Below are 52,324 nucleotides of genomic sequence, written 5' to 3'. Positions count from 1 at the left end.
TCGGGATGCTATAGAAAAATACAGTTTCCCAGTCCTGCTCACGAAACAGCATCTTTGCGAAATATTCCAAGTTGAAATGCCTACTGTTAGCAAGCTTGTAGCTCACCCGAATTTCCCGAAATTTGAAATGATCCGTGCAAGGTACCCAAGAGATGCGGTCCTCGACTGGATTAATGAAAACACTAACTGGGTGAAAGACAACACGAATTACTTTGCTTCATAACTAAATTTTAAAATTCCTCCTGATGAACCACTATTCCAAGTTGAAATATAGTGCAAATTGGAATGAATAAGGGGGTGAGGAGAAAGTGGAGATTGGTGCCGTTTTAAAGAAAATGAGGATGAGGGCAGGATACAACCAAGAGCAACTAGCACACGAATTAAATATGACGCAAAGCACAATTAGTAAATTAGAAAGAAACAGAAAAGTAGCAGATTTTCAAACAGTAATGCGGTGGGCTGACACTACTTGTGCAAAAGACATAATTATTGCATTCATGCTGAATACAGATGTCGCAACAGTTGCTCATGGTCTATTGCAGATACTGGGTGGTTTAAGTTTATGGACTTTGTATTTTTAGGAGGAGAAAAGATGGAAGGTTTTTATGTTCTCGATAAAGACAAGCCCCTAGTTGCAAGGCTACATAACTTCATAGTCGAACAACGAGCACTTGCTGTTCATCATACAGTGAAAAAAGATTATAGGGCTGCTGAATTATGTGAGAAGGAAGCTAAAAAAGCGATTGATGAAATCAAAGATCTCGAAGCAGATCGAGTTCATCACGAACGAAATGTAAGGAATCTCAAGAGAATGGCTGAACTTGTTGGAAAGTCTGGATCACCAGTAACACTCATTATCGAAGGGAGAAAAGTGACATGAAAGCAGTAATTAAATTTAATAGAGCTCAACAGGAAATGGTAATCAGTGCAATGAGAACCTTCCGCTTAACACTGAAAGGAGCAAATAGAAAGATGTTCGATCTCGTTTATGGAAAGCTCCTTACTCTAGAAAAAGGAAAGAAAATTAAATTAGATGCTATGGAGTTGTTTTATATATCTCAAGCGTTACGAAGAAAAAGTAAATTGCACTGGGCGATCGGGAAGCTATACGAATACAAGCACTATGCTCAATTAGCAGACGAAGTCGAAGAAGTGCGAGTAGCATTTCAAAATACTTATTTAACTAAAATAAAAAAAGCACAAACTGCGGCTACAGTTCATGCTTCATAGGTAAAACATACACCTGATGTCTTGTACTTAAATCATAACATTAATTGTATAAAAACGGCAAGCTGTTTACAGCTCTGCCGATGAGATCACGACCAAACACACACTTTATTGTTCCCCGCTCTCTCTCTATTATCGGTCGTGGTCTCATCGGTGCAGCTGACATTATCACTGCATCAGGTGGTGAAAACAAATGAGTGAATTTCTAGTTCACGTATATGAATGCGATGAGTGCCCGCTGGTTTTCTCAGTCGAGCAAACATTGGAAGATCAATCATTTATAAAATGTCCCGAATGTGGGTCTTCAGATGGCTTACGTGATTTAGGGGAAGGTAAAGTTGAAATGAACGCATAGGAGGAGGTGTTTGATAATGAATAAAAAGCAAGCTCGTATTAACATTTTCCTCGCTGAAAAGACATACTGTGACAGCTGTGATGATAGAAGCCTTAATAATTGCCTGCATCACTGTGTTGTAGGAAGGCGGATGCAAATGTATGGAGCGTACCTTCAGCTCGAAAAGGAAAAGAGATGGTCAAAAGGTGAGCTTTTCTATATGGAAAACCATCTTGATGTACTAGGGATAGAAAAAGGAGCACCTCAAGTTGCTAACCGACTTGGATGCTCAGAAGTAGACGTTGAGTTTCAATACACGGAACGAAAAAAGACCAATCACATGGCCGTGTGAGAGGTCTCGGTCAGATCCGTATTAAATCAGCTACTTATATTATATGTGATCTGATCGCCAATTACAAACCGAAAGGATGATCAGGATGTCCGAACAAGAACATCAGAACAATGCAAGGAATGAACTTGTCGGTGCAGAGAAACATGAATTGCAGAATAAGCCGAATGGGGCATTACTTCAATTCTCGCCCGAAAAAGTGCAAGTTCTAAAAAACACAGTTGCCAAGGGAGCCACCGACGATGAATTAGAGATGTTTTTACATCTTGCCTCACGTTATCAACTGGATCCATTCGCAAAAGAAATATGGTTTTTAAAACGTCCTAAAAAGGTCAAAGACAGTCGAGGGAATTGGGACTACAAACGATTGCCGAGCGGTGAAATTGATTATGAGGGTGTAGAGCCCATTATCATGACGAGCCGTGATGGTTATGTCAAAGTAGCTCAAACTGACCCCGATTTCGAAGAGTTAAACAGCTTTGAAATTCGCTCAAAGGACAAGTTTAGTTTTAATCCTATGACAAAAGAGATCCAACACGAATTAGGAGCAGAACGAGGGCATATCACGGGTGCTTGGGCCATATGCAAGCGCAAGGGAAGAGAACCGGCTATGATCGTGGTTGATTTCCAAGAGTATAAGAATGCAGCTGGTAAAAATCCAGTATGGGATAACTACCCTTCAGCAATGATTCGCAAGGTAGCCGAAGTGATTGTGCTCAAACGTCAATTCAATATCTCAGGTTTAGTTACACAAGAAGAGATGCCGGCGCAATACACGCTGGAATACGACGATCCCAATCTCAAACGCATAGAACCGAATCCTGATAAAAAACAAACAGCAATTGACCCGAAACAAGAATGGAAAGAATTATCTCACGCCATTAAGGAAAAACGCGAGATTCTTGGTCTAAACGGAGAGCAAATGAAGGTTGTCAGTACAGATGAATTAGGACTATCAGCAAACCCAGCGTCATGGTCCATCGCTGATTTAAAAAAAGTCATAGGTTATTTAGATCAAAAAATCAACGCGCTCGAACATAGCAAATCTAGTAATGAGCAAGATATGCAAAATGATTTCAATAGTGTACTAGAGGAGGAACAACATGATAAATAGAGTTATCTTGGTTGGTCGTCTGACTCGCGATCCTGAGCTGAAATACACGCCAAATGGAGTCGCAGTCGCTAACTTTACACTGGCGGTCAACCGCCCCTTCTCCAATCAGCAAGGGGAAAGGGAAGCGGATTTCATTAACGTCGTTGTATGGAGAAAGCAAGCCGAGAACGCGACAGAGTATCTCAAGAAAGGGAGTTTAGCTGGTGTAGATGGCAGATTCCAGAGCAGAAGTTATGAAAATAATAATGGACAGAAAGTATTCGTTGTTGAATTGGTAGCAGAAAGTGTTCAGTTCCTGGAACCCAAAAGCTCGAACGGATCGGGCGGAAATCAAAACAATAACCAAGGTTCAAGAAACGGAATTTTTTCGCAGAATGATTTAAGTCATGATCCATTCACTAACAATGGACAACCTATCGACATTAAAGACGATGACCTACCTTTTAATTTGGCAGATGATCGCCAGTGCGCGTGATGCGAAATGACACCCTACTAAATGTAAGGATACCGCACCATTATGTATGGATGACAGAAGGTTGTAAAAATCGCTCTGGTGCTTTTGCGGCGTACGTTCATTCATACATAAAGAAAAACCATCCAGAACTAGAGTTGATTAAAATCAAGCGAATGACGGCTATTTGCAGACGAAGATCTACCTGAAGGAGTGTCGGGGTATGGAAAATGATAATGGTATAAGGGCATCGGGGTTTGTCATCCAGCCCCGCCTTCACTTTAAACAAGCAATTGACAAGATGTTATATCAATATTTCATTGATGCAGCGAATTACAAGCCGTCTGACCAATGCAACAGAGGGCAATTAATCACATCAATGAAAGTGTTATCTGAAAACACTGGATGGTCGTACGGAGTAATCAGAGGAATTGTTAAGAGATTATGCTCGCAAGGTTATATCGAACAAGAAACATTAAGTCAAAAACGCGGCATTCGTATAACGATTGTTGATTACGATAACATTCAAAGCCTAGAAAATTACAAAAAAATTAACAAACAGGATAACAATCAGACTAACAAAGAGATTAACAAACAGGATAACAAACAGGATGATTGCGAGAAGCCAGTAGAGACAAGGGGTGAGAGCGTGTCCGATCATGGTGCTAACAAAGAGACTAACAAAGAGATTAACAAACAGGATAACAAACAGATTAACAATACTATAACATCATTTAGAAACATCATTATAAACAGCAATATAAACATCAAAGAACATTTAAAAGACTTACCCAGCAAAGTGGTCAATATCGACTGTGATGAAGAAGTCCAAGCTTTTGTTGACTTTGCAGAGCAAGTCAACCCTACAGGACTAAATCCAAAGATTGTTGTTAACTACTTCAATACTATTCGGATGACTAGGACAACATGCAAAATATCTGCAAATATTTTAGCTAACTTACTAGATAAGTTTTCTAAGTACGAAGTAGATCAGCTGCATTATGCATTGCTTGTTCATGCGTTAGAGCACGATGATAAACGTGAGTCGTACACACTAGGGATTCTAAGAAACACAGATGTTCATGAGGCTAGGCGAAAACTAATCAAAATAAAAAATAAGCACGCTGGGGAGGCGATGGTAAGTGAAAGCAGTGGCCGATCTGATAGGGGCGAATACCAATACGGATTTTGATCAGTTGATTCAAAGTCAGCGAAAAGTTGATGAATTTGTTTGCTCTGGGTGCAATGAGTTAGTCGAGGTCATAGAAGCTCCAATCCTGTTTGGACCCGATAAAGGCGAGTGGATGACCGGTCAAAGAGGTTGTAAGTGCGATGATATAAAAATCGGCAAAGAAACAAAAAAGAATCTTTTATCCGGTAAGGCGGGAGTTTTATTTCGAGACAACAGCTTGATCAATCCAGCACTCGAAAATGCATCCTTCGAGAATTTTGAAACGAATACACAGGATCTCTACAAGGCTAAACAGCAATCAGAAGATTATGTCCGATCATTTGATCCTAAAGCACCTAAAAACTTAATTTTTCAAGGTGTATTCGGTACAGGAAAAAGCCATTTGTCGATGTCAATTTGCAGATCGTTAAAAGAGCAAGGGTATGCAGCAGTTTTCATTTCTACACCCAAGTTGTTAACAAAAATCCGATCGACATACAACAAAAACAGCAAATATTCAGAGGAGCAAATTATAACGGCGATAGCGGAAGCTGATTTAGTGGTGTTTGATGATATCGGTGCCGAGGGAGATATTGAAGGCTGGGGAATGCAAAAGCTATTTGAATTGATTGATCAACGCTCCGGCAAGAACAACGTGTATACGACGAACTTAAGCTCAAATGAATTTGAAACGACCAAATCACTTCGTCGTATTTTCTCCAGGATGATGGATAACGCAAATCCAATCATTTTGAACGGTATGGATTATCGAAGAAGGCATTTCAAAAAGGAGTCGTGATTATTATGAGTCAATTTGCCGGAGGTTCGATTATTGTCATCCCTTCCCGTCAACGAACTGAGAAAGAAATCGCTGAGCGTAGAGCGGCAAATGAAAAGCTTCTACAAGAAATGAACAGAAAGCTAGAGGCTATGAGGGAAGAGCAAGGGAATGAGGTGAGCGGATGGAGTTAAGAAGACAGACTCTCTTGAGGGAACTTGAACTAATGGGGGTTTATGAAACCCCTAGCGGAACCCTTTTAAGAACATTGGAATTGCAAGAGTTAGAGCTTGAATATTCCAGGGCTAAGGATAGAGAAGGTGTTGCCTGATGGTCGATCATTACTGCAAACGCTGTGGAAGGAAGCTACATGACAAGGTCAGCATCAGTCGCGGTTATGGGTCCACATGCTTCGAGAAAATCCAATCACATCCTGATTTAATTTATTTACTCGAGTTTGGATCACCGGAAGAGAGTGAGTATGAAAAATACCATTCTCTTCTCCAAAAACAAATTGAAAAACGATTAGCGAATTAGTTGAAAGGATGGACCATGGTACTCAAAAAATCTTGGAAAGTAATCGAACCAACCAATGGAAGTACAGATCTTCACATCTACGAGGAGTATACAGAAAAGGAGAAGCAAAAGTATCCATACAGTCAAGGTATCTGGCTAGCAAGTGTGCGTAACTATCACAAAGATAAACAACAAGAAAATGCGAGGTTGATAGCTGCTGCACCTGATATGTATAAAGTGTTAAAAGATGTTGAACGAGTATTGGGAGATGTATTTGAAACATCCAACGATGATCACCAACCACAATTAGTACCTATACTCATGAAAGTGCAACGTGCAATTTCAAAGGCGGAGGGGATGGACGATGAGGAAAGTAGATCCGCTCGACCCGATGTACATGAAAGGGTATAACGACGGAAAACTTGCTGCAGTGAAAGGATTCGCTAGGAGATTCAAAAAGTTGCAGCAGACAAAAGGAATCGGCGATAAAACAATCCAGAAGATGGTCGAAGTTATGGAATTACCGATCGAAGGTGAGGGAGATAAGTGAATTTAGAAAGACTGTTCCAAATGCAAAGGCATCTGGATGAACATATCGAGCAAGAACATCCGTTGGCTCCAGGTGAAGATCGTTTTGCAGAAAAGGTATTAGCTTTACAGGTTGAAATGGCCGAGTTAGCAAACGAAACGCGCTGTTTTAAGTATTGGAGTAACAAACCATCAAGCGATCAAGAAACGATCCTTGAGGAATATGTAGACGGGGTCCATTTCCTGTTAAGCATCGGCAATGACATCGGCGTAACAGAGCTTATCATCCAAAAAGATTGCGTTATGGATACGATGGCCAAAACATTTTCTAAGTTGATGGCAAACGCTGAAATTATGGTCACGTCTAAAGAAATGATGCCTCAATTCATACAAAGTGATTGGAAAGCGTTGTTTTCAATGTATATCGGTCTTGGTGAAGTGTATTTAGGGTTTACTTGGGAACAGATCGAACGAGCTTACATAGAGAAGAATCAAGTAAACCACGAGCGTCAAGAAAACGGATATTAATCAAAGGGGGATTTAACGAATGATTGATTTGAAACTTTTTGATGGCAAAAAAGAAGCGAACTTACGAATGAGTAGTTTAGAGGTTGAAGAGAAAGGAGCGCTGATCAAAGGGATATTTAATTTTTTCGAAGTCTCGACTGAACCGCCGGAAACAAAACCGACTCATGAAATCCCTGCAGCTGATGTTCTTGAAAACACAAAAGCGCCTGAAAAGAAGGAGCCAAAACCAATACAGAAGCCAGCACCTGTCACCAAGGTAAAAGAGGATAAAGAGCCACCAACAACCCCAAGACCTAAACAACTTCCTCTGCTTGGTGCTGAAAGACGAATGAGCGTACCGCTATCAGACCTTGCAGAATCTATTAATCAATCAGACCAACCCCAAGAGCAATCATCAGAGAAACCAGATTTCTACATCACCGGATATAAGATCGATGAAGATGGAACCAAACGCTATAAATGTCGTTACTTTTGCGATTGCAGATCACAAGCCAATCATTACATCCCTCTAGGAACAGAAACAGTAAACTGTTACGAATGCGATGCTGAATTAGTCGTTGAACTTGCCACTGGCGAGAAAGACAGATACGGAATCCCTAGCCGAGATGATTTCGGTAATTACTATGTCGCTAAGTGGACAGCTGAGCAATTGGAAAATCAATAAGGGCTGGTGATCAACATGGCGATTAACTATGCAAATCGAGGGAAACATTTAGAAGTCCTTGTGGACCATTCTAATGTCCAGTACAAGCGGAAAGGGTGGGCACGAATAGATAAAGTGCCTACCCCAGTGAAAGTAAGAAGACAAAACAAATTAGGGCGTATTACGGACGGTTGGTTTGAAAAGAAATCGACCGTCGATTATGCCGGTATATCTCATGGACGGTCCATTGTCTTTGATGCCAAAAGCACAAAGATTGATAAACGGTTTGATTTAAAGAATTTAGAGGAGCATCAATATCAGTATCTAAAAGATTGTCACCATCAAGGTGCAATATCATTTGTACTCGTTGAATTTTCGAGGAAAAAGGAAATTTATATACTGCCGTTTGAGAAATTGGAGATATGGTGGATCAGTGCCCAGGGTGGAGGGAGAAAGAGTATCCCTTATGAATTCTTCCTAACTGAATGTGACCTTGTAAGCCAAGGCAGAGGGGTACCGTTAGATTATTTGAAGGTTGTGATGTAATGGGCAGGAAACGTAAACGACAGCCTAAATGGCATCTGTTATTTCGTCGTGAAGGATATGAAAATGTATACCGTTATGAGCCATTGCAGAATCATGAACTGAAAAGTCGTAAACGAAAAGGTTGGAAGATCATCTGAAGGGAGGATGCACGAATGATTCACCTTTATGATCCAAGGACAAACATTATAACTGAAACATCCTATGACTATTTGGAAGAGTTGACTGGCCTAAAGAGAGGAACATTGGTGAGCTATCGAAGTATTGGCAATAAAATACGTAACATCAATTGCTACATACTTAGCAGTGACACTACAGTACAACAGCGTAAAGCTTGGTATGAGAAAGAAGTGTATGAGGGTGAATATTGGAAAGTGATCAAAGGTTCAGACGAAAAGTTTCTCATATCAAATTATGGTCGATTTAAGAGAGTTTATAAAAGTAAGACAGGTTTTTTGTTGCCTTTCCTACACAGAAAAAGAGGTAATTTATTGATAAAGGTTAGATACAACGGCATTTACAAATCTCATAAAATTACAACATTGGTAGGCAGGCACTTCATCGGAGAACCAAAACCGGGTGAAGTGCTGCGTCACAAAAACGGAATCAAAACGGATGATTTTGTCGGGAACCTTGAATATATACCAAACTCTACTCTAGGGAAGCTCACTGGCGGGATATCCACGAGTAAACCAGTGGTCCAACTTGATAAAGACACGAAAGAATTAATAGCAGAGTTTAGATCCGCAAGAGAGGCAGGTCGCAATTGCTTCTTATCTTATCAAGCTGTTTTAGACAATTGTAATCATAAAAGAAGCAGCAGCGGTGGTTGGGTTTTTATGTTTGCAGAAGAGTATGAGAAGAGTTTATTGAGTGATGGACCAATGATAGCAACTTAATAAGGTGGTGTTAACTATGGGAAAAGATAAAACACCTCAAGAAAAGCAACATGATCAAATTGAATGGCAAAAGCAAGTAATTCGCGAAGAATACTTAGAAGAAAGTAAATGACCAGGAGTTGTTAAGAAAGTGAGTTATTTATCGTTAATTGTTTTAGTGTTTATTGCTGCGTTATTTTTACGTGTAACTGGTACGGATGAGTAGTCAAATCAAAAAGGAGATGGGAATATGGCACTTAAAATGGCGATTATTTTCAAAAACGGTTTAGAGAAAACACATTTTTTAGCTACAGATGAAAATGCAACAGAAAGCGAAAAAGAGCAAGGGATTGATGAATTGCTAAAATTGTTTTCGGAATTCTCTTCTATTAGATTATCTACAACAGAAGGTGTTCGTTTCCATGTGAAGACGGAAGAGGTTGCTCATGTCGAAGTGAAAGTTACTGAGTAGGCCAATAAAAGGAGAAGTGAAAAATGGAATTTTACGCTATCGCTTATAAATACCAAGAGGATGTATTCGTTGATTTTTCAAAACGAGAGGATGTTATGGATTTAGAGAGTACTTGTCTCTTGCCGACCAAGGCTATGGCAGAGCAGTATATTGAAGATGAACTAAGTGATGATTATGTCACTGTAAGCATCGAAATTGAAACTATTAATCGTAGCGGTGTTTGGTCATGGAGCAGAGGCCTTGTAGGTCTATGGGATGACCATGAAGAGATCGATGTTTAATGAACATTTCGTATCCGCCCCATTATTCTAAGGAGTGAAGTGAATGGAGTGGTCTATTGAGAAGCAAATGATTTGTGAAAAATGGGTATGGTACGAGCTAAAAGGCTACACTTACGCTCAAATAATCACTGCTCTTGAGAACGATGAAGAAGTCGACAATGAATTATTAGAAAAGGTTTTTAGGGAATCCATTAATATTAGGGGTTAATGTACAGTTCGATCAGGAGGTAATTAAAGTGAGAGAATGTATATCTTGTGGAGAAGAGATAGTTGATGATGAATATTTATGTGGGGAATCGTTAGGGGAATATTGGTGCTCTAATTGTGCAAAAGAGGAAATATCTTGATGCACATTCCGAACGGTGGTGATTGCAATGAAATTACCTGAAAAGAATTTTGTTTGTGGATGGGATGTAAGAACATGGTCTATTGGTTTTGTTGTCCATAAAATTAAAGAGTTAGGCACAGTTATTGAAATTAATATATTGCCTTTAAAATTTTACTGGAGAATAAAACAACCAAAACAATAACATATGTTACACATTCCGTCCATTGTCCCCATTAATTGACCAATTATGTGACATAAAGGAGGGTGAGAAATGAGTGATAGATTTTGTGGAGTTTGTAATAAATATGTACCCATTGATGAAGAACAATTAGGGTTACAAGAGCAAGATGGCACATGGACTTCTTATCATATCGGCTGTGAGTACGGAACAAAAGGTATAGAGCCTTGTGAGGATTGTGGTAAGCACAGACTGTTTTGTACTGAATGTGGCGAACCACCCTTTGATGAATAGTACGATCATATCGCGAAGGAGGGGTCCAGTGAATATGCTTGAGCACCACATTAAAGAAGTGAAGAAAGTTGAACCGTATGAAGAAGAGTGGACCAAAGATTTTGACAGCGAGTTTGTGAGAGTGGTAGTTATCACTAACTGTCATGGTTGTATTGAAGAGCGGGAAAGCATTGAGCGTACAGAAGACTGGGAAAAGATTAAAGAACGCGGTTACTTCATGTGGTAATTGAATTAGGAGTAAATGAGTTTTTTGCAGAAAATAAAAAAGGAAGATCAGTGCCGGTGGGGCGTCCCATTGATCCGGAGTCTGCTGAAATTCCCTAAAAGTTATTATAGTAGATTATCAGTAAAGTGTAAATAACTATTGGAGGTTAAAATAATGGATCCACAAAACATTACGATGCGACAACTTATTTCTGCCACGGCGATGTTAAGCAATAAAAGTGAAAAAGAAATTTTAGACATGAAAGTCTCAGACTTTATGAAAATGATGAATCTAGCTAGACGAAAACAAAATATTAAACGAGTGAAATAAAGAGGGGGAATATTGATTATGGGAATTTTCAAATTCAATGCTGCTATGAAGAAAGTAAATAAGGTAAGTGAAGCGATAGGAGATGCTAAGGCTATTAAAGACGGTGAGGGGGTACAGCGTATCGGTGGCCGGTACGCTCAAAAGAAAATCGGAAAAAGCTTTAAGAGATTCTTTAAATAAAAAGACCGCCCTTTCAGACGGTTTGAAATGGATAGAAACACATTAATTATAGCACAATTCGGGGTGGTTTATGATGATTATAGAGACGAAAGAAATCCCAGTAAATGAAGAGAAGATTGCAGAAATTGATGCTCGGGATAATGGCAAAGTTTATATTGTCCAAGGTGAGAAGGTAATCATGCTCCCGTTACCAGCATTCGGAACTCTAGAAATACCGTGTCAAAATTATAAAGTCGGGAATTTATCACATAAGATTACAACAAAAATTTAATAAGCCTAGTCGGAAAAACCGAGGGTGCTAGCAGTATACATATTGTTTACGCAATGTGTAACTGTTAGCACCCTTTTTTATAAAGGGAGGTAATAATAATGATCAACGTATATAAAATCATCCTTCTAATCATTTTGGCCGTTTCCTTTATTGGCTCTGTAGGGGAGAAAGAGGATAAAGGATTACGTAATAATATGGCCGCTCTATGTATTGCTAGTATGGTTTCATTCATAGTGAGTGTGATTTATCTATGAGAAGCCTTCGAGGTGAAATGAAAAAGTGGAAAAATGCTCATCAAAAGAACAACCATTTTGCCAAGAATAACAAAAAGGTCCATAAACAGAAAAAACCAAAGTATCAGATGGAAAATGATGAGTCGTTCCGTGAAATGGAAGAAATGATGGGAATCTATAACAGGGGATTGAGACGTGGTAAAGGCGGAGCATTGAAATAAAAATTGTGTTGGGGTGATTAGTATGGATAAAAAATCTATAGAGGCTATTTTAAAAGATTATCACTGGATGATGAATAGTATAAAATTGCTACGTTCTTCAATGATCGATGCCGGAGATAAATTGACTGCTCAATACGGCGATGAGGCTGGTATGCCTAAAGCAAAAGGAGGGAGTCAAAGCGATCCTGTGTTCCAAGAAGTGAAACGTCGAGAAAAGCGATTGAATGTTGTTCGAAAATATGAAGATAAGGTAAAAGTGGTTCAACAACGAATTCATTTAATTGTTGAAGAGAGAGAAATGGAAATATTACATTGGTTACTGGAAGGGAAAAGCTTAAGGTGGATCGCTCTTCATATGGGATTATCCCTTTCACATGTGAAGCGTTTAAAGGATTCTATTGTTGAGCAATTAGCAAATGGTACAAATGGAACGAATGGCACAAACGGAACGAACGGAACGTATTTGCCAAAAGAAAAATCTGTTGTGTAAAATTGTAATAAGAAAAAGCGGATATCGCACGGGCTATATATTCCATTTTGGCATAATAAAAAGGAACTCCTTGCTTAAACATAGAAATAGAATATGGAAAGGAGAGGTAATCATGCTATATGTCTTGTGTATTTTGTTTCCTCCACTCGCTTTGCTGTTAATCGGGCGTCCGGTGAAAGCATTATTAAATTTGGTATTATGTCTATTCATATGGATTCCTGGTATTATTCATGCGTGGTTTAACGTGAACGATCATTACAGCAAAAAGAGAATGGAAGAGCAAGCGAAATTAAACGCTAAATATGAAGCCTGAAAGTGAGAGTGGACCATATGAGTGCCGAGAAAAAGGTTGTTAGGATTGATGGCGATAATGTCATAGTTGCAATCTCAAAGACTGATGGAATTAATTATACAGCTCATGCTAGTTTTGAAGGAACAGAGACTTTTTCCGTTTCTACTCATAAAGATAAAGAAACAGCTATGAATCTCAGCGTTCAAAAGTTAGTAGATGGCCACAGTAGGGAAATTGAAGATTTGATTTAGAAATGTTTAATTTGATGATTAAAGAAGGCTACTCAATTCATTGAGTGGTCTTTTTTAGTTATTGAACAAAGGGGTTGAGGGACGTGATGTAACATGGATTGGGGGAAAATAAGAAAAGAATATGAAGAATCCAATATTACCTTAAAGGATCTTGCTGAGAAGCATAATGTTAAACTAGGGACATTAAAGAGTAGAAAAAGTCGTGAAAAGTGGACCAGAGGTGCAACTAAAAAGGATGCAACCAAAAAGAAAAAAGTTGCAACCAACAAAAAAGAGGATGCAACTATTGAAAAAACAATAAATAATTCGCATGAAGTCGTTGTTGAATCTGGTGAATTAACTGATAAACAAAGGCTTTTTTGTATTTATTATGTTAAATCGTTTAATGCTACTCAATCAGCAATAAAAGCTGGATACGCCCCTGAAAGTGCTCATGTAAGGGGGAGTGAGTTAGTAAGAAATAGTAAGGTTGCCGAGGAAATCAGACGAATAAAAGGTAAGATGACCCAAGACCTCTTTATTGATGCAATGGATGTGCTGCATAAGTACGTTAAGATCGCCTTTGCTGACATTACTGATTATGTAACGTTTGGCAAAAGGAAAGAGCCTGTTATCGGTATAGGTGGTCCAGTACTAGATGATGAAGGTGAGCAAGTGATGAAAGAGGTAAACTACGTTGATTTTAATGAATCGGCGATGGTTGACGGCACAATCATCACAGAAGCAAAGCAAGGCAAAGACGGTGTGTCTATTAAGCTTGCTGACAAAATGAAAGCTCTGGATAAGCTTGCTGAGTATTTCGATCTGTTTCCTGATAACTTCAAGAGAAAGATTGAGGAAGAGAAGTTACAGATCACTAAAGAACGTCTAGAGATTGAAAAGAATGGTGTTAAGGGTGGAGATGAAGAATTAATCGATGACTGGATAAGTGCGGTGACTGATGATGAGTAATCGATTAAAAGTATTCAAAAAGAAAGTGCCCTTATACCGCGAAGATCCGGTTATATTTTGCCGTGAGGTATTACAATTTGAACCGGATAATTGGCAAGAGAAGGTGTTACGTGATTTAGCACATTACCCTTATGTTACTGTTCGTTCAGGCCAGGGTGTAGGTAAAACTGGTTTAGAAGCGGCGGCTACACTTTGGTTTTTATCCTGTTTTTCTTATCCAAAGGTAATATGTACAGCACCAACCATGCAGCAGTTATTTGATGTTCTTTGGGCAGAGATTAGTAAATGGCAGTCTAGATCACCACTGTTAAAAGCAGTGCTTAAATGGACCAAAACAAAGATATACATGAAGAACTATGAAGAGCGTTGGTTCGCAACTGCAAGGACAGCCACTAAACCGGAAAACATGCAGGGTTTTCACGAGGACAATATGTTGTTCATAGTTGATGAGGCTTCCGGTGTTGCCGATCCGATCATGGAAGCAATATTAGGTACGTTGTCCGGCGGAAATAATAAATTACTCATGTGTGGAAACCCTACTCGTACCAGTGGTACTTTCTATGATTCTCATAACCGAGATCGAGAGGATTATAGGACTCATAAAGTATCTAGTCGAGATAGTTCTCGTACAAGTAAAAAGAACATCGAAATGTTGGAGCGGAAATACGGCAAAGACAGCGATGTTATAAGGGTTCGTGTTGATGGCGACTTTCCAAAAGCTGAGGCAGATGCCTTTATACCATTAGAGATTGTTGAATCAGCAATTGATTCAAACGTGAAAGTTGATACACGTATTAGAACAGGAGATATAGGAGTGGACGTTGCGAGGTTTGGAGACGATGAGACAACTATCTCAAAGAGAATTGGAGATGTTTTGTTTGAATTAGAAGCCTATCCTAAAACTGAGACAACGGAAACAACTGGTCTTGTGATAAGTGCCGCAAAGAAGATGATGAAGGATCATACCCACTTGAAGGAGATCATGATAAAAGTGGATGACAGTGGAGTTGGTGGCGGTGTGACTGACCAACTAAATGAGATTATCAAAGAGCAAAAATTGCCTTACAAAGTATTCCCTGTAATTAATAATGGGAAGGCTGACGACGATGAACATTACAATGACGTTGCTACGGAGTCCTGGGCAACGGTAAAAGATGTCTTGCAGGATAACTTTTCTAACTTTATGAAAGGTGAAGAGAAGACGGTTCTTTTGCCAAATGACGATAAATTGATTAGTCAACTTACCACAAGGAAATATAGAATGACCAGCAGAGGAAAACTTGCAATTGAATCTAAAGAAGACATGAAAAAGCGTGGGCTAAATTCACCAGACAGAGCCGACGCTATTGTTTTGGCGTTTTATAGGCCAGTTGATAAACGACCGAAAGCAGGTGTATGGGGAAGGAGGTAAGAAATGCAAGCTCGCAGGCAAATTCGAACAAATAAGAGAGATCAATCAGATCTTATGCATCGTTACCAATTATCAGATAGATTAGGGACACAATTTAATGGTAAGCGTGACATGTATGAAGTTCTTGGTTATAAACGAAGGTTAAGGTTCCAGGACTACTGGAATAAATATGACCGTCAAGATATAGCTGGAAGGATTGTGGATGCTCCTGCACAAGGAACGTGGCGTAACAGACCATCTATTCATGAAGATGACAACAAAGATGAAGATACTCCTTTTGAATCGGCTTGGAAGACTCTCGAAAAGAAGCGTAGTGTTATTCATTATCTCGAGCGTGCTGATCGTTTAGCTGGTATAGGACATTACTCAGTACTCCTTATTGGGGTCAGAGGGTCTACGGATTTATCGGAGCCACTGGACCCGAACTCATTAACTGGTCCAGAGGACATCATTTATTTATCAGCATTTAGTGAAAAGAATGCCTCCATTCAACAGTGGGAAACGGATCCAACGAATGAACGGTTTGGCCTTCCGAAAATATACCGTATAGATTTTAGTGGTGATGACTTTCATGATCAGGAAGGTGGCACTAAATTTTATTCGGTTTCCAAAAATGTACACCACAGCCGTGTTATTCATATTGCTGATGGTTTACTTGAGGATGAAGTGTTTGGGCGACCTCGATTAAAGCGAGTCATGAACCTTCTTAATGACTTGGAGAAAGTTGTTGGTGGATCAGCGGAAATGTTTTGGCAAGGGGCGTATATGGGTCTAAATGCTAATTTAAATCCAGACGTTCAAATGACACCTGATGAAGCGGATCGAGTAGAAGAAGAAATGACAGAGTGGTTTCATGGATTGCGCCGGTTTATCAGGACGCAAGGGATGGAAGTAAAGCAATTAGGAGGTCAGGTTGCTGAGCCAAAAGAATCGTTTGAGACTATTATTTCTCTAATATCAGGTGCAACCAATATACCAAAACGTATTTTGCTAGGGTCTGAAAGAGGCGAACTTGCATCTAACCAGGATGAAGGGAACTGGAACTCATATTTGAGTGACAGGCAAACCACGTTTGCTGAACCAAATGTATTACGTCCTTTTATTGACCGAATGATTTGGTTAGGTGTTCTTCCAGCTCCGCAACAGCGATATGAAGTTGAATGGCCAGACTTATTTGCTTTAAACGATAAGGATAAATCAGATATCAGTGATAAACGAGCAAGTGCTTTACAGAAAGCGGCGCCTCACAATGATGTAACTATGTTGATGACTCCGAAACAGATTGTTGAATATGTGTTCAATGATCAAGTGGATTATTTGGATGAAACAGAGGAACGTGCAAAGGATTTAGACATCGATGGAGGTTCTGATGATGTTGACGATGGATTTAGACAAATGGTAAGGGGTGATCGTGGTGGACAAGCTTCTCAAGGAACAGAATAAGTTGCTTAAAAGTATTGATGCTAGATTAAAGCAGATCGAGAACAACCAGTATAAGCAATTAAGGGCTAATGGGTTAACTACAAATCCTACTCCAAAAACAAAAAGGCCTGATGTGCACCCAGGTAGCCAACCTTACTGATAAGAGATATTGATGGTTGTAATAATCAAGTTGCACTATTACAGGGGGGGGTGGACCAATGCACAACAAGTTAACAATACATCGTTCAACGGCAACTATAGCACGAACAGAAACCCATGAGGGAAGGGAGCATCTAGTAGCTCCCGTAATTGCAGTGAAAGAGGGAGTGCTAAACGGGGAGCTCGCATTATCAGAGGAATTTGGAAAGTATCCAGATTCATGGAACGGCATCCCGCTCCCGATTAACCATCCAACTGAAAAAGGAGTACCAGTTAGCGCTAATTCACCGTCTCGAATTGAGGAGTACAGTGTAGGGCGCTTTTTTAATGCTCATTTAGATGGGGATGCCCTAAAAGGCGAAATATGGGTTGATGTAGAGAAGGCGACTGAATTAGGGGGTGAAGCTCTTGAAGTAGTGAATCGATTGCAGGAAGGGAAACCAATTGAAGTGAGCACGGCTTATTTTAATGACATCGAGGATGGTTCTGGGACATTCAACAGTAAAGAATACAACGGCATTCAACGTAATATGCGTCCAGATCATTTAGCGTTATTGCCGAATGACATTGGTGCTTGCTCGTGGGAAGACGGTTGCGGTGTTAGGGCAAATAATGAAAGGAGTGAGAATAAAGGTATGTTCGAGAAAATGAGTCAGAAGTTCAAGCACTTTATGGCTAATATGATGACTGCGAATCAAGATGAAGTGAGTCATAACGAAATTAGTGAACTACTTGAAAGTGCTATGACCAGGGACAAAGGCGATGCCATGCGCTTTATGATTAGAGAACGATTTAATGACCATTTTATCTATCAAGAAGCTACCAACAATGGTTTTGATGGACGTATGTTCAAACGAAACTATCAAATTGATGAAAATAACAATGTAACCCTTGGTAGTGAAGAGGAAGTTAGGCGTGTAGTCTCCTATGAACCTACTGGAAATTCTGAAGAGGAGGATTTGGCAGGAGAAGGCGAGACGGAAAATCAAGTGCAAGAACCATCTGGTACTGGTCCAGAAGAACATGTAGAAAATACGGATACTGAACATGAGGGGGAAAATGAAGTGAAAACAAATTGTGAATGTAACCAAAAACAAACAGGTAACGAAGAACATGAGTCTCCTGCTGTAAATAAGGATACTCAGCCCAAAACAATGGACCAATGGCTGCAAGAAATTCCTGATGAAGAGACGCGTAATTTCATCATTAACAGCCAGAAAAAGCAAAAAGAACATCGTGAAAAACTTGTTAACAGTCTTTCAACTAATGAACGCTGTGCATTTGATAAGGAGGACCTACAAGAAATGTCCACAAATGCCCTTGAAAAGCTAGATAAGTCTTTACAGGTTAATGACTATAGTGGTGCTGGTGGTCCACGTTCGTCCTATTCACAAAACAGTGCAGAGGATGAAGTGCCACAACCGCCATCAATCCTGTTCGCAAACAAAAAGGAGGATAAATAATTATGAACTCATCTGTAAATCCGAAAAAGATTGTATTAGTAGGTTCAAATATTTTAGCAGCTGTTCAACGAGAAGGAGTAGCGGGTGCAGGTATACAACCGGGAATGCTCGTTGCTTATGACGGTAACGGTGATTTGGTGCCACATGACGTAGCAGGAGCGCTAACACCTAAATACATTGCTGATATGCCTGATTATGTAGGCGGGGGCATTGACTATGAATATCAGGTTGGCGATCAAGTAAAAGTGCAAGCAGGAATTGGTGGCACTCAGTTCTATATGTGGTTATCTGGTGGAGAAGATGTGTCAAAAGGTGATCTGCTAGAGTCAGCGGGTGACGGGACACTACGAGGTGAAACTGAGGGTGTTCCTCTTTTTGTGGCTTTAGAAAATGTAAGTGCAGACGTTGAATCAGTACGAATCAAAGTGGAGGTGCTTTAATATGTCAAAAGTTAATGCAGCAATTTCGACACCGAATCAAATGGGAGGCGCAGCCTTTCAACTATTACAAAGTGGATTAAAAACAAACTCACTACGTACGAATAACGTACTTAGAAAGCAAGAGTGGCAAGATCTAGATACTAGATTAGTTGAAATCGCAAACCGTCGGTTAAATGGTATCGCTGACCTTCGTGACGCTGGGTTAACAGTATCATTAGGAGGCCTTGGTACTACAGTGTCACAATATGAGGCTTTATCTGATATGACGCCTGCTGATGTGAATATGAGCGGCGTTAGTCAAGGTGAGCAGGATGATGCACAGTTTGACCTTCGTTCGGTTCCGGTACCAATCATCCATAAAGATTTCTCTTTAAATATTAGACGACTTGAAGCATCTCGTAAGCTTGGTGATAGTGTCGATCTTACACAAGGTGAGGTTGCTATGGAAAAGGTAATTGAAGGTGAAGAATCCCTTCTATTCAAAGGGTCCAGCTTACAGATTGAAGGAAACCGAATCTATGGATATACAACACATCCTAATCGAATTACAGGAACGGCTCCTGGTGGATGGTCAGACATTAAGAATATTTACCCTACAGTTACAGAAATGATTAAAGATGCTCAAGTTGATCGTCAGTATGGACCATATATTTTGTACGTTGCCGGAGATGTATGGAATTACCTCCAGTCACGTTATGATGACGGATCGGGTCAAACTGCATTGCAATCTCTAGAAAACATTCGTGAACTTCAGAGCATTAAGCCTGCCGATGAATTAGAAGGTGGAGAGTTAGTTCTTGTTCAAATGAATCGTAGAACAGTAGATTTAGCAATTGCTCAAGACGTTTCTACAATCGAATGGGACTCATATGGGGGAATGCAGTTTAACTTTAAAGTTATGAGTGCAATGGTTCCTCGCATTAAGCCGGACTTTGATGGAAGGCTAGGTATTGTTCATTATACTGGTGCAAATGCGGAGGTTGAATAAGCATGAACCAAAAGAGATATATCGTAAAAGGTGAGAAACCTCACCGGACATGGAGAAATGGACACCGGGTTGTAGTAAAGCCCGGTGAATCTTTTGTACCAACTGATGCAGAACTAAAAGCATTTGGAGATAAGTTTGTTTTGGAAATTGCGAACGTATCTAATAGTGGCAAGGGTGAATCGGTCCAGAAGAAGGTGCAAGATATTGAAGGATTAGATCAAGAAGATGTGGACCAATACCATGCTGGTGGCGGATATTATGAATTGCCTGATGGAGAGAAAGTTCGAGGAAAAGAAAATGCCATGGAAGCTTTAAAACAGTTGAATAATAAAGACGGTGAGTAAATGGGGAGCAATGATATTCCTCGCTCCATCGGGAATCGGTACTTTCGAGAAATACGAGGATTGATTGAGGAAAATCGTTCAAACATTTGGACGGCTTTTCAAAAAGAAATCATTCCTCGTATTCACCAGTACAGAAATTTAACAGCAAACAGATTAACGGTTAATGATCCTTACGATGAAATAAGGAGAATTACAAATCGATTACGACAACAAGGGGAAAGAGTCTTTTCTATCCCCATCGTAGAACGGATTGTTAGACGATTCGTGGAGGATATGAATAACAATCAAAAACGTAGATTCGGACAACGAATGAGCAGGGTTCTTGGGTTTGATCCGACACGTAATGAACCATGGTTATCTTCATTTTTAGAAACTGCTATCCAAGATAACGTTAACTGGATTAAATCCATACAAAGCGAATATCACGATAAGATCGAAACCATCATTACTCAAGGTGTTAGGCGTGGCTCTTCCATTCGCAACATGGCCAGTGAAATTGCAGAAGTAGGAAATGTAGAAGTAAGGCGTGCCAGGTTCATCGCTCGAGATCAAATGGGTTCAATACATGGCGATCTAACAAAGCGAAGGCAAGAAGAATCGGGTATAAAACGTTTCCGTTGGTCCACTAGCGGAGATGAGAGGGTTCGTGACAGCCATGAGGATTTAGATGGAGAAATATTCGAATGGTCAAAGGGAGCTACTAATGAACGTGGTGAAACAATATGGCCGGGAACGGATTACAATTGTCGTTGCACCGCTGAACCGGTGCTTGAGGATTTATTAGAGGATGATTAGCCTGCCCTTATTCGGGTGGGCTCATTTTATGATTGAGGTGATCTAATGGACACTACTGTTGATCGTGTAAGAGCGATTGCTAAACATTTGGCTAAATTGCCTGATGCAACTATCGAAATGTATATAGAAGATGCTATTGATGAAGTGGAAAAGCAAAAGGTTCGTAATGGGAAAACAAAAGAAAGACTTCAACGTAATTTAGCTGCACATTTTGCTAGCTTGAATGTGAGAAGAACAACTAGTCATTCAATACATGATATGAATAGCTCCTTTAATGTCCCTCAAGGTGATGATTTAAAAAGCACTGAGTATGGTCAGGAATATTTACGACTGCTAAAACAGACTAATGGCGGTCTTTTAAGGTTGATGTAAATGGGGAGAAGGGTTAAGGTTCGTGATAATAATAATATACCTAATGTTCTTTCGATTATAGAAGAACTGAATTCAAAAAAATTAGAGATAGGGATATTCGGTGATGATGACGGCGATATGGTCAAGATCGCATCAGTCCATGAATTTGGAGCAACTATCAATAGAAAAGGGTCCAGGAAAGACGGGACGAGTTATAGCTTTCAGATCAATATACCTGAACGTTCATTTTTGCGGTCAACATTCGATAATGAAGTGGATGATATGACCGACCTTATGCAACAGTTAATTGAAAGACGAGTTTTGACTGGAAGAATGAGTGTTGATGCTTTTTATCAAGCAATTGGGGAAGAGTTAGTATCTAGGATACGTCGGACAATCAGAAATCTTGACACACCTCCTAATGCCGAATCAACAATCAAGAAAAAGAGGAGCAGCAGTCCTTTAATAGATGATGGGCACTTGAGAAGGTCAATTACTTGGAGAGTGGTAGATAAATGATGGACTATGATAGCTTATTTGCTGAAATCCAATTTGAAATAGAGGTAAAACGAAAGGTTGATGGTTATTATGATTATGCACAAGGGGGCAAATGGGTGGAAGGGTATGGTGAACCCGAGCCCCTATATGCAATTGTAACGCCACTGAGCAACGAGGATAAGAAGTTTGATGAAAATGGGACATATACCTTTCAGGATAAGAAAGTTTATGTACACGAAAGCGAAGGCGTTCTGCATGAGGGCGATAAAATCATTTATAGAAATAAAGGTTATAGCGTGTTGGACCAGATACCTTATGATGAGTACTCAGATTTTAACGTTTACTTTTGTAAGAGAATAAAGCAGGGTGAGAGTCATGATTGATTATGTTGGCATTCGCACATTGATAGGGAGCGAATTATATAAATATATGAATATCCCTGTTATCATGTCTGATCAACCTGGTGACAAGCCTTCTTATCCATATATAGGTTATAAAATCATTACACCATACATCAGAAAGAGTTACTCACCACACGAAACAGTAATAAAAGAAAATGGACAGGCGTTTTTGTTGGTCCAAACGCAACCTAAAATGACCATAAGCATCAACGCCTACGACAAATCAATTGATGGAGCCACTCAGAGAGCATTGCAAGCTCATGAGTGGTTTTCTTACTTAGGTAGGAATCGATTAAAAGACAGCAGCGTTGTAGTCGTGGAGACGCGCGATTTAGAGAACAGAGATATTGTTCTTGAGGATGTTCAATATGAAAGGAGGGTTGGATTCGATGTAACACTTCGAGTAAATGACATATTAAAGGTACCAATTGAAGAGTTTGAAAGCGTCGAGATTAACAATATGACAATTAGGAGTGATGATAATGCCATTAAGTGATGTAAGTGTAAGGATTGATATTGCATCTCCAACATCGTCAATAGGATTTGGGACAAGTTTGGTTCTTTCTGAAGCAGAAGGGGGAATTGAATACAAGGAATACTTTGGTATCGAGGAAGTTTTAGAGGACTTTGAGGAAAACAGCGAGGAACATAAAGCGGCATTACGGATGTTTGCTCAGGATCCAAAGCCCGAAAGAGTGGCAATTGCAGGAAAGGATTTATTAGAGAGTTATGTTGATTATCTTCGAACCATTATTAACAAAGGATGGTTTAGGTTAACGTCTGTAACTACTGATCCAGAAGAAATTGAAGAGATTAGCGACTTCATTAATGGGGATACAGGAGATGGAGTACAGACAAAAGTGTATTTTGCTCGTACTGATGATGAAAATTTTGTACAGGTTTTGAAAGAGAAAGAGCATGATAATACGCTAGTGTTTTACCATGAAGATATCTCTAATTATCCGGAAGCTGGGTTAGCTGCAGTAGGTTCAACCTATTCAGTTGGAGAGATTACTTATAAGTTTAAAAATATTAGTGGGATTGAACCGTTAGAAGTTTCATCAGGTTTCCTTAATGAGCTCCATACAAATGGTGCTATTACTTACGTAACAAAGGCCGGGGATAACCAAACAAGTGAGGGTATTGTTGTTACCGGTGAATACTTGGATGTAATCGAGGGTAAGCATTGGGTCCAAGTGAATATTGAAAACCGCATCCAAAAGCTATTCAATAACTCACCGAAGGTTCCAATTACGAATTCTGGAATCGCAAGTATTGAAGACGAAGTAATTACAGTTTTGGACCAAGCCTTTGAAAATGGGATTATTGCAGATGATGGTGATGGTAATCCGTTATACAGCACCGACTTTCCAACTCGTGAAGAATTATCAGAAGAAGATCGGGCTTCAAGGCGATTAAGACGGGCAACATTTCGTTTTGAATTAGCAGGGGCATTTCATGATGCTGTTATCGAAGGTGAAATTTTATTTTAAGCACTCAATTCGTTTATAGAAATTGAGTGCTTTTTATTATGGAATGAGGAGTGAATGCACATGGGAGTAAGAGTTTATGATTTGGCTGATGTTATTTCTCGCATCGATGGAAATGTGATTACGGGATATGCTGATGGAACAGCGATAGAGGTCCAAAAACTAGAAGATAACTTTACATCTAAAGCAACAGCAGATGGGGGTACAGTCGTATCCGAAAACAATGACAATCGTGGATTAATTACATTAACGCTGGACCAAACAAGTCCAAGTATTGCGGTTTTAAATCGGTTGGCAAATAGTAAACGTATGTACCCGGCACGTGTTATCGATACTTCTTCACGTAAACAAAAAGCGGGTGGTTCTAAAGCTAGAGTGCGTAAGCCTGCTGATGCAAGTTGGGGAAGGGAATCAGGAGACCAAACATTCGAAATTGAAGTATTTGATTTCAAAATGGAGTAGGAGTGAATAATTAATGGCTAAAAATATGACAAAGACAATCGACGGAATTGAATATGAGTTTCAAATGCCTCCCTTTTTAGAGGTAGCGAAGATTGAAGACCGTATCAAAGATAAATTCGGGGTTACTCTTCAGGAAAAAGAGTATAAAGAGTACATGAATCATATCATTGTTGTCCCTAGCAACTTAAAGTATGAAGACTTCAAAAAAGACGAGGAAACAGAAAAGAAAATTGACGTGAACGGTTATAACTTTAAACTTGTTCGACCTGAACCACGTGAATTAGCTAGGATGCAAGACGCTTCTAAACATGAGGGGAAACTATCAAATGAAAAGCTATACGAACAATTAATGAAGCATGTCATAGCAGAACCAGAAGTAAGCTATGACTATTTTGATGAAATTGGAGATACCACATTGTTTAGAGAGGTAATGAATGAAGCATCAAAATTCTGTTATGACTGCCATTTCATTAAGGTGATGAAAGAAGCCCGTAACTTTTTTCGGGGTAAAGAAGACTAAAGAAGAAATGTCCGCAATAAGGGCAAATGCTAGAAAGAAGAAAATCTTTTGGAACATCGTCTTCAACGGTATAGGTTATGCTGAGGCGAAGGATATGACTGTTGATGAGATATACGAAGCAAACGAAGCACTTAAAATATTAGCCCCAAGAAGTAACAGTAATCAATCAAATAAAAAAAGGTGAGAAGTCACTTCCGTTATAGGAGGTGGCTTTTTGTTTTGGTCACAGATCGGTGGTGAGGGAAATGTCCTTACGTGACTTAGATGTTAGTGTAACAACGGAAATTGATGATGGTGGCATATTAGAAGCTAATGAAATGGCTGATTCATTTGTCGGTAGCGTTATGGAAAGTGCTGATGCATTTGATATTGCGGCTGCCTCTGCTGACGACTTTGGACGAGATGCAACTGGTGATGTTGGTGGAGTCGAAGACGCTGTAGAGGATGTAGAAAGTGCTACGCAAAGTGCGAGTGACGCTATGGGTGAGTTTGGTGATGAGACAGAAGGTGCCGGCCAGCGTGGAATGTTCAGTATGGAGAACCTATCAAAAGGTGTAGCCGGTGTAGTAGTAGCGGTAACTGGTGCGGCAACAGCTGCAGCCGGTGCTGGATTTGCTATGGTTAATTCATTCGCCAATACTGCAGACGAGATCGACAAAGCAAGTATAAGAACCGGGGTCCATACTGATTCACTCCAAGAACTCAGGTATGCTATGGGTCAAGTGGGTGTAGATCAGGGACAGATGGACCGAGGACTTGAGCGATTAACTCAAAGGTTAGGTCAAGCTGAGCAAGGGAACGAAAAATATACTGATGCTCTTATGAGATTAGGGTTTGCACAAGAGGATATCCAAAGTGGTGCATTATCGACTGAAGAAGTGTTTATGGATTCAATCCAGGCATTACACGAGATGGATGACGCTACAAAGCAAGCAGAGCTAGCTGGGGAGATGTTTGGTACTCGTTTAGGTCGTCAATTACTACCTGCTATCCAAGAAGGCGGAGACGCAATTGAAGAATTGCGAGAAGAGGCTCATGAGTTAGGAGCTGTAATCGATGAAGACGGGATTGCCGCTGGGGTTCTATGGGCGGATACAATGGATTCCATACAGAATGCAATGGGTGGCGTATTTAACCAAATAGCACAAAGCATTTTACCTGTTTTCCAAGATTGGTTAGACGTTGTATTAGACAATATGCCACAAATACAGGCTACTATAGGAAATGCATTTGATATTATCGGTTCTGCTGTCGATGGTTTTATTACCGCAATCCAAACAGTCATTGGGTGGCTTGAATCGTTCAAGTCCGATAATGAAGGTGTTATGAATGATCTTCAGGATACGTTCATGGGATTCTTTGATTCAGTGATTGACCTGGCACTGGGATTTTGGGAATTCCTAGTCATGGTTTGGGATAATTACGGGCAAAACATTTTGAATATCTTCCAAGGAATCTGGGATTTATTAGTCAGTGTATTTCAAGGTGTTGTAACCTTAATCACTGACATTTTTAATGTATTTGCATCGCTATTCCGTGGTGATTGGGAAGGATTATGGACGGCTGTACAAGATTTGTTTGTGAATTTATGGGACAGCATTGTTGATATTTTAGGAAATGCTCTAAACCTTATTATTGATATCGTCACCTTATCTTGGACCGTAATATTAGACACTATTTCATCGATTTTAGGGGCTATATTCTCTGTGATATCAAGTATATGGAATAGTGCGTTAGAAACGGTCGGAAGCATTGTTAATAGCATATGGGAAACGGTAAAGAGTATTTTCAGTAGCATGGTAGATTCTATAAGCGAAAGCATGACGAATGCCTGGGAAACAATAACCGACATCTGGGATACAGTCATGGGGTTCTTTGAAGGGATCGACTTGTTTCAAATCGGTAAAGACATCATACAAGGGTTAATTGATGGTATTGCTGATATGGCTGGTGCTGTTTGGGATACAGTCACAGGCATTGCAGGGGACATCGCAGATGGATTCAAGAGTGCGCTATCAATTTTCTCGCCTTCTAAACTATTTGAAGGATTTGGTGAGGATACCATGCTAGGTTATCAGATTGGTTTCATAGATCAGGCAGAAGAAGTGAACCATGCAGTTGAAATGAGCGCTAATGATATTGGAGATTCATTTGACCCTGAATTTGATCCAGAGGGAAATGGACCAACGTACACACCAAGTCCAGCTCCTACTTATAACAATAACAACGGATCTGTTAAATTCGAATCAAACGTTACAGTCGAATATCATGGCGACGGTTCGAGGGAAAGCTATGAAGAATTAGCTGAAATTATCGATGAAAGACAGGAGCAGAATCATTACAAGTTAATGGACGAATATGAACGACGCCAAAGGGCTAAAAAACAGTAAAGGAGGGGTACGATGGCAAGCATCAATGGCATACCAATTTCAGTAATTGATGAAGATCGGAACTATGACAATGAATCAACTGATCACCCTGTCGAAGAAGATCAAGATATAACGGATCATGTGATTAATAATCCAATTACTTTTCGCATTACAGGTGAAGTCACTGGGGATAACGCGGCTCAAATCGATGCTCAGCTACGCGAACTAAGGCGCGGCGAACTTGTTAGATATGTTGGTCGCGCAATCTTACCGAACGCTGTCTTTGATAGTTACAGAACAACAGTAGATTCACGCATCGCTAACGGCTTTCGATTCACGCTGACACTTAAACAAGTTAAGTTAGCAAGGCCTAGTACAGTATCCCTCCTGTCGCCTGAAATACGTTCACAAGTGAAAGACGTTGGTAATGCAGGGAGGGTTCAGGTCCAATGATCATCCCTATTCAAAAGGAACAAATACCGAATGAGTTTGAAATTAGATTAGCTGGTGAGTTATTTACTTTCGAGGTCCATTACAACGCAGAATATGACTTCTTCACCGTGGACTTATACAAGAGTGGCGATGTATTAGTGTTAGGCGAAAAGGTGGTTTATGACTCACCTTTATTTGACACTTATTCAGATGAGCGATTTCCTGGCGTAACTATTACACCACTTGATCGTGCAGACAATGAAGATCGTGTTACCTATTCTAATTTAGGTAATACGGTCTTTTTATATGTGAGTGATGACGATGGATAATCAGTACATGCGAAGGGTTGAATTGTATATAGGGGATATTCGGTTCACGTTTCCCGAATTCACGATCTATTTTCGAGTAGAATATGACGATTCAGAGGACTTAAACGATGCTGAGATTAAGATATATAACCTATCAGATGAGACGAAAAACCGCATAAAAAAAGGCATGGATGTCATTTTAAATGCTGGTTATGAGGGTGATGTAGGTAATATCTTTTTTGGGCGTATAGAAGAAGCGAAAACCACAAAGCAGCGTACCGACAAAATCACTAAAATTCTCGCCATCGATGCTAGCGAGGAATGGCTCAACAACACAATCAATAAGACGTACAAAGCTGGCATAAGAGCTAGCCAAATACTACAAGACATAATATCTGTGAGTGGGTTATCAGTCGGTGTTGTGCAATTAGCGAAGGACATCACGTATCAAAGAGGGCGTACCATTAACGGCAGAATACCTAATGTTGTTTCGCAGATATCTAAAGACTGTGATTCCAAAGTGACAATCACAAAAGGTCTAATCTACATTCGTGAAGGTGAACAAGGTGATGATATCAGGTTCTTATTCAATGCTCAACGTGGTTTGATAGGTACGCCTGAGAGATTCGAAGATGATGACGCAAGTGGTTATGAAGTCACATCGTTGCTCAATCACCGTGTCCAGACAGATTCACTTATCAACGTGCAATCATCGACAGCAAACGGTCAATACAGGGTGAGGAAGGTTGTATTTACAGCAAATAGGCGTGACTTTTACTGCGATATGGAGGTGGTTGGATAATGGACCAAGTCAAGACAATTAGAATATGCAGGATAGAGAAATTTGATGCTGCTACGATGACCGCTGACATCACGATCTTACAAACGGAAGCGGGACTGAATAACGAGGTTTTCAATGTTCCGGTTAGTCACATGTCATTTGGCGACTTTGTTATCCGGCCATCATATAAACGTGGCGATCTAGTTATTGTCGGTTTCTCTGATACGGCAATAGACGACGTACTAATAAGTGCTAATCAGCAAGAGTCAGACATTACAGAGCGTTTTAGAGAAGAAGATGCCATTGTGTTACAAGGGATCAACAGCATGAAACAGACGTTACCTAGTGATCACTCAAATGATCTAGTTATTGCAAAGAAAGACTTTTCATCAAAAATTGTCATTAAAGATAATAACGACATCGTATTAGAGGCGTCTGGCTCCATCCTGTTGGGCGAATCAGCAAGTGAAGGGGTTCCGTTAGGTAATCAGTTAAAACAATGGCTAGACGCTCATCAGCACGATATAACAGCCCTTAAAAACGCTTTTGACAATCATACTCATGAATACTCTTGGACTAACTCCGGAGGAAACGGAACAACGTCTAGTCCATCAACGTCTTTTCCTAGCTCTACAAGTGATCCGACGAGTGGTAGTCCTGATTCGAGCGAGAAGGTGAAAATATGAAGTCCCTGTATATAAACCCTGTTACTAAAGACATTGAGTTTGATGGTAGTGGTAATTTCCGCATGGTCGATGGTAAGGATGAGTTGATCCAACAAGTTAGATTGACAATCAAGACTAACTTACGAGAATGGTTCCTAAATCCCGTATTAGGGTTTGATTATTCAACTGTTTTTGTGAAAAGACCAAATCGCGAAGAAATTCGATCAGCTTTAGTGGAAGCAGTGGACCAAGTAGAAGGAATTGACCGCATTGAAAATATAGAAATTGACTTTGACCGTAGCAAACGTAAGCTAAAGGTCTTTTTTGTGGCCATCTCTAGTGAGTATGGTGAAATTCAAGATGATGAGGTGGTGAGCGTTTAGTGTTGACGCAACATGGATTCAAACGCAAAAGACACAAAGAATTGTTTGAAGAAATGGAACAAAGTGCGAAGGAAAAGTTCGGTGATAATACTAACACAAGCGAACGATCCTTTTTAGGTATCTTGCTACGTCTGTTCGCATGGTTTTTAGCAATCATGTATCAACTTGCAGAAAATGTATACAACAGTGGTCATATAGATACAGCAACGGGAGCTTCGTTAGATAAGTTAGTTAAACGAAATCTAATAAAACGTAGGCCTGCTGAAAAAGCCAAGTACGAGGAATTTGTTGTTATTGGTGATCCTGGACAGACAATAGAATCAGGTTTTGTTGTAAGTCGACAGGATGGATTCACTTATGAAACAACAGAAGCTGTTACGTTAGACGAAAATGGAAAAGGTGTAGTGATCATTATTGCAACACAAGCCGGAAGTGATGGGAATACTCCTGCTAACACAATAACTGAAATAGTCAATCCTGCGGTTGGTATAAGTGAAGTTTATAATCCGACTCCTGTTAGTGGAGGGAGAGAAAAAGAAACAGATTCCGAACTTAGAAAAAGGTACTTCCTTTCCTTGTCTGCAGGAGGGGCCCCAACAACAAACGGGATTCGAGCAAGTGTATTAGGGGTTGAAGGCGTCCGCACAGTGCATGTGATTGAAAATAATACAAATGAATACGATTCAGATGGTCGACCTCCCAAAAGTTTTGAAGTACATGTATTGGGAGGAGATCCTAAAAAAGTAGCTCAAGCTATTTTTGATCGTAAAGCTGCAGGAATTGAACCTTACGGTACAGAGGAACAAATCATAACTGACGATAGCGGGAACGATCATACCGTTAGATTTAGTCATTCAGATGAAGTCCCAATTCATGTTGAAGTTGAGGTTGTTACTAATAGCGATTTCCCTACCAGTGGTTACAATGATATTAAAACAAGAATCATCGAATATATCGGTGGTTTAGATGAGGACGGAAACACGTATAACGGTTTAAGCAATGGTCAAGACGTATTGTTCATTGGTTTAGTAGACGCCATAAAGCAGACTCCTGGAGTAGATGATATTCCAGTGTTAAAAGTAGGGAAAAATGAATCTGATTTGACGCAGTATTCTAATGTTCAAATTGCTAACACTGAGGTTGCTTCCACTGATTATGAAAAGGTGATGATTTCGTGAAGCTTAAAGAACGTATGATAGGAAAATTAATGGATGCTTATAACAAGAATCCTAATAGTAACCTTGCAAAGTTAATTTCCGTTGTTTCAGAGCAAATAGACAATTTAAATGAGACATTTAATCGTATTGACGAATGGCGGGACGAGGAAAAAGCAGAAGGTAAAGAATTGGACCGTATCGGGTACAGTGTTAGGCAGTCTAGAGGACAAGTTAATGACGATATTTATAGGATACTCATAAGATCAAAACGAGCGAGAGACATGAGTTCTGGTGACATTAACACAATTATCAATGTACTTGCTTTATCAATTGACACCGATCCATCCGAAATACAAATAGAGGAACTTTGGAACGATCCAGACGAACCAGAGCCAGCTTCTATTAGAGTAGTTCGTATTCCCATAGCAAGGTTAAATGAAGTTGAGCTTACAGGTAACCAGTTCGGACGGTTAGTAGAAAGTACATTAGCGTCGGGAGTAAGCGTTAAGCAAATAGACTTGTCCGGTACATTTGAATTCGGAAGTGTTGAATTAGAAACAGATAGTGAAGCTGGATTTTCTAACATCGATCAAGAAGTTGGAGGTTTCTTTGGATCTGTTTATCAACCTGTTAATGATCGTGACATACCACTGTAAAAAAGGGGGTAGTGATTAAATGAGTTTTGAAAAGGAATTGCCGGTATGGAATTCGCCTGGTTTAAAGCCTTCACAAAACAAAATTGATGAAGGTTGGAAAGAATCTGAAAAACCTCCTGCTGAATGGTTTAACTGGTTTCAACACACAACATATCAAGCATTAAAAGAAGTAAGGGAGCACATAAGTGCTTTTGAAAGGTCCATTGATACAAAAGATGAACAAACAGACGCCCGCTATCGAATTGGTTTCGAAAATGGGCGTTTATTTTTTGAGGAGGTTAATGATTGATGGCTAACTTTTTTTATCTGACGCTCGATACTACAGCTCCGGCCAATCCGAGCATTAGTATTGAAGGAGGAGCAACATATTCCACGCAGGCACTTGTAGATTGTCTAATAAATACTAGCGACTCAGACACTACAGGATATCAAATGAAGATATGGGGAGATGTTGACACTTCATATGATAGTGATGTCCAAGATTCAGAGTCTAATTCAAGTTGGATAACTTTCCAAGAGTTAAAACAAGTGCGACTTGATGACACTGAAGACGGAAGTAAGACTTTGTATGTGAGGATTCGAGATGATGTACACAATGTTTCCGGACAAGCATCAGATAGCATTATCCTCGATAAGACAAAACCAGAAGTTACTATCTCCGGTCCAGATGTTGATAAGATTTCAAAAGTTAATGGGAAAAACGAATCTAACTTTAGCTTCTCTGTCGATCAGGAATTTAGTGAGTATAAAGTAAAAGTCGTGTCTAGCACTGGCGCTGCACATGATACTGGAACAACAATTGGTACATCAAACGGCTCTTCCAATATGTCTAATACCGGTGAATTTGAAAAAGACTCACCAATCAATTGCACAATAAATGGTACTGATCTTGAAAATGCAAGTGCAGGAGATGGCGAAAAAATTATTAAGGTATTCGCTAAAGACTTGGCTGGTAACTGGAGTGCATAGAAATGGCCGCGCCCAAAATAACTATACTGGATGTTTCAGCTTATAAAATTAGTGATGAAGATGGGTTCGACTCATGCGTTGTTACGTTCAAGGCTGACCAGAAATTGAAAGGGTACCGAGCAAGAGCGGATGGGACTAATTTTAAATCAGGTGTACTTGTCGATCGATCAGGAGAATTATTCCCATCGGATAATTTATACCCATCTGATGACTTATTTCCTAGTGATTACACTTTGGATGCTGGTGCAGAGCAAATATTCGTTATTTATTTTGACGAGCTAGAGAACGATGGTGAATATCGTATTAACGTGTACGGAGTAAACGAGGAAGGGGAGTGGACACCTTATGCCGAGTAGTTTTGTATTAGAATTAGATACAACTCCCCCAACCCTTGAAATTACAGCACCATCTTATACAGTTCCATCACAAGAGACAGAAATAATTATCGAAGCCAATGAACCTCTGGATGAATTTCAGGACATCTACATCATTGATGGGAAGGGAACAAGACATGATGTCATATTCCAATTTGGAAAAGATCATTTCTATGGAAAGTTGTCATTCTCACAAATGTCAATAGGCATAGCAACTATCTATGTAAGGTTGAAAGACGAGGTGCACAACCTTTCAGCTGTATACGAGAAGACTATTGATATAAAGTATGCAGCTCACATTTTTCTTAATGTATTTGACTCAAATCGTTTGATGGATGTATCAGCCAGTGACCGAAAAATTAGATATAAAGAATGGAACAGGAAAGTAGAATCGAGAGAAGTGGTTCGAAAAACGTCAGGTTATGAATTGGCTCGTGAAATTGAGGTGACTGCAAATGATGCACTATCAGGAGGGTAATACCGTACGTCTTCTAGTCGAATTCAAAGATTGGGATAATCAACCGGTGGACCCTGACCTGGTCAAATTAATTATTTTAGACAACAGTTATAAAAAGGTTGAAGAAAACAGTGTTGGACCAGCTAATCGGCTTGGTGAAGGAATGTATTACTTTGATTATGTAACAAAAGAAGCGGGCGACTATATTTATGAGTGGTATGCAGAGATCGATGGAACACCAAGTTTGAAGCGTGAGCGAATCTTTGTCAGAAAGGTGTGATAAGCATTGGGGTATGAAAAAATAACTTTCAGTAATGATTCACCTCCTGCAGCAAATGCCGAAAATTTAAATCACATACAAAAACAATATGAACAAGCCGTCGAATGGGCAAAAGGTATGGGATTAGGTGTGTCGAGTTGGTCAAGTCCACCAACTGTAAATCTAAATGACTTGAAAACATCAGGCTTATTTATAGTTGGCAGTAGTTCATCTAATTTGCCGAGTGGTTTCCAGGCAAGCTTTGTTCGTGTGACTGGTCGAAGAAATGACAGGGTGATCCAAGAATGTATTGAGTACTGGGGTAGTGAGACAGAGCCTAGAATAGCAAAAAGGCGATATAGAGATGGTAGTTGGAGTGACTGGTATAAAGTAGAGACTACTGAGGGAGCTCAAAATAAAGCCAACGAAGCTGAACAAAATGCTAAACAGTATGCTGATGAAGCCGTCAAAGTAAATGATGGTGAAACAAATAAAAAGTATAGCTTTGGTATGGAGAATGGGCAACTTTATTTGGAAGAGGTGAATTAGAATGACTAGAATTTATGTTGAAACTCCTGATGGAGCCCAAGAAAAAGCAGATCAAGCCGAAGAAAATGCAAAACAATATACAGATAATCAGATCGGTGAAATAGAAGTCCCGGTTGAATCTGTCAACGGTAAGACTGGCATTGTGGAATTAACAAACAAAGATGTAAATGCTCCAAGCAATTCAGATTATGAAAATTTAAAAGCTAAAGTCGGTAATGCAGACGATCTTGATACTGAAACAAAAGAAAATTTAGTAGCTGCAATAAACGAATTAGAGCAAAAGCGTGTTACGCATTTGTCTGATAATGACCGTCACGTAACGCAAACATTTAAAGATTACGTCTATGGCAAGGGGCGAACAACTACCGCCCTACAACGTGAAGTCGCTTATCTCAATCTTAAACAAGAAGCATCTGACCGTATCGAAAACGGGTCAACATTCGGTGACAATATGGAAGATATATTCGGTGCTATTTTCGATGAGGTAACGAGTACGAATATCGTTAGACGTGACCGTGCGATGTTGATGTTAGATTCGCAAATGGAAGAAGTCAGCGTTGAAGATGCGACAGTCGTTAATGAAGCGTATAGTACGGAGGGTAACGGTGGTCGTAAGTTAGTGAGGTTGGATGACGGAAGCTTTTATGCTGTTCTACTACATCCCGACAATTATATCCTAGGTTATCATTTTAACGTAAATTCGAATGGCGAAATAGTAAATGTTCAAGAGGAACAGATGGAATTTACAAATACAAGAACAGACGTATGCATAACAACAGACGGTAAAAATGTTTTCATGCTAGGTACAAGTGGGACAGCAGTAGTCCGTTTTAGAACAAGAAATACAAACGGAGAGTGGTTAGATAATTTACTAGTTGATAGTAGTCAAAACGAAGTAAATTCCATTTCCCTAGCCATCAACCCCGAAGGCACAGAATTACACGCTGCATGGTCGAGTAAAAACGATAACTACCCTGACTCGTTCAACATCCGTTATGCGAAAGGTACGATTAACGCAGATGGTAGTGTAACGTGGGGTAGTGTGGAACAGGTGACGACTGTTAATAGCACAACTAATACAGGTTTACGAAACCCGTCTATAATTGTGAATAACCAGGATGAGCCTATAATCACTAGTGATTATAGAGCATCATCAGTTTCAAGGGTATATGGGCTCAGGAAAGACAGTGGAGGTTCATGGTTAGCGTTAAACACCGAAACTACTATATATGATGCAGGAAACTACACCCAATCCTCCCCATCCGCATGTGTCGATAAAGACGGTGTGATACATGTAGCGTGGCATGGACTGGATAGCGAAGAGAATTCAAACAATATCCGTTACTCTCGCTCTATAGATGGTGGAAAAACATGGTCAACTATGGAGAAGTTAACAAGCGGTACTCAAAGGAATCACAGTCCATCCGTTACTGTTAATAAAAATAATAAATTATTTATCTTATTCCAAAGAAATAGCGTAGGAACTAGTTATATGTTAGAAAATACGGATGGTGGGTGGGTAATTACGCAAATGCCGAGTAACAGTAGACATCCATCAGCTTTATATGATAATACGTTTACCCTTGATTTTTCTATACCATTATCAGTTTACATGATAAATGGAGTTTCAATTAATTTTAGAGGTACATGGAAAAAAGAAACTGAAGTTCCAACAACGACAGCAACCGCTGTATACGAACTAGAAGCAACAGATCAAGTAGGAGCATTTGTCAAACGTGTAGGTGACATTGAGGTTGAAGCATATATAAACGATGAGTTAATGGATGCAGACCTGTTAGATGATGAATATATGTTTAGCGGTACATTGGCTGAAGAGGAGCCGGTTACATTACGTTTAGAGTTATCAAGGGTTAATACGGATAGCGGAAATGACGATGCGGTAACACGGTTGTTAGGAGGGAGAGCATAATGCGTAAGTTTATTTTTCCTACTGAAGAAAAGAAGCAGATCGAGGAGTTAGAGAGCGATTATGCTAATACTGTTTATGAATTGATGTTGGAAAAGTCACGTAATGATGAACATGATACTGAAATAGCAGATATTTGGTATCAGATGATGACAGGAGGTAATTCGTAATGTGGTTTGATAGAATTAAACGTTTTTATGATCGTGAGTTGTGGACGTTGGAACAAGTAAAAGACGGAGTAAGGACTAATCATATCACCGAAGAGGAATACGAAGAAATAACGGGAGAATCATTTGAAGATTAATGGCAACTCAGGTTCATAATGCGTAGTAAAATACATTTCGAGGAGAGATAGTATGACCAAAAATATAGATGAACTTGAATTAAGAGTAAAAGAGCTTGAAGATGCACTAGCGATTCAAAAAGCAGAGACATCGCAAGCTCTTTCGTTCATAGCCAATAAATTTTCAGAAGAGCTGCAGAGGTTGATGGACGAATATAAACGTGAATTAAAAACCGAGTTCGGAAATCTGGTTAATTATTATAAACAACATTGACCGAATAATTTACCAAAACTAGTAAAGTCCCAGATGGATTTCTTCAAGAACAATTCTTTTGTTTTATCTCCATCTTGTGTATTTTGATTATCATAAGCATTTTTATAGGCTAAATAAACTGGATGATTAAGAAGTGCATCGTAACGGCTTTCCATTGTATAATGCAGTTCATGATCTATTGTTATTAGTCCTAAGCGGATTAGGTTGTCAATTGAAGAAGAGTAAAGATCTTGGTTCTTGATGTGTAATTCAGGAAAGGGGAAAAATTTTCAATAATGGTATTTTCTCCTCCATTTTTATTTTTGGTTTTTATTTTTCCAACAGCAATATGCAAATGAGTATTTAAAAACAAATACTTAAAGTTTTTTGCATCGAAAGGTGAAAGCTGTTTTATTATTTCTACAAAGGAAGAATGTGACTTATCTTTCTTGTCACTATTAACCGATGATGCTATCAACTTCGCAAACATAGAGCGAATCTCTTCATCTTCAATATAATACTTTGAAGCTTCTAAAGCTGGACCAACAATATTTAAAGAGGGCTCAGAGACTTTATCGGGTTGAATAAGAGATAATTCTTTCTCAATTTCCTCTTTGAATTTCTGAATATCAAGCTCTTTTTTAATTCTAGCTTTTGCTAAAGGAGAAAACGCAATAAAGAATAAGTCGCCAAGTCCTTCGCCGATTTGTTTAGCTGGCGGTTCAAGTGCAGACTTGGTAATATCAGCTGGGACCTTTATTGATTTGGATAAGTCAGTAAAAAAATTTCCATCGGACATTTTGTTCACCTCAATAAGTTATTATGTGTTCTAACTTTCGATAAATTGTGTAATAAACCTTTTAATTTTTGGTTCATTGGACGCAGCATTAGCTAGTGTTATTTTTCATTCCCTTCATCCCTACTATGGTATCATGTAGTGGGGGTGATGAGATTGAACTATACAATTGATAAGCTAAATGAGGCTGATTTTTTTCTAAATAAATTAAAAGAACACAAAAATATTTTCCCGGAGTTTGATTATTTCCTGAATGCATTTGTCAGTTCAGCAAGAGCTGTCTTATGGATAATGAATTCTGAATATGATTCAAATAATAATTGGAGAAATTGGTACGAGAACAAATCAACCAGTGAATCTGAAGATATTTTATTAAGAGGGATTACAAATATGAGAAATAGATCACTAAAGCAAGCCCCTCTAAAAACAAAAAAATATTCTATAATTCATTCGGATTCTGAAACAGTTGATGTTTATAGTGAAATGAAGATATTTTTAGAGAAAAACGGGAAAGATAAAAAGTATAATTTGGAAATTAAGGAAGTAGACAATATTGAAAATCAAATAGTAAGAAATGAGAAAGAGCTAACGATCCATGGTATCCTAAATATCTACGATACAGTAGAAGAATTTAAGGATAGTAATGTAATTGACAAATGCGAAGAGTATTTTTTATGGTTAAAATCACTTGTGGAAGAATGCACGAGTTTATTTAATAACCAGGATAATTAATATTAGAACTTACAATAAGTAGGTTCTTTTTTAATTCACAAAAAGGTGTGTTTTTTATGATTAAAAAGGAGGGGCGAGAATGAATTCAGAAGTCCTCAAAAAGTCAAATATAATTACTTTTCACGAAAAAGGCTATAAGGGTCAGGGTGTCACAGTAGCTGTGTTAGACACCCTCCATAGTCCTCTTGAAGAGACTGAGGTTGAATTACCGTTTAAAGAGAATCATAACGGGGAGATCGGACACAACACTCACGTATGTAGCATTGTCCGTGAGTTTGCACCGAAAGCTCGCATTATCTCTATGCCTTGGTTTGGGTCAGGTAAAGAGGAGATGGCACAATGGATAGTCGATAACGATGTTGATATTGTTAATTGCAGTTTCACAGCTACAAGGCCAACATATGAGCTAATCGATGAATACTTAAGTGGTTTGAATATACCACTTGTGTGCAGTAGTGGTAACCAGGATAATGACCGTATCTCATTTCCAGCACGCTTTGATTGGACAATAGCCGTTGGTGCTTATCAAAAAAGATGGGGACATGTTGCGGGATATTCAAACCGTGGGGAAATGTTAGATGCAGTAGCGTTCACCGATATCAATGTCCCTAATCCTAATAACAAACAGAACGGTTACATGTCATTTGGAGGTACTAGCGCCTCTGCACCGGCTGTTTGTGGGATGTTGGCATGTTACATGTCTGCACTAGGCGAAAAGCTCAATACAGATCAAGCGAGACGTTTTATTCATGATAATTGCATCGACAAATACGAAGAAGGCTTTGACACACGTAGCGGTCATGGCCTTTTTATTTTGCCCGACGTGCCAGAAATGAAAGAAAACCCTGTAAAAGAGGAGGTGAGAGAAGTGAGCCAAGTTAAATTTGCGGACGTAGAAGGACATTGGGCACAAACGGCTATCGAAAATCAGGCTAAAAAAGGCAAGTTAGCTGGTTATCCTGACGGGACGTTTAAGCCTAATGAAACAGTAACGAGAGCTGAATTAGCGGTTATTTTAGAGAGGTTGAAATAAAAAGTTGAAGGGAGAATGTTATGGAACAACGTGTCAATAAATTAGAAAATGATGTCGGGGAAGTAAAGAGCGACATGGTTGATGTAAAAACACGATTAGCTGTGGCTGAATCTAATATCAAAGACATCAAAGAAGATATATCCTCTATCAAAGCAAATACAACTTGGATATTGAGGTTAGTCGTGGGAACGATCATAGCAGCAGTGTTGGCTTTCTTTTTGAATGGAGGTGTTTGAATTGGAAATTAGCGAGTTAGTGAATCACATAATCGAAGAAGCTTATATACTAATACCTGTTCTGTTAGTACTAGGCACAATGTTGAAAAAGACGCCTAACATAAAAGATTGGCTTATTCCCTACATCGTTCTATTCATCGGTGTAGGGTTTTCTATCGCTTTGTTAGGATTCAATGTAGATGCGGTTATACAAGGCGTTATAGTGGCTGGTGTGAGTGTGTTTGGTCATCAAATGTTAAAACAGTACAAGAAGAAGGATGATGATCATGATTAAAGATGCTAATTTAAAATTCCCTAACCGAAGACAAAAGATGAAGTCGGTTGAGGGCATTGTAATTCACCATCCGTTAGCGTATTGGACTATACAACGACTACATGAATATTTCATAAGCATCGGCTGGAACGGTACTGCTTACAGCTACTATGTTCAGCAGGATGCGACAGTTTACTATGGACGAAGTGCTAAAGGAACCGAATATGTAGGTGCACACACAAAGGGTGAAAATCACAGGTATATCGGCATTTGTGCTGAGGGGAATTTTCACCAAGATGTTAATGGCGTCCCCGCAAAGCGAATTAGTGACGATCAATACAGAAAATTAGTTTCCATTACAGCTGCTAAATGCCGTGAACACAATTTAACTCATAAAGATGTATTCGGTCATTATGAAATACCAGGTCAAAGCACATCCTGCCCTGGTAAGTTGTTTTCAATGGATAAATTCAGAATGGATGTAAGAAAAGAGCTTATGAAGGGGGATGACGATTTGAATTTATCCAACTACCAATGGAGTGTGTTAGAAAATCAGGTCGAAGGATTACTGGAAGACGGCGTGATCAGCGACCAAGATTGGCTACGAAAAATCAAAGACCGCACAATAACAGCATCAGAAATGATTTGGTTGAACAGCGTTGTGCTGCAACGTTTACGGTAATAAAAATAGCCCCTTAATTGGGGCTTAACCATTATATTCATGAGATCCGCTTAATATCCGCTCCTCATACACTCTATCTATTGCCTCTGATATTTCCTTACCTAACTCGCCGCTCAAGTATTCACTTTCTTTAACAAAGAGAATGCGTCCTTCTTTAAAATCCATAATCTTAAACACTCGATGCCCTTGGACCCACTGAAAAAGCATAAACTCATATCTTGATGTTCCAGTATCTTCCTTGCTATAACAGTCTGGGCAAAGGAACTGGTTATAAAACAACGTTAAGTTCCTGGCTCTTCCTGTACGATTGCATTTATCGCACATCCCAAGTTGCGTAGTCATGTTATCACTCCTGTCATTCCCGATTTTTATACTTTTTTATTCGGAGTAAACTTTTTCTTACTGAGTCGTTTTGCTAAGCATAAAGAGTCATAAAAAGAGGCAAGGAATAACTTTTGTGTTTCAACATCTTCTGTGTAGAAATCCTTATCCTCCTCAAGACGTTTTTTCTCAGTATCAAATTTTCTTTGGATGTCACGCATATCTTTTTTAGTTAATTCAGGCAAACATTCATGTTCTGAACCTTTCATGAAAAACACCTCTTTTTTTAATTGATTAACTTCAATATTACCAGAACATTCATTCCCTTTTCAACTTGAAACAGAATATATGTTCGTTTATAATTGTAAAAAAGAAGAAATATGGGGGAAGCTTATGGGGAAAATCACTAAACGTCAAAATGAAATTTTAGATGTAATCAAATTATTTATCACCACAAAAAAATACCCTCCAACAACTCGTGAGATATGCGAATTAACAGGTTTAAAATCATCGAGCACTGTCCATGGCCATTTGGAAAGGTTGAAAAAGGAAGGGATAATTGATTGGGAGGAGAGTAAGCCGCGCACATTAAGAATTTGTCATAACGAAAACCAATGATTGTTTATCGGTATTGTAATTAAACATACTTTATTCTGGATAGAGTGATTTCGGATACGTTTCTTTATTTGTTGTGCACGGTATATTAAATGTAGGTTGAAGGGAACCTTTCTATTTTAGTAAGAGGCAGTCTGTATTAGACTGTCTTTTTTCAGTACAAAATCCCCCCTCGTATTGGAGGGGTTATTCTGCAATATAACATACTTCATCCACAATTTTTGCACCACGATGAGTCTTACTTACTAACTCATATTCCACCTTGTTATCTCTTATTTGTAAAATCGCTACATCAATATGATCTAATACGTCGTCACCAAACCAACTTTTGAATTGCTGTTCGATCGATTGTTTGAAGTCCATTTGATTACTCGCATTAAATGAGCGTTCTATACTTTCGTGTATGAGCTCTTTAACCTTTTCACTATTAGTCAGATCGGGTTTTATTTCTTCGCAACCGTCAAAATTCACATTCACTCCATCTAAAAATACCTGTACACTATCCTTATCGTATTTCATATGACCACTCCTACCCACGCATAATGACGTACCAAATATCTTTACTTTCGCAATGCTCACATTTACAATCATCAAATTCCGTAAATGGTGTTTTTGACTGATGATTTATAACCATGTCATGAGTTAAACGGTCATTCTTGTAACCATTTTGAACAAACTGTATAGATTCTTCATTGCAAGTAGGGCAAGTGATAATATCACCTGCTTTGTAAAATAGTTCTCTCATCATCCATCCCACCTATACAACACCAATTTTCTTATTTTCCTAAATCAGACGCGTATTTATTCCGTTTTTGATCGTACTGCGAAATAAAATCATTTTTTATTAAGTGCGTTTTCTGCCCAAGTGCGATACATAGCTTTATCTGTATTAGTTATCGAGATACGCTCCAACACATTTTCATACCGTTCGACCTTCCCCAATAATTCTGGAATAAACTCAACACAATCCATAGCTTTCTCTGGTGCTTCTTCTACAGTTCTTTCGCTTTGGAAACACTGGCAATAAGCATTGTATTTTTCAACAATTTTATTTTTATCCAAATGGATCACCTCTTCCTAATACTCTTCTTCGAATTTACAGGTTGGACATTTTGTTTTATAACCAACTCCATGCCTGCCGCATATAAACCCACCATTTAGCGGTTTATCCAAAGAATCACTCCTTCGCTTTATAAATCTAGCTGATTCACTTTTCATTTATTTCCTCAAACATATCCTCGATATCAACACCTAAAACTTTTTTTAAGCGTAGGAGGTATCCAACCGAAGGTGTTGATTTAGCCTGTCCGTCCTCTTTATTTGAACACCAGGCATAAAGTTGTTTTGGTGTAGCGTTGATAGATCTAGCTAATTCAGATTTATTCACCATTCTTTCATCGAGTAATTCACCTAACTTACTTCTAACTTTAATCTTCATCGTCCTTTTCACTCCAACCTGCATTTATATGTATCACCTCCTTTAATTATGCCTGTACATTCATCTTACCACAACTATAGATTATTTTGGGTAAAATTTTGGATAAAATACATAAAAATTGTTATCAAAACAAGCTATCCACCCATACATTGAAACTAAATAACAAGTAACGAGGTGACTACATTGAATCTAAAAAACAAAGGCGTGTGCTTCAATCTTGCCGATCCCGACCAGAAACAACTTTACCTATTCGCCATACAACGCACGAACTTCTCTAACTATGTGAAGCGACTAATTGAAAGGGATATGTTGAGCAAACAAAAATAAGGAGGCTTGTCATGAGAATAAGCGATAAAAAGATGAAGTATATCCTAGACTTGGTGGATGATGCTCTAATGGAGTTGGAAGCTGAATACGAAACGAGTTTAGGTGATAGTATGGGGCGTTTCTTATCATTCGTGAATGGAGTTAACAAGGAATACAAAAGGCGTAATGGGGTTGAGTATCACATAGGTTATTGTTTGTGTCCTGTTTGTAAGAGGAAATGAAGAAATGTAATTCAGAACGTAAAAATCCCCTCGCATTTACGAAGGGAAGCCTCGAAAAGTTACTACACGTTATGTGTAATAACTTATGCACACATTAGCCGAAACTTGCTAGTACCAATAAAATTATTTTTCGCTCATACATGTCGTACAGGAAAAGGGTGATCTTATGAGCAAAAACAGATTCGTGAAGTCTGTATCATTTAATAAGACAAATGAAGAAGATCAACTCATTTTGAAGAACATCAGCAGGCGTAATTTTAGTGGATATGTAAAAAAGTTGATCTTGGAGGATATAAAACAAAAGCAAGGTAATAAGAGTGACAAAACGAAAAATGAAGGCGAAAAAGATGATATTCAAAATGATAAATCTGTTATGACACCGCAACCTAAACAATCTCCATCAGATCGGCTCGAGCAACTAAAAAAACGGAGCCAGCAATCAGCTCCGAAAGTGTTTATTAACCAATCAAAATATTAACGCCTGTTCCGACAGCAAAGCCAACAACTAAAGCGGTCGTAAATACCATTTGATGACCTCCTTTGCTGGTTATTATGACCGCTTTAAAACAAATTATTCAGGAGGGGTACAATGGCTAAAACGGAAGCGATCAACTTTAGAGATTTTATGAGTCGCGATTGGAGAGAAAAGAAAAACAATACTGAAATTAAAGTATTGTCAGCATCAATGGCAGGTGCAGTTTTGTTAGTGCCTAAATTGGCATTAGCTGCAGGAGTAGACGGGACATTTGGAAATGTTCACGGATCAGCCATGAATATGATTGATGCTGGTGTAGTTTTAGTCATTATGTTTGCTGGTTGTGCTTGGGGGTTGGGGCATCGTACCAAAGGGCTAGAAATCCTTATAGGTGTTTCTTGTGGATATATCATTGCCCGTCATGCAATAGACATTAGAGATTTTCTAAAAACAATATAGGTGATCGTATGAAATTTAAACTAACGAGCCCGTTCGGTGAATTATCAGAAGTACGAGACAACAGGCCACATAGCGGAATTGATTTAGGGATGGAAACAGGTACGGAATTAAGAAGTGTTGGTGATGGTGTTATTGAGCGTGTGATTGAGGATGGGGAGAAAATTGGTAACGGTGTTTACATTCGATTGGAGGACGGAACGCAAGCCATATACGGTCATTTGAGTGAGATCACAGTCAAAGAAGGGCAATCTGTTAACTTTATGGACACTATCGGTTTTAGCGGTAATACAGGTAATAGCACTGGACCACATTTGCATTTTGCATTGAAGTCACCAGATGGCGAATATGTTGATCCTACACCTTTTGCGGACGGTATTAGTGCTATTAGCGGTCATATCGAAAATTCAAACACAAACTTCTTTTTGGAGAAATTTAATCAGTTCTCAGATTGGGTCATCGGAAAAGAAACTGAGCTTGTGTTAAAGCCGTTCGCTAACTTTATACAGGAAGTCACAACAGATATATGGATGTGGTTTGTTGCTAATTTACCTGACATTATGGGTTATGGGACAATTGCAGCTGGTGTCCTTATGATCTTCTCATCGATGGTAGGTAAAGGTGGGATGATTAAAACTCTTGCCTGGTGGTTTGGTGCGTTGATTTTGGCTATCTGCATTCTAGGAGGGATGAAATGAAGGAGCCTAACTTCATTATGTTAGATGATAAAAACCTTCCTGTCGTTAGAGAGAAAACGGAAATTGAAATCCTAGATACAAAAGAAACGGTTTACCACTATCCTGATAAAAGCAGATGTGGCAAACCTGCACTAGTGATTGATGTTATACCCGAAAATGAAAAATTGAGCAGTAAGTTCAAGCGTCTACTCACGAAAACAAAGGCTGTTAAATGGGATGATTTCTTTGAAGTGGAGCGAAACAAAATGGTGGTATATAGAATCATCCCACATTCAAAAATAACAAACAATAATAAAAGGTTATGGCGGTCCATTTATAAAATGTATGAAATGTATGAATGCCCGAGATCAAGGCTGGAACGTGATGGGTTCAAGTTTAGGTATAGAGAAAAAGATTACTTTTGGTTTGATGTTGTTTTTAAGCAAGTAAAAGGTGAAAAGAAAATTGAATTTTATGTCGCTACGTCTGAATATCAAGCACTAAAACTAAAACGAAAGCTTGAGAATAAAATGAACGCCACAATAAAAGATGCTTCGATTGATGATCTACAGATCCCACAAGCAAACACAGTTGTTCAAGATATGAAATACCTCAAACATGACATTTTTTCCATGAATACTAACGCCACGGAAACAAAAACACCGATTTCTTCTATATTAAATACAGTTGATGAATTGCAATACGATGGTGACATGGCTAGATTATCTATATGCAATGAAGCTGAAAATCGTCAAAAGTGGGTAAAAAGTGCTCAGTGGGCGATGGAGAAGTTACAAAAAGGAAAAGTTCCACAACGTGCAAATTTAAGCAGTGGAAAGGTGACAAAAGCGGTTAAAACCGGTGTGGCAGGTGTTATTAATGAAATCAATGATCTTTTAACCGATACATTCCAGGCGTTTTCTAATGTGTTCTTTAAATCCGATAAAGGCTTTAAGAAAGAAAAGGTGGTCGAAAAAGGGTACTCCCTTGAAGATGAAATAAGTGCAGCTCGCTTGAGTAATGCCAGTCGCGAAAAGATCAACCAACCTGTTTTTAAATCAAAAATCAGAGTATCTGCTCATTCTAACGATAAATTAACAAGAGAAACTCTGGGTGAAACCTTGTCACTTTCAATGAGTGAGCTGGCAGAAAACAATGAGCTGCATGGAATAAAAGTGAAGGTGAATGGAAAACGAATTGATGCGATTAGAGAAATTAATGAATTGAGACTATCCAAACGGTCTAAAATGGATGCTGACGTCAATTTAATAAGTACTGATGAGATGAACCGGTTAGCGTTACAAATGCCATCCCAAGAACTCCAAAGGCGTTATGATGATGCGTTGAGCACTAAAACCAAAACAGAAGTTGACATACCAAAGGCCATGAGAACTGGAAAGGGGATTCCATTAGGGTTAGCGGAGTATAAGGATACTAAGATACCAATATCAATGCCTGTGACGAACCCTGACACCTTCTATAGAGGTTATGTGTTCATTGGTGGTCAAGGTGCTGGTAAAGACACCGCTATAAAAAATTGGATAATTGATGGCTGTTTAAATCATGGAATTAGTGCAGTTATTCCAGAAGCAATTGTTGAAGAAGGAGAAAGAGGAATGGCCGACGGTATAAGGGATACTTTGCCACCTGATAAGATCATTGATATCGATTTAAGTGATGAGGAATATATTGTGCCGTTGGACCTAACGGAGGTTATTGAAAAGTTAGGGAGAAAGGGCGCTTCGAGATTTGCAGATGAGGTAATTGACTTTTTTGGGGATATGGAAGGTTTATCACGTTCTAAACGCTACCTAAAAACGGCTGCCAAGTCAGCGGGAGGGTCCCTGTATAACATTAAACGAATTATTGAAGATGAATCCTATAGATTAGAACGCATCGAGCAGTTAATGAACGAAGGGAATATAAGATTAGCGAACGAATTAATACAATGGGGGACGAATGAAGAATTGGGGAGTAAAGCTGATCCTGTACTTAATCGATTAGGTGACTTTTTTGATAACGATACTCTTTTTGACATATTTGCTCAACCACCAAAGAAAGATGTGGACTTTGAGAAGTGGATGAAGGAAGGTAAGGTTATTATTATTCGTATACCTAACCGTAAGCTAGGTGAGTTAGCGACTAAAACGCTGGTCCATTGGGTGACGCTAAAAACATTCATGACACGTATGCTCATGAGTAAAGCTGATCAAAAGAATGGCTGCTTCGTGGTATTTAATGAGCCTGAGCAATACACAACAGAAGGATTAACAAAACTAATGGGGCGTATTGGTACAGAAGGGAGAAAAGAGCGTCTTGGTTCGTTATATGCTTTTCACCATTGGAACAAGTTACCCCAGAGCTTACAAGAGAATTTACAGGGTGGCGGTGTCCAACAATTCTTATTTGCTAATGATCACACAAAAACGTTTGAACTATCAAAACACCGGCTAGAGCCAACGATTACGATTGAAGATGCTTCTCGATTGCCAATGCATTATGCAATTGTATCTGTCCGAGCTGGAAAGGAAATGCAAAATGCGTTTATTTGCCACATGAAACCACCAGCCGAAATAAAGTATGATAATTCATTTTTGACAAAACGCCATGCCAGGATGTTTGGACGTAAGTGGGAGGATTTGCAAAACGCCCTATAAACATTTTTGAAAAAGCATTTTAAAGTGTTTTTAACACGCCTCTTCAGTGATTGGAGGGCATAGAATTTCTGGAATGTTAATTATAAAAACTCTGGTTGTTTTTTGGCATTTAAGAAATGGGCATGATTTATTTTTGTCAAGGTTGCATTAATTTAAAATTTAATATAGATGTAACAATATTATGAAGGTAGTAATATTTAGTGTTTCCCTTTTTTGATTACACAATATATAGTATTTGTCTCGTAATGGATAGAAATAATAACTTAAAAGTTTCACAGGTGCAGGTGACTTATTGTTTTAAATGTAGTATCATAAAAGTATGAAGATTAGTTTACATTGTGGATAAGTTGTAGTATAATGTTCAATTTCATTTCAGCATATTAAAAAAGGGGGTCGATTAAATGGTATATTCTGTTGAAGAAGTAGCGAAATATTTCTTGCGGAAAAGCTCACCAGGGACAATATGGGCAATCGATCCACTCAAATTGCAAAAATTAACATTTTATGGAGAGGCTTACTATTTAGCGATTAGTGGGGGAACACACGAAAGGTTAATTAATGATTGTGAGTTTGAGGCTTGGGTTCACGGTCCGGTTTGTCGAAAGTTATGGCAAAAGTATTCTAATTATGGATATGATGACATCCCTACCTATGTTGGAAAGACGGAATTGGATGAAGACGAATTTGCTACATTTGTTCTAGACTTCGTGTGGAATAAATACGGGCATGAGTCTGGGAAGACTCTTGAAATGAGAACCCACAATGAAGATCCATGGAAGAATGCTCGTGGTAATAAAAGCCCCCAATCCAGAAGCAGGAGTATTATATCTATAGAAAATATGTTTGATTTTTACAAGGACGAAATAAACATAAATTATATGTAAAAAAAACGGAGACCCACTCCGTTTTTTTTTGTTACTATATAAGAAAGGAGGGGTTGGGTAATTTGTTAACTCTCACTATTATTTTAATCTCAATCTTATTTATATTAGAAATATTTAATTACTTATCAAAAGATATTAAATATCAAACCATTTTAGATTTAAAATCCCAAATGTTTAATACTAAGTTTTATAGGCGGTTTTTTGGTAATAAAAAGGTTCAAGTAACGGTCGCGTATTTAAGGTTATATACTGTGAGCTTTTATAAATTTATTTTAACAAACTTTTTCACTTCAATAATTATATTCTTATGTATTTATATAATTGCATTTTTTATATTGCCTAATTTAGGAATTGATAATATATCTACCATTTTTTTTAATCGAAAATATGGATTTCATGAACTATCTGATGGATTAACATCGGACTTATTAATGGGTTTTTCTGGAGCGCTGACAATTATTTTACCCGCTAGTATCACTCTTTATTTGTTTATCTATAGGGTACAAAAGACCTCTTTTGAATCATTAATAAACGACCTGACAAAAAATGTTTATTTAATAGTTTTTATTTACTTTAACCTTCTAACGATCATATACGGTTATCATTTAAATTATGTAATAACAAGCCAAAGTGAAGATTTGAATGCATCTTTAGTAGCAACAAACATTGAAATTAGTCGGATCGATATTTGGATATCGTTAGTGATCATAACTTTATTTTTATTAATGAAGTCTTTAAAAAAGTTATTTAGAACTATAAATATTAGGTATATCCTTTTTGATTCAATATTAGATTTGGAAAAAAGGTTTAGGACTATATCATATCTGAGTAATGAAGATGCTAATACTTTTAATCGGAATTTGATTGAAAATTATTATAGTAATATTGAGTATACAATTGAAAGTATTTATCAAATGCTTAAAATGGCAGTAGATAAAAATATGTACAAAATTTATGATGAACAGTTCCATAGTTTTAGGACATTAATTAAAGACTTAATGGAAAATTCAAGAGATCCCAACCAAGAAGAAAATAGTATAATGTTTTACATCATATCGGAAGACCGTGATAAATATCAAGAGTTGTACTCGTTAGTTATTAAAAATTATACTTCATTAGTTATGTTTTTAATAAATAATCACAATTTGGATTTTGCTCGAACTGCGATTAAACACTTTAATCAGTTAAAGCCGAGGAACCCGCTCTCTGAAATAGTCACTGTGACTGATGATAAGATCAAACAAACTAACGACGAATATAATGAACAGGTAATTGGAGTAGGAAAAGATAACGTGATAGGGGAAACTAACTTTGATGAGAATACGGTTAAGCAGCTCGAGAATAAGTATAAACATTTGCTCCAAATCTATTTGAAGTCACTTGGGGAGTTAGCAACCTCAATTTGTAATAACCAAACTGATGGGGTGCCCTTTTTGATTGAATTCTTGGAAACTTCAGTATCAGAATTGGAGAATCAACAAAGCTTTGATGGTGAAATTATTACCTTTGAAGTTAAACATATATTTTTAGTCTATAGGACGCTCATATTAAAAGTTATTTCAAAAGATGACTTGAATATATTAACTGACGCGTCGTATTCATTAACAAAGGGTGTGACTAGCGCTGAGCAGGATTTAATACGAAAACAAATGAAAGATATAAACACAAGTATAAGAAAATTAAATAGTAGTAAGAAGATACCTCGTAAGGCTAAAGAAGTACTTCTTTCTATAAATGAAAAGAGAAAGGAACAATTAGAAAATAAGTTCAAGGTATTAAGAGAGAGGAGTAAAGAACATGGTTTAGAACAATACGAAAATATTTCAATGTTAATCTTATTTCAATGTTTATTTAAGTCAATTGAAATTTCTCACCATAAATCAACCGGCTTTTTAGTTAAGTTTCTTGTAACTAACTTTGATAATGAAAAATTGGTTGAATATTATCATTCTTTTTTAAGTTCAACTAACCCTTTTGAAAGTGATGTGTTTTCGTTTGAAGATAATTATACAAAAGGGGAAAGTTCTTTTAATATTAATAAAAGAACAATAAAATATTGTATGAAAAAAATGGAGTTATTATTATTAGGGCAACAAATATATATAGATGAAAGTAACTTAGATTTTGATTTTTTACCAGACGGTAATTACATTACTCCTCATTGGGTGAAAAAAGAAGAATTAAATTATTTGAAAAATAAAATCAAAAGTTCCAAGGATCTCAATATGCTTTGGATTACGGATGATAAGTTTTTGTATTCTCTTGAGAGGTACTTCAAAAATGGGTTTAGGGTAATAAATAACGAAAAATCTGGAAGTTAGAACTTTTGAGTTAAGTTGTGCATTTGGTGCCGTTTTGGTGCCGACTGTCATATAAATTGATATAACATAGTAATGTTTTTAAATGATGCATTTACGATTTCCCTTTATTTATTAGAGGTTAGATAGGTATGTATAAGTAGGTAAAATAGGGCAAGACATGGGCGGCATGATGTAATAAGAAAAGCGTAAGTGCCTTGGTCACGAGCGACAGGCACTGGAAGGACTTTGATAGAAGCCGATTTTTGGCTTCAAAAAAGGCCTGAAGTGGCCCCGAGCTCGTAGGCACTGAAGCTGGACATCTGCCCCTCGAACCCTTGATATATAAGGATTTGTTAGTAAGGTGAGAGTGAAATGCTAACATTTTGCTAACATTGAGGTTATTAACGGAGGCTTCTCATTAGTTCACCGAACTTTTGAGAGGCTTCTTTTTTCATTTCTTGTGTGACATGGAGATACACATTTTTTGTAATTTGATCATCATAACAAGTTACAGAAGGAATTCAAGGATAAAGAAGAGGAGGATGAAATTATGAATGAATATGGTAAATTACATGAATCAAATGGTCGATATGCTTTAAGATTTGAACGATCTTTCCCTCAAAATCCAGAAGATGTATTCCGTGTCCTCACAACTTCTAATTATTTCTCCCAATGGTACCCTTTTGCCACAGGGGAGATGGATCTCAGACTTGGTGGTGAAATTGGCTTCGATGATGGTGAAGGTACAACATATAAGGCTACTATCACAGAGTTTGAAAAGCCATATTTATTTGGTTTCCGTGAAGAAGGTGATCTGGTGAACATATCTTTGCAGGAAGAGGATAAAGGTTCTCGAATGATCTTCACCCATACTTTTGACGACGATTCATGGGCAGTTAATACCGCTGCAGGGTGGCATCGGTGCTTGGATGTCCTTCAACAGATAGTCAACGGACATCTAGTGGAATGGAAAGATAATGCCACTGAGTTAAAGGAATATTATTGTAACCGTCAAGTAGAATTAAACAATTTTCCACAAATAACTTCAAACAACTTTCCACAATTAAGATTCAACAGTTTGCGGATCAAATAATGCTTTTCTATACTTCATTCGAATACTATCTGCCTCTTCATCGAAAGTGAGAATCTCATTTCGATGCAAGAGACGATCTAATATGGCTGTTGTTAGAGTGGGGTCTCCGAGGAATTTCCCCCACTCACCTGGTCCTTTATTTGATGTTAGGATAAAAGCAGCTTTGTCATATAGGTCATAAATAAACTGAAAGAAAAAGTGAGCTTCCTGTTCCTCATAGGTCATATACATAACATCATCAATGATGATTAAGTCTGAATTTATAATTCTTTTATATCTGGTTTTAGATTTACCGATGTATTCTTTTGTTTTTAAGATGTACATGAGGTGACTCATGGAGATAAAAGACACTTTATATCCATTCTCAACCGCATGTATCCCTAGGGCCACTGATAAATGAGTCTTCCCGGCACCTGTCGGTCCCATCATAATTAATGTGAAACATTCCTCCAATTCAACTCCTTCAATACGTTTAGTTGTTTCTCACCAATTGCAGTCTGTTCCTTTAAGTCATAGGTATCAAAC

89 protein-coding genes and 1 pseudogene (1 of these 90 cut by a window edge) are annotated in these 52,324 nt (G+C 38.5%); 81 read left to right on the top strand and 9 right to left on the bottom strand.

The window, feature by feature from the left end; all coding sequences use genetic code 11:
• From KH400_RS18200 to KH400_RS17870, 67 genes are all read left to right on the top strand, one after another.
• Positions 1-223, top strand: the 3' portion of a protein-coding gene (locus KH400_RS18200; protein ID WP_217227110.1) for a hypothetical protein. Its footprint begins 89 nt before the window's first position; the window shows 223 of its 312 coding nt (coding positions 90-312); its start codon lies off the left edge, out of view; its stop codon occupies positions 221-223.
• Between the two features lie 85 nt (positions 224-308).
• Complete coding sequence (locus KH400_RS18195) at positions 309-581, top strand: helix-turn-helix domain-containing protein (protein WP_217227108.1); 273 nt, start codon at positions 309-311, stop codon at positions 579-581.
• Between the two features lie 11 nt (positions 582-592).
• Positions 593-880, top strand: coding sequence for a hypothetical protein (locus KH400_RS18190; RefSeq protein ID WP_217227105.1), 288 nt, complete (start codon positions 593-595; stop codon positions 878-880).
• Entirely contained in the window at positions 877-1,230 is a 354-nt protein-coding gene (locus tag KH400_RS18185) for a hypothetical protein (protein ID WP_217227104.1), read from the top strand. The genes KH400_RS18190 and KH400_RS18185 overlap by 4 nt, the downstream gene beginning before the upstream one ends.
• Positions 1,231-1,420: 190 nt before the next feature.
• Entirely contained in the window at positions 1,421-1,582 is a 162-nt protein-coding gene (locus KH400_RS18180) for an FmdB family zinc ribbon protein (protein ID WP_217227102.1), read from the top strand.
• A gap of 16 nt (positions 1,583-1,598) precedes the next feature.
• The gene (locus KH400_RS18175; protein WP_217227099.1) at positions 1,599-1,913 is read left to right on the top strand and encodes a hypothetical protein; all 315 of its coding nucleotides are present in this window, start codon (positions 1,599-1,601) and stop codon (positions 1,911-1,913) included.
• Between the two features lie 85 nt (positions 1,914-1,998).
• Complete coding sequence (locus tag KH400_RS18170) at positions 1,999-3,024, top strand: RecT family recombinase (RefSeq protein WP_217227097.1); 1,026 nt, start codon at positions 1,999-2,001, stop codon at positions 3,022-3,024.
• Positions 3,014-3,499 (top strand): single-stranded DNA-binding protein, encoded by a 486-nt coding sequence (gene ssb, locus KH400_RS18165; RefSeq protein WP_217227094.1) that lies wholly within the window; start codon positions 3,014-3,016, stop codon positions 3,497-3,499. Before KH400_RS18170 ends, ssb begins: the two co-directional genes overlap by 11 nt.
• 199 nt (positions 3,500-3,698) lie before the next feature.
• Positions 3,699-4,667 (top strand): hypothetical protein, encoded by a 969-nt coding sequence (locus KH400_RS18160; protein ID WP_217227092.1) that lies wholly within the window; start codon positions 3,699-3,701, stop codon positions 4,665-4,667.
• Positions 4,618-5,445 (top strand): ATP-binding protein, encoded by an 828-nt coding sequence (locus KH400_RS18155; RefSeq protein WP_217227090.1) that lies wholly within the window; start codon positions 4,618-4,620, stop codon positions 5,443-5,445. The genes KH400_RS18160 and KH400_RS18155 overlap by 50 nt, the downstream gene beginning before the upstream one ends.
• 5 nt (positions 5,446-5,450) lie before the next feature.
• A complete protein-coding gene (locus KH400_RS18150) occupies positions 5,451-5,618 on the top strand; it encodes a hypothetical protein (RefSeq protein WP_217227088.1) in 168 nt (55 codons plus the stop codon).
• A gap of 136 nt (positions 5,619-5,754) precedes the next feature.
• Complete coding sequence (locus KH400_RS18145; protein WP_217227087.1) at positions 5,755-5,961, top strand: DUF6011 domain-containing protein; 207 nt, start codon at positions 5,755-5,757, stop codon at positions 5,959-5,961.
• Between the two features lie 15 nt (positions 5,962-5,976).
• A complete protein-coding gene (locus tag KH400_RS18140; RefSeq protein WP_217227085.1) occupies positions 5,977-6,351 on the top strand; it encodes an XkdD/Y8K6 family phage-associated protein in 375 nt (124 codons plus the stop codon).
• The gene (locus tag KH400_RS18135; protein WP_217227082.1) at positions 6,305-6,490 is read left to right on the top strand and encodes a hypothetical protein; all 186 of its coding nucleotides are present in this window, start codon (positions 6,305-6,307) and stop codon (positions 6,488-6,490) included. The genes KH400_RS18140 and KH400_RS18135 overlap by 47 nt, the downstream gene beginning before the upstream one ends.
• Positions 6,487-6,996 carry a dUTP diphosphatase gene (locus KH400_RS18130; RefSeq protein ID WP_312889262.1) on the top strand — a complete coding sequence of 170 codons (510 nt, stop codon included), beginning with the start codon at positions 6,487-6,489 and terminating at the stop codon, positions 6,994-6,996. Before KH400_RS18135 ends, KH400_RS18130 begins: the two co-directional genes overlap by 4 nt.
• Before the next feature lie 19 nt (positions 6,997-7,015).
• Positions 7,016-7,660, top strand: coding sequence for a hypothetical protein (locus KH400_RS18125; protein WP_217227081.1), 645 nt, complete (start codon positions 7,016-7,018; stop codon positions 7,658-7,660).
• 15 nt (positions 7,661-7,675) lie between these two features.
• A complete protein-coding gene (locus tag KH400_RS18120; RefSeq protein ID WP_246589820.1) occupies positions 7,676-8,185 on the top strand; it encodes a Holliday junction resolvase RecU in 510 nt (169 codons plus the stop codon).
• Positions 8,185-8,322 (top strand): hypothetical protein, encoded by a 138-nt coding sequence (locus KH400_RS18115; protein ID WP_217227077.1) that lies wholly within the window; start codon positions 8,185-8,187, stop codon positions 8,320-8,322. The genes KH400_RS18120 and KH400_RS18115 overlap by 1 nt, the downstream gene beginning before the upstream one ends.
• A gap of 15 nt (positions 8,323-8,337) precedes the next feature.
• Positions 8,338-9,081 carry an NUMOD4 domain-containing protein gene (locus KH400_RS18110; RefSeq protein WP_217227074.1) on the top strand — a complete coding sequence of 248 codons (744 nt, stop codon included), beginning with the start codon at positions 8,338-8,340 and terminating at the stop codon, positions 9,079-9,081.
• A gap of 229 nt (positions 9,082-9,310) precedes the next feature.
• Entirely contained in the window at positions 9,311-9,532 is a 222-nt protein-coding gene (locus tag KH400_RS18105) for a hypothetical protein (RefSeq protein ID WP_217227072.1), read from the top strand.
• Positions 9,533-9,555: 23 nt separating this feature from the next.
• Entirely contained in the window at positions 9,556-9,813 is a 258-nt protein-coding gene (locus KH400_RS18100) for a hypothetical protein (protein WP_217227070.1), read from the top strand.
• Between the two features lie 43 nt (positions 9,814-9,856).
• On the top strand, positions 9,857-10,021 hold the full coding sequence (locus KH400_RS18095; RefSeq protein ID WP_217227068.1) for a hypothetical protein: 165 nt from the start codon (positions 9,857-9,859) through the stop codon (positions 10,019-10,021).
• 166 nt (positions 10,022-10,187) lie between these two features.
• On the top strand, positions 10,188-10,343 hold the full coding sequence (locus tag KH400_RS18090) for a hypothetical protein (protein WP_217227066.1): 156 nt from the start codon (positions 10,188-10,190) through the stop codon (positions 10,341-10,343).
• Between the two features lie 69 nt (positions 10,344-10,412).
• Positions 10,413-10,613 (top strand): hypothetical protein, encoded by a 201-nt coding sequence (locus KH400_RS18085; RefSeq protein ID WP_217227064.1) that lies wholly within the window; start codon positions 10,413-10,415, stop codon positions 10,611-10,613.
• A 34-nt stretch (positions 10,614-10,647) separates the two neighbouring features.
• Positions 10,648-10,839: a hypothetical protein gene (locus KH400_RS18080; RefSeq protein WP_246589824.1), complete on the top strand. Its 192-nt coding sequence runs from the start codon at positions 10,648-10,650 to the stop codon at positions 10,837-10,839.
• 153 nt (positions 10,840-10,992) lie between these two features.
• Entirely contained in the window at positions 10,993-11,148 is a 156-nt protein-coding gene (locus KH400_RS18075; protein WP_217227060.1) for a hypothetical protein, read from the top strand.
• Between the two features lie 18 nt (positions 11,149-11,166).
• Positions 11,167-11,328: a hypothetical protein gene (locus tag KH400_RS18070; RefSeq protein WP_217227058.1), complete on the top strand. Its 162-nt coding sequence runs from the start codon at positions 11,167-11,169 to the stop codon at positions 11,326-11,328.
• Positions 11,329-11,398: 70 nt separating this feature from the next.
• Positions 11,399-11,599, top strand: a complete 201-nt coding sequence (locus tag KH400_RS18065) for a hypothetical protein (protein ID WP_217227057.1) — start codon at positions 11,399-11,401, stop codon at positions 11,597-11,599.
• 98 nt (positions 11,600-11,697) lie between these two features.
• The gene (locus KH400_RS18060; protein ID WP_217227055.1) at positions 11,698-11,853 is read left to right on the top strand and encodes a hypothetical protein; all 156 of its coding nucleotides are present in this window, start codon (positions 11,698-11,700) and stop codon (positions 11,851-11,853) included.
• Positions 11,854-11,870: 17 nt separating this feature from the next.
• The gene (locus KH400_RS18055) at positions 11,871-12,053 is read left to right on the top strand and encodes a hypothetical protein (RefSeq protein WP_217227052.1); all 183 of its coding nucleotides are present in this window, start codon (positions 11,871-11,873) and stop codon (positions 12,051-12,053) included.
• A gap of 22 nt (positions 12,054-12,075) precedes the next feature.
• Positions 12,076-12,543 (top strand): helix-turn-helix domain-containing protein, encoded by a 468-nt coding sequence (locus tag KH400_RS18050; RefSeq protein WP_217227050.1) that lies wholly within the window; start codon positions 12,076-12,078, stop codon positions 12,541-12,543.
• 112 nt (positions 12,544-12,655) lie between these two features.
• On the top strand, positions 12,656-12,856 hold the full coding sequence (locus KH400_RS18045) for a YqaE/Pmp3 family membrane protein (protein ID WP_217227048.1): 201 nt from the start codon (positions 12,656-12,658) through the stop codon (positions 12,854-12,856).
• A 17-nt stretch (positions 12,857-12,873) separates the two neighbouring features.
• Positions 12,874-13,086, top strand: a complete 213-nt coding sequence (locus tag KH400_RS18040; protein ID WP_217227046.1) for a hypothetical protein — start codon at positions 12,874-12,876, stop codon at positions 13,084-13,086.
• A 93-nt stretch (positions 13,087-13,179) separates the two neighbouring features.
• Complete coding sequence (locus KH400_RS25360; protein ID WP_217227044.1) at positions 13,180-14,037, top strand: terminase small subunit; 858 nt, start codon at positions 13,180-13,182, stop codon at positions 14,035-14,037.
• Entirely contained in the window at positions 14,027-15,448 is a 1,422-nt protein-coding gene (locus KH400_RS18030) for a DEAD/DEAH box helicase family protein (RefSeq protein WP_246589819.1), read from the top strand. The genes KH400_RS25360 and KH400_RS18030 overlap by 11 nt, the downstream gene beginning before the upstream one ends.
• A 3-nt stretch (positions 15,449-15,451) precedes the next feature.
• Entirely contained in the window at positions 15,452-16,891 is a 1,440-nt protein-coding gene (locus KH400_RS18025; RefSeq protein WP_217227042.1) for an anti-CBASS protein Acb1 family protein, read from the top strand.
• Between the two features lie 197 nt (positions 16,892-17,088).
• Complete coding sequence (locus KH400_RS18020; protein ID WP_217227039.1) at positions 17,089-18,492, top strand: DUF2213 domain-containing protein; 1,404 nt, start codon at positions 17,089-17,091, stop codon at positions 18,490-18,492.
• 2 nt (positions 18,493-18,494) lie between these two features.
• Positions 18,495-18,932, top strand: coding sequence for a hypothetical protein (locus KH400_RS18015; protein WP_217227037.1), 438 nt, complete (start codon positions 18,495-18,497; stop codon positions 18,930-18,932).
• A 1-nt stretch (position 18,933) separates the two neighbouring features.
• Positions 18,934-19,920 (top strand): major capsid protein, encoded by a 987-nt coding sequence (locus KH400_RS18010; RefSeq protein ID WP_217227035.1) that lies wholly within the window; start codon positions 18,934-18,936, stop codon positions 19,918-19,920.
• Positions 19,921-19,922: 2 nt separating this feature from the next.
• Positions 19,923-20,264: a hypothetical protein gene (locus KH400_RS18005; RefSeq protein ID WP_217227033.1), complete on the top strand. Its 342-nt coding sequence runs from the start codon at positions 19,923-19,925 to the stop codon at positions 20,262-20,264.
• Positions 20,265-21,059 carry a phage head morphogenesis protein gene (locus KH400_RS18000; protein ID WP_217227031.1) on the top strand — a complete coding sequence of 265 codons (795 nt, stop codon included), beginning with the start codon at positions 20,265-20,267 and terminating at the stop codon, positions 21,057-21,059.
• Positions 21,060-21,104: 45 nt separating this feature from the next.
• Complete coding sequence (locus tag KH400_RS17995; protein WP_217227029.1) at positions 21,105-21,431, top strand: DUF4054 domain-containing protein; 327 nt, start codon at positions 21,105-21,107, stop codon at positions 21,429-21,431.
• The gene (locus tag KH400_RS17990) at positions 21,432-21,929 is read left to right on the top strand and encodes a hypothetical protein (protein ID WP_217227027.1); all 498 of its coding nucleotides are present in this window, start codon (positions 21,432-21,434) and stop codon (positions 21,927-21,929) included.
• Positions 21,926-22,291 carry a hypothetical protein gene (locus KH400_RS17985; protein WP_217227025.1) on the top strand — a complete coding sequence of 122 codons (366 nt, stop codon included), beginning with the start codon at positions 21,926-21,928 and terminating at the stop codon, positions 22,289-22,291. The genes KH400_RS17990 and KH400_RS17985 overlap by 4 nt, the downstream gene beginning before the upstream one ends.
• Complete coding sequence (locus KH400_RS17980) at positions 22,284-22,805, top strand: phage neck terminator protein (protein WP_217227023.1); 522 nt, start codon at positions 22,284-22,286, stop codon at positions 22,803-22,805. Before KH400_RS17985 ends, KH400_RS17980 begins: the two co-directional genes overlap by 8 nt.
• Complete coding sequence (locus tag KH400_RS17975) at positions 22,792-23,802, top strand: DUF3383 family protein (protein ID WP_217227021.1); 1,011 nt, start codon at positions 22,792-22,794, stop codon at positions 23,800-23,802. The genes KH400_RS17980 and KH400_RS17975 overlap by 14 nt, the downstream gene beginning before the upstream one ends.
• A gap of 60 nt (positions 23,803-23,862) precedes the next feature.
• Positions 23,863-24,261, top strand: coding sequence for a phage structural protein (locus KH400_RS17970; protein WP_217227019.1), 399 nt, complete (start codon positions 23,863-23,865; stop codon positions 24,259-24,261).
• A 13-nt stretch (positions 24,262-24,274) separates the two neighbouring features.
• A complete protein-coding gene (locus tag KH400_RS17965) occupies positions 24,275-24,781 on the top strand; it encodes a hypothetical protein (protein ID WP_217227017.1) in 507 nt (168 codons plus the stop codon).
• A 7-nt stretch (positions 24,782-24,788) separates the two neighbouring features.
• Positions 24,789-24,965: a hypothetical protein gene (locus KH400_RS17960; RefSeq protein WP_217227015.1), complete on the top strand. Its 177-nt coding sequence runs from the start codon at positions 24,789-24,791 to the stop codon at positions 24,963-24,965.
• Between the two features lie 61 nt (positions 24,966-25,026).
• A complete protein-coding gene (locus tag KH400_RS17955; RefSeq protein WP_217227013.1) occupies positions 25,027-27,171 on the top strand; it encodes a phage tail protein in 2,145 nt (714 codons plus the stop codon).
• A 12-nt stretch (positions 27,172-27,183) separates the two neighbouring features.
• Positions 27,184-27,603: a phage baseplate protein gene (locus KH400_RS17950; RefSeq protein WP_217227011.1), complete on the top strand. Its 420-nt coding sequence runs from the start codon at positions 27,184-27,186 to the stop codon at positions 27,601-27,603.
• Positions 27,600-27,911, top strand: coding sequence for a phage baseplate plug family protein (locus tag KH400_RS17945; protein WP_217227009.1), 312 nt, complete (start codon positions 27,600-27,602; stop codon positions 27,909-27,911). Before KH400_RS17950 ends, KH400_RS17945 begins: the two co-directional genes overlap by 4 nt.
• Positions 27,912-27,918: 7 nt before the next feature.
• Complete coding sequence (locus KH400_RS17940) at positions 27,919-28,692, top strand: phage protein (RefSeq protein ID WP_217227007.1); 774 nt, start codon at positions 27,919-27,921, stop codon at positions 28,690-28,692.
• Positions 28,692-29,357 (top strand): Gp138 family membrane-puncturing spike protein, encoded by a 666-nt coding sequence (locus KH400_RS17935; RefSeq protein ID WP_217227005.1) that lies wholly within the window; start codon positions 28,692-28,694, stop codon positions 29,355-29,357. Before KH400_RS17940 ends, KH400_RS17935 begins: the two co-directional genes overlap by 1 nt.
• Positions 29,354-29,719, top strand: coding sequence for a contractile injection system sheath initiator (locus KH400_RS17930; protein ID WP_217227003.1), 366 nt, complete (start codon positions 29,354-29,356; stop codon positions 29,717-29,719). Before KH400_RS17935 ends, KH400_RS17930 begins: the two co-directional genes overlap by 4 nt.
• Positions 29,719-30,897, top strand: a complete 1,179-nt coding sequence (locus KH400_RS17925; RefSeq protein WP_217227001.1) for a baseplate J/gp47 family protein — start codon at positions 29,719-29,721, stop codon at positions 30,895-30,897. Before KH400_RS17930 ends, KH400_RS17925 begins: the two co-directional genes overlap by 1 nt.
• Positions 30,894-31,532, top strand: coding sequence for a hypothetical protein (locus tag KH400_RS17920; RefSeq protein WP_312889258.1), 639 nt, complete (start codon positions 30,894-30,896; stop codon positions 31,530-31,532). Before KH400_RS17925 ends, KH400_RS17920 begins: the two co-directional genes overlap by 4 nt.
• Before the next feature lie 19 nt (positions 31,533-31,551).
• Positions 31,552-31,821, top strand: coding sequence for a hypothetical protein (locus tag KH400_RS17915; RefSeq protein ID WP_217226999.1), 270 nt, complete (start codon positions 31,552-31,554; stop codon positions 31,819-31,821).
• Positions 31,821-32,501 (top strand): hypothetical protein, encoded by a 681-nt coding sequence (locus KH400_RS17910; protein WP_217226997.1) that lies wholly within the window; start codon positions 31,821-31,823, stop codon positions 32,499-32,501. Before KH400_RS17915 ends, KH400_RS17910 begins: the two co-directional genes overlap by 1 nt.
• Positions 32,502-32,503: 2 nt before the next feature.
• Complete coding sequence (locus tag KH400_RS17905) at positions 32,504-32,857, top strand: hypothetical protein (protein WP_217226995.1); 354 nt, start codon at positions 32,504-32,506, stop codon at positions 32,855-32,857.
• The gene (locus KH400_RS17900; protein ID WP_217226993.1) at positions 32,847-33,353 is read left to right on the top strand and encodes a hypothetical protein; all 507 of its coding nucleotides are present in this window, start codon (positions 32,847-32,849) and stop codon (positions 33,351-33,353) included. Before KH400_RS17905 ends, KH400_RS17900 begins: the two co-directional genes overlap by 11 nt.
• The gene (locus tag KH400_RS17895; RefSeq protein ID WP_217226991.1) at positions 33,331-33,612 is read left to right on the top strand and encodes a hypothetical protein; all 282 of its coding nucleotides are present in this window, start codon (positions 33,331-33,333) and stop codon (positions 33,610-33,612) included. Before KH400_RS17900 ends, KH400_RS17895 begins: the two co-directional genes overlap by 23 nt.
• Before the next feature lie 6 nt (positions 33,613-33,618).
• The gene (locus KH400_RS17890) at positions 33,619-34,140 is read left to right on the top strand and encodes a pyocin knob domain-containing protein (RefSeq protein ID WP_217226989.1); all 522 of its coding nucleotides are present in this window, start codon (positions 33,619-33,621) and stop codon (positions 34,138-34,140) included.
• Between the two features lies 1 nt (position 34,141).
• Positions 34,142-36,070 carry a glycoside hydrolase gene (locus KH400_RS17885; protein ID WP_217226987.1) on the top strand — a complete coding sequence of 643 codons (1,929 nt, stop codon included), beginning with the start codon at positions 34,142-34,144 and terminating at the stop codon, positions 36,068-36,070.
• Positions 36,070-36,237: a hypothetical protein gene (locus KH400_RS17880; RefSeq protein ID WP_217226985.1), complete on the top strand. Its 168-nt coding sequence runs from the start codon at positions 36,070-36,072 to the stop codon at positions 36,235-36,237. The genes KH400_RS17885 and KH400_RS17880 overlap by 1 nt, the downstream gene beginning before the upstream one ends.
• A complete protein-coding gene (locus KH400_RS17875; protein ID WP_217226983.1) occupies positions 36,237-36,371 on the top strand; it encodes an XkdX family protein in 135 nt (44 codons plus the stop codon). The genes KH400_RS17880 and KH400_RS17875 overlap by 1 nt, the downstream gene beginning before the upstream one ends.
• 52 nt (positions 36,372-36,423) lie before the next feature.
• A complete protein-coding gene (locus KH400_RS17870; RefSeq protein ID WP_217226981.1) occupies positions 36,424-36,624 on the top strand; it encodes an acetylornithine deacetylase in 201 nt (66 codons plus the stop codon).
• Here the strand turns inward: KH400_RS17870 and KH400_RS27455 are convergent.
• Together KH400_RS27455 and KH400_RS17860 are read right to left on the bottom strand one after the other, a co-directional pair.
• A complete protein-coding gene (locus KH400_RS27455; protein ID WP_369009386.1) occupies positions 36,609-36,809 on the bottom strand; it encodes a hypothetical protein in 201 nt (66 codons plus the stop codon). The genes KH400_RS17870 and KH400_RS27455 overlap by 16 nt on opposite strands.
• 14 nt (positions 36,810-36,823) lie before the next feature.
• Positions 36,824-37,402 carry a DUF4393 domain-containing protein gene (locus KH400_RS17860; protein ID WP_217226979.1) on the bottom strand — a complete coding sequence of 193 codons (579 nt, stop codon included), beginning with the start codon at positions 37,400-37,402 and terminating at the stop codon, positions 36,824-36,826.
• A gap of 153 nt (positions 37,403-37,555) precedes the next feature.
• Here KH400_RS17860 and KH400_RS17855 point away from each other — a divergent pair, with 153 nt between their 5' ends.
• The 5 genes from KH400_RS17855 to KH400_RS17835 all read left to right on the top strand — a co-directional run bounded on the left by KH400_RS17855 (position 37,556) and on the right by KH400_RS17835 (position 40,335).
• Positions 37,556-38,131 (top strand): hypothetical protein, encoded by a 576-nt coding sequence (locus KH400_RS17855; RefSeq protein ID WP_217226977.1) that lies wholly within the window; start codon positions 37,556-37,558, stop codon positions 38,129-38,131.
• Positions 38,132-38,210: 79 nt separating this feature from the next.
• Positions 38,211-39,164 (top strand): S8 family peptidase, encoded by a 954-nt coding sequence (locus tag KH400_RS17850; RefSeq protein WP_217226975.1) that lies wholly within the window; start codon positions 38,211-38,213, stop codon positions 39,162-39,164.
• Positions 39,165-39,184: 20 nt separating this feature from the next.
• Positions 39,185-39,400, top strand: a complete 216-nt coding sequence (locus KH400_RS17845) for a hemolysin XhlA family protein (protein WP_217226973.1) — start codon at positions 39,185-39,187, stop codon at positions 39,398-39,400.
• 1 nt (position 39,401) lies between these two features.
• Positions 39,402-39,674 carry a phage holin family protein gene (locus KH400_RS17840; RefSeq protein ID WP_246589817.1) on the top strand — a complete coding sequence of 91 codons (273 nt, stop codon included), beginning with the start codon at positions 39,402-39,404 and terminating at the stop codon, positions 39,672-39,674.
• Positions 39,667-40,335, top strand: coding sequence for a peptidoglycan recognition protein family protein (locus KH400_RS17835; protein ID WP_217226971.1), 669 nt, complete (start codon positions 39,667-39,669; stop codon positions 40,333-40,335). The genes KH400_RS17840 and KH400_RS17835 overlap by 8 nt, the downstream gene beginning before the upstream one ends.
• A 24-nt stretch (positions 40,336-40,359) precedes the next feature.
• On the opposite strand, the gene KH400_RS17830 is transcribed toward KH400_RS17835, so the two are convergent.
• Entirely contained in the window at positions 40,360-40,677 is a 318-nt protein-coding gene (locus KH400_RS17830; protein ID WP_217226968.1) for a hypothetical protein, read from the bottom strand.
• Between the two features lie 26 nt (positions 40,678-40,703).
• Complete coding sequence (locus KH400_RS17825; protein ID WP_217226965.1) at positions 40,704-40,925, bottom strand: immunity repressor protein; 222 nt, start codon at positions 40,923-40,925, stop codon at positions 40,704-40,706.
• 124 nt (positions 40,926-41,049) lie between these two features.
• On the opposite strand from KH400_RS17825, the gene KH400_RS17820 reads away from it, so the two are divergent.
• On the top strand, positions 41,050-41,274 hold the full coding sequence (locus KH400_RS17820; protein WP_217226963.1) for a LexA family protein: 225 nt from the start codon (positions 41,050-41,052) through the stop codon (positions 41,272-41,274).
• Positions 41,275-41,457: 183 nt separating this feature from the next.
• On the opposite strand, the gene KH400_RS17815 is transcribed toward KH400_RS17820, so the two are convergent.
• The 4 genes from KH400_RS17815 to KH400_RS17800 all read right to left on the bottom strand — a co-directional run bounded on the left by KH400_RS17815 (position 41,458) and on the right by KH400_RS17800 (position 42,709).
• Positions 41,458-41,790, bottom strand: coding sequence for a hypothetical protein (locus KH400_RS17815; RefSeq protein WP_217226961.1), 333 nt, complete (start codon positions 41,788-41,790; stop codon positions 41,458-41,460).
• 10 nt (positions 41,791-41,800) lie between these two features.
• Positions 41,801-42,019: a hypothetical protein gene (locus tag KH400_RS17810; RefSeq protein WP_217226959.1), complete on the bottom strand. Its 219-nt coding sequence runs from the start codon at positions 42,017-42,019 to the stop codon at positions 41,801-41,803.
• Between the two features lie 86 nt (positions 42,020-42,105).
• The gene (locus tag KH400_RS17805) at positions 42,106-42,333 is read right to left on the bottom strand and encodes a hypothetical protein (RefSeq protein ID WP_217226957.1); all 228 of its coding nucleotides are present in this window, start codon (positions 42,331-42,333) and stop codon (positions 42,106-42,108) included.
• A gap of 145 nt (positions 42,334-42,478) precedes the next feature.
• Complete coding sequence (locus KH400_RS17800; protein ID WP_217226955.1) at positions 42,479-42,709, bottom strand: helix-turn-helix transcriptional regulator; 231 nt, start codon at positions 42,707-42,709, stop codon at positions 42,479-42,481.
• 338 nt (positions 42,710-43,047) lie between these two features.
• On the opposite strand from KH400_RS17800, the gene KH400_RS17795 reads away from it, so the two are divergent.
• The 8 genes from KH400_RS17795 (at position 43,048) to KH400_RS17760 (ending at position 51,799) form a co-directional block, all read left to right on the top strand.
• Positions 43,048-43,257 carry a hypothetical protein gene (locus KH400_RS17795; protein WP_217226953.1) on the top strand — a complete coding sequence of 70 codons (210 nt, stop codon included), beginning with the start codon at positions 43,048-43,050 and terminating at the stop codon, positions 43,255-43,257.
• 166 nt (positions 43,258-43,423) lie between these two features.
• Positions 43,424-43,735, top strand: a complete 312-nt coding sequence (locus KH400_RS17790) for a hypothetical protein (RefSeq protein ID WP_217226951.1) — start codon at positions 43,424-43,426, stop codon at positions 43,733-43,735.
• Positions 43,736-43,846: 111 nt separating this feature from the next.
• Complete coding sequence (locus KH400_RS17785) at positions 43,847-44,191, top strand: glycosyltransferase (protein WP_217226949.1); 345 nt, start codon at positions 43,847-43,849, stop codon at positions 44,189-44,191.
• Between the two features lie 8 nt (positions 44,192-44,199).
• Positions 44,200-44,886: a M23 family metallopeptidase gene (locus KH400_RS17780; protein ID WP_217226947.1), complete on the top strand. Its 687-nt coding sequence runs from the start codon at positions 44,200-44,202 to the stop codon at positions 44,884-44,886.
• Positions 44,883-47,522: an ATP-binding protein gene (locus KH400_RS17775; RefSeq protein WP_246589816.1), complete on the top strand. Its 2,640-nt coding sequence runs from the start codon at positions 44,883-44,885 to the stop codon at positions 47,520-47,522. Before KH400_RS17780 ends, KH400_RS17775 begins: the two co-directional genes overlap by 4 nt.
• Before the next feature lie 401 nt (positions 47,523-47,923).
• Positions 47,924-48,406 carry a Panacea domain-containing protein gene (locus KH400_RS17770; protein WP_217226945.1) on the top strand — a complete coding sequence of 161 codons (483 nt, stop codon included), beginning with the start codon at positions 47,924-47,926 and terminating at the stop codon, positions 48,404-48,406.
• Positions 48,407-48,459: 53 nt separating this feature from the next.
• Positions 48,460-50,727 (top strand): hypothetical protein, encoded by a 2,268-nt coding sequence (locus KH400_RS17765; RefSeq protein ID WP_217226942.1) that lies wholly within the window; start codon positions 48,460-48,462, stop codon positions 50,725-50,727.
• A gap of 529 nt (positions 50,728-51,256) precedes the next feature.
• A complete protein-coding gene (locus KH400_RS17760) occupies positions 51,257-51,799 on the top strand; it encodes an SRPBCC family protein (protein WP_217226940.1) in 543 nt (180 codons plus the stop codon).
• On the opposite strand, the pseudogene KH400_RS17755 reads toward KH400_RS17760, so the two are convergent.
• A pseudogene (locus KH400_RS17755) lies at positions 51,770-52,324 on the bottom strand (ATP-binding protein); the annotation flags it as partial. The gene KH400_RS17760 and the pseudogene KH400_RS17755 sit on opposite strands and share 30 nt — an antisense overlap.

This window comes from Desertibacillus haloalkaliphilus, from assembly GCF_019039105.1.
In the GTDB taxonomy this organism is placed as follows: domain Bacteria; phylum Bacillota; class Bacilli; order Bacillales; family KJ1-10-99; genus Desertibacillus; species Desertibacillus haloalkaliphilus.
This window is presented reverse-complemented; position numbering and strand designations above follow the sequence as displayed.

Coding starts and splice junctions, on each gene's coding strand:
- KH400_RS18190 (WP_217227105.1), top strand. CDS start 593: ATGGAAGGTTTTTATGTTCTCGATAAAGACAAGCCCCTAGTTGCAAGG.
- KH400_RS18185 (WP_217227104.1), top strand. CDS start 877: ATGAAAGCAGTAATTAAATTTAATAGAGCTCAACAGGAAATGGTAATC.
- KH400_RS18180 (WP_217227102.1), top strand. CDS start 1,421: ATGAGTGAATTTCTAGTTCACGTATATGAATGCGATGAGTGCCCGCTG.
- KH400_RS18175 (WP_217227099.1), top strand. CDS start 1,599: ATGAATAAAAAGCAAGCTCGTATTAACATTTTCCTCGCTGAAAAGACA.
- KH400_RS18170 (WP_217227097.1), top strand. CDS start 1,999: ATGTCCGAACAAGAACATCAGAACAATGCAAGGAATGAACTTGTCGGT.
- ssb (WP_217227094.1), top strand. CDS start 3,014: ATGATAAATAGAGTTATCTTGGTTGGTCGTCTGACTCGCGATCCTGAG.
- KH400_RS18160 (WP_217227092.1), top strand. CDS start 3,699: ATGGAAAATGATAATGGTATAAGGGCATCGGGGTTTGTCATCCAGCCC.
- KH400_RS18150 (WP_217227088.1), top strand. CDS start 5,451: ATGAGTCAATTTGCCGGAGGTTCGATTATTGTCATCCCTTCCCGTCAA.
- KH400_RS18145 (WP_217227087.1), top strand. CDS start 5,755: ATGGTCGATCATTACTGCAAACGCTGTGGAAGGAAGCTACATGACAAG.
- KH400_RS18140 (WP_217227085.1), top strand. CDS start 5,977: ATGGTACTCAAAAAATCTTGGAAAGTAATCGAACCAACCAATGGAAGT.
- KH400_RS18135 (WP_217227082.1), top strand. CDS start 6,305: ATGAGGAAAGTAGATCCGCTCGACCCGATGTACATGAAAGGGTATAAC.
- KH400_RS18125 (WP_217227081.1), top strand. CDS start 7,016: ATGATTGATTTGAAACTTTTTGATGGCAAAAAAGAAGCGAACTTACGA.
- KH400_RS18120 (WP_246589820.1), top strand. CDS start 7,676: ATGGCGATTAACTATGCAAATCGAGGGAAACATTTAGAAGTCCTTGTG.
- KH400_RS18115 (WP_217227077.1), top strand. CDS start 8,185: ATGGGCAGGAAACGTAAACGACAGCCTAAATGGCATCTGTTATTTCGT.
- KH400_RS18110 (WP_217227074.1), top strand. CDS start 8,338: ATGATTCACCTTTATGATCCAAGGACAAACATTATAACTGAAACATCC.
- KH400_RS18105 (WP_217227072.1), top strand. CDS start 9,311: ATGGCACTTAAAATGGCGATTATTTTCAAAAACGGTTTAGAGAAAACA.
- KH400_RS18100 (WP_217227070.1), top strand. CDS start 9,556: ATGGAATTTTACGCTATCGCTTATAAATACCAAGAGGATGTATTCGTT.
- KH400_RS18095 (WP_217227068.1), top strand. CDS start 9,857: ATGGAGTGGTCTATTGAGAAGCAAATGATTTGTGAAAAATGGGTATGG.
- KH400_RS18090 (WP_217227066.1), top strand. CDS start 10,188: ATGAAATTACCTGAAAAGAATTTTGTTTGTGGATGGGATGTAAGAACA.
- KH400_RS18085 (WP_217227064.1), top strand. CDS start 10,413: ATGAGTGATAGATTTTGTGGAGTTTGTAATAAATATGTACCCATTGAT.
- KH400_RS18080 (WP_246589824.1), top strand. CDS start 10,648: ATGCTTGAGCACCACATTAAAGAAGTGAAGAAAGTTGAACCGTATGAA.
- KH400_RS18075 (WP_217227060.1), top strand. CDS start 10,993: ATGGATCCACAAAACATTACGATGCGACAACTTATTTCTGCCACGGCG.
- KH400_RS18070 (WP_217227058.1), top strand. CDS start 11,167: ATGGGAATTTTCAAATTCAATGCTGCTATGAAGAAAGTAAATAAGGTA.
- KH400_RS18065 (WP_217227057.1), top strand. CDS start 11,399: ATGATGATTATAGAGACGAAAGAAATCCCAGTAAATGAAGAGAAGATT.
- KH400_RS18060 (WP_217227055.1), top strand. CDS start 11,698: ATGATCAACGTATATAAAATCATCCTTCTAATCATTTTGGCCGTTTCC.
- KH400_RS18055 (WP_217227052.1), top strand. CDS start 11,871: ATGAAAAAGTGGAAAAATGCTCATCAAAAGAACAACCATTTTGCCAAG.
- KH400_RS18050 (WP_217227050.1), top strand. CDS start 12,076: ATGGATAAAAAATCTATAGAGGCTATTTTAAAAGATTATCACTGGATG.
- KH400_RS18045 (WP_217227048.1), top strand. CDS start 12,656: ATGCTATATGTCTTGTGTATTTTGTTTCCTCCACTCGCTTTGCTGTTA.
- KH400_RS18040 (WP_217227046.1), top strand. CDS start 12,874: ATGAGTGCCGAGAAAAAGGTTGTTAGGATTGATGGCGATAATGTCATA.
- KH400_RS25360 (WP_217227044.1), top strand. CDS start 13,180: ATGGATTGGGGGAAAATAAGAAAAGAATATGAAGAATCCAATATTACC.
- KH400_RS18030 (WP_246589819.1), top strand. CDS start 14,027: ATGATGAGTAATCGATTAAAAGTATTCAAAAAGAAAGTGCCCTTATAC.
- KH400_RS18025 (WP_217227042.1), top strand. CDS start 15,452: ATGCAAGCTCGCAGGCAAATTCGAACAAATAAGAGAGATCAATCAGAT.
- KH400_RS18020 (WP_217227039.1), top strand. CDS start 17,089: ATGCACAACAAGTTAACAATACATCGTTCAACGGCAACTATAGCACGA.
- KH400_RS18015 (WP_217227037.1), top strand. CDS start 18,495: ATGAACTCATCTGTAAATCCGAAAAAGATTGTATTAGTAGGTTCAAAT.
- KH400_RS18010 (WP_217227035.1), top strand. CDS start 18,934: ATGTCAAAAGTTAATGCAGCAATTTCGACACCGAATCAAATGGGAGGC.
- KH400_RS18005 (WP_217227033.1), top strand. CDS start 19,923: ATGAACCAAAAGAGATATATCGTAAAAGGTGAGAAACCTCACCGGACA.
- KH400_RS18000 (WP_217227031.1), top strand. CDS start 20,265: ATGGGGAGCAATGATATTCCTCGCTCCATCGGGAATCGGTACTTTCGA.
- KH400_RS17995 (WP_217227029.1), top strand. CDS start 21,105: ATGGACACTACTGTTGATCGTGTAAGAGCGATTGCTAAACATTTGGCT.
- KH400_RS17990 (WP_217227027.1), top strand. CDS start 21,432: ATGGGGAGAAGGGTTAAGGTTCGTGATAATAATAATATACCTAATGTT.
- KH400_RS17985 (WP_217227025.1), top strand. CDS start 21,926: ATGATGGACTATGATAGCTTATTTGCTGAAATCCAATTTGAAATAGAG.
- KH400_RS17980 (WP_217227023.1), top strand. CDS start 22,284: ATGATTGATTATGTTGGCATTCGCACATTGATAGGGAGCGAATTATAT.
- KH400_RS17975 (WP_217227021.1), top strand. CDS start 22,792: ATGCCATTAAGTGATGTAAGTGTAAGGATTGATATTGCATCTCCAACA.
- KH400_RS17970 (WP_217227019.1), top strand. CDS start 23,863: ATGGGAGTAAGAGTTTATGATTTGGCTGATGTTATTTCTCGCATCGAT.
- KH400_RS17965 (WP_217227017.1), top strand. CDS start 24,275: ATGGCTAAAAATATGACAAAGACAATCGACGGAATTGAATATGAGTTT.
- KH400_RS17960 (WP_217227015.1), top strand. CDS start 24,789: ATGTCCGCAATAAGGGCAAATGCTAGAAAGAAGAAAATCTTTTGGAAC.
- KH400_RS17955 (WP_217227013.1), top strand. CDS start 25,027: ATGTCCTTACGTGACTTAGATGTTAGTGTAACAACGGAAATTGATGAT.
- KH400_RS17950 (WP_217227011.1), top strand. CDS start 27,184: ATGGCAAGCATCAATGGCATACCAATTTCAGTAATTGATGAAGATCGG.
- KH400_RS17945 (WP_217227009.1), top strand. CDS start 27,600: ATGATCATCCCTATTCAAAAGGAACAAATACCGAATGAGTTTGAAATT.
- KH400_RS17940 (WP_217227007.1), top strand. CDS start 27,919: ATGCGAAGGGTTGAATTGTATATAGGGGATATTCGGTTCACGTTTCCC.
- KH400_RS17935 (WP_217227005.1), top strand. CDS start 28,692: ATGGACCAAGTCAAGACAATTAGAATATGCAGGATAGAGAAATTTGAT.
- KH400_RS17930 (WP_217227003.1), top strand. CDS start 29,354: ATGAAGTCCCTGTATATAAACCCTGTTACTAAAGACATTGAGTTTGAT.
- KH400_RS17915 (WP_217226999.1), top strand. CDS start 31,552: ATGAGTTTTGAAAAGGAATTGCCGGTATGGAATTCGCCTGGTTTAAAG.
- KH400_RS17910 (WP_217226997.1), top strand. CDS start 31,821: ATGGCTAACTTTTTTTATCTGACGCTCGATACTACAGCTCCGGCCAAT.
- KH400_RS17905 (WP_217226995.1), top strand. CDS start 32,504: ATGGCCGCGCCCAAAATAACTATACTGGATGTTTCAGCTTATAAAATT.
- KH400_RS17900 (WP_217226993.1), top strand. CDS start 32,847: ATGCCGAGTAGTTTTGTATTAGAATTAGATACAACTCCCCCAACCCTT.
- KH400_RS17895 (WP_217226991.1), top strand. CDS start 33,331: ATGATGCACTATCAGGAGGGTAATACCGTACGTCTTCTAGTCGAATTC.
- KH400_RS17885 (WP_217226987.1), top strand. CDS start 34,142: ATGACTAGAATTTATGTTGAAACTCCTGATGGAGCCCAAGAAAAAGCA.
- KH400_RS17880 (WP_217226985.1), top strand. CDS start 36,070: ATGCGTAAGTTTATTTTTCCTACTGAAGAAAAGAAGCAGATCGAGGAG.
- KH400_RS17875 (WP_217226983.1), top strand. CDS start 36,237: ATGTGGTTTGATAGAATTAAACGTTTTTATGATCGTGAGTTGTGGACG.
- KH400_RS17870 (WP_217226981.1), top strand. CDS start 36,424: ATGACCAAAAATATAGATGAACTTGAATTAAGAGTAAAAGAGCTTGAA.
- KH400_RS17860 (WP_217226979.1), bottom strand. CDS start 37,402: ATGTCCGATGGAAATTTTTTTACTGACTTATCCAAATCAATAAAGGTC.
- KH400_RS17850 (WP_217226975.1), top strand. CDS start 38,211: ATGAATTCAGAAGTCCTCAAAAAGTCAAATATAATTACTTTTCACGAA.
- KH400_RS17845 (WP_217226973.1), top strand. CDS start 39,185: ATGGAACAACGTGTCAATAAATTAGAAAATGATGTCGGGGAAGTAAAG.
- KH400_RS17835 (WP_217226971.1), top strand. CDS start 39,667: ATGATTAAAGATGCTAATTTAAAATTCCCTAACCGAAGACAAAAGATG.
- KH400_RS17830 (WP_217226968.1), bottom strand. CDS start 40,677: ATGACTACGCAACTTGGGATGTGCGATAAATGCAATCGTACAGGAAGA.
- KH400_RS17825 (WP_217226965.1), bottom strand. CDS start 40,925: ATGAAAGGTTCAGAACATGAATGTTTGCCTGAATTAACTAAAAAAGAT.
- KH400_RS17820 (WP_217226963.1), top strand. CDS start 41,050: ATGGGGAAAATCACTAAACGTCAAAATGAAATTTTAGATGTAATCAAA.
- KH400_RS17815 (WP_217226961.1), bottom strand. CDS start 41,790: ATGAAATACGATAAGGATAGTGTACAGGTATTTTTAGATGGAGTGAAT.
- KH400_RS17810 (WP_217226959.1), bottom strand. CDS start 42,019: ATGATGAGAGAACTATTTTACAAAGCAGGTGATATTATCACTTGCCCT.
- KH400_RS17800 (WP_217226955.1), bottom strand. CDS start 42,709: ATGAAGATTAAAGTTAGAAGTAAGTTAGGTGAATTACTCGATGAAAGA.
- KH400_RS17795 (WP_217226953.1), top strand. CDS start 43,048: ATGAGAATAAGCGATAAAAAGATGAAGTATATCCTAGACTTGGTGGAT.
- KH400_RS17790 (WP_217226951.1), top strand. CDS start 43,424: ATGAGCAAAAACAGATTCGTGAAGTCTGTATCATTTAATAAGACAAAT.
- KH400_RS17785 (WP_217226949.1), top strand. CDS start 43,847: ATGGCTAAAACGGAAGCGATCAACTTTAGAGATTTTATGAGTCGCGAT.
- KH400_RS17780 (WP_217226947.1), top strand. CDS start 44,200: ATGAAATTTAAACTAACGAGCCCGTTCGGTGAATTATCAGAAGTACGA.
- KH400_RS17775 (WP_246589816.1), top strand. CDS start 44,883: ATGAAGGAGCCTAACTTCATTATGTTAGATGATAAAAACCTTCCTGTC.
- KH400_RS17770 (WP_217226945.1), top strand. CDS start 47,924: ATGGTATATTCTGTTGAAGAAGTAGCGAAATATTTCTTGCGGAAAAGC.
- KH400_RS17760 (WP_217226940.1), top strand. CDS start 51,257: ATGAATGAATATGGTAAATTACATGAATCAAATGGTCGATATGCTTTA.